This window comes from Microbacterium paludicola, from assembly GCF_039529675.1.
Lineage (GTDB): Bacteria > Actinomycetota > Actinomycetes > Actinomycetales > Microbacteriaceae > Microbacterium > Microbacterium paludicola.
The window spans coordinates 1-56,058 of record NZ_BAAANG010000004.1; the positions used below are offsets into that span (position 1 = coordinate 1).

Annotated in this window: 54 protein-coding genes and 1 tRNA gene (1 of these 55 only partly in view); 26 read left to right on the plus strand and 29 right to left on the minus strand. The window is 71.3% G+C overall.

Annotation, left to right across the window (positions count from 1 at the left end):
* Nucleotides 1–67: 67 nt before the first annotated feature.
* A complete protein-coding gene (locus ABD161_RS04590; protein WP_344000118.1) occupies nt 68–706 on the minus strand; it encodes an MBL fold metallo-hydrolase in 639 nt (212 codons plus the stop codon).
* A gap of 181 nt (nt 707–887) precedes the next feature.
* Here ABD161_RS04590 and ABD161_RS04595 point away from each other — a divergent pair.
* Nucleotides 888–960, plus strand: a tRNA-Glu gene (locus tag ABD161_RS04595).
* 109 nt (nt 961–1,069) lie between these two features.
* On the opposite strand, the gene ABD161_RS04600 is transcribed toward ABD161_RS04595, so the two are convergent.
* The 3 genes from ABD161_RS04600 to ABD161_RS04610 all read right to left on the minus strand — a co-directional run bounded on the left by ABD161_RS04600 (nt 1,070) and on the right by ABD161_RS04610 (nt 4,474).
* Nucleotides 1,070–2,770: a long-chain-fatty-acid--CoA ligase gene (locus tag ABD161_RS04600; RefSeq protein WP_344000120.1), complete on the minus strand. Its 1,701-nt coding sequence runs from the start codon at nt 2,768–2,770 to the stop codon at nt 1,070–1,072.
* Between the two features lie 76 nt (nt 2,771–2,846).
* Entirely contained in the window at nt 2,847–3,929 is a 1,083-nt protein-coding gene (locus tag ABD161_RS04605; RefSeq protein WP_344000122.1) for a DUF4349 domain-containing protein, read from the minus strand.
* Nucleotides 3,926–4,474 (minus strand): RNA polymerase sigma factor, encoded by a 549-nt coding sequence (locus ABD161_RS04610; RefSeq protein ID WP_135111930.1) that lies wholly within the window; start codon nt 4,472–4,474, stop codon nt 3,926–3,928. Before ABD161_RS04610 ends, ABD161_RS04605 begins: the two co-directional genes overlap by 4 nt.
* Before the next feature lie 293 nt (nt 4,475–4,767).
* Here ABD161_RS04610 and ABD161_RS04615 point away from each other — a divergent pair, with 293 nt between their 5' ends.
* The 7 genes from ABD161_RS04615 to ABD161_RS04645 all read left to right on the plus strand — a co-directional run bounded on the left by ABD161_RS04615 (nt 4,768) and on the right by ABD161_RS04645 (nt 12,418).
* On the plus strand, nt 4,768–5,766 hold the full coding sequence (locus tag ABD161_RS04615) for a TerC/Alx family metal homeostasis membrane protein (protein WP_344000125.1): 999 nt from the start codon (nt 4,768–4,770) through the stop codon (nt 5,764–5,766).
* 243 nt (nt 5,767–6,009) lie between these two features.
* Entirely contained in the window at nt 6,010–7,476 is a 1,467-nt protein-coding gene (gene leuC, locus ABD161_RS04620; protein ID WP_344000127.1) for a 3-isopropylmalate dehydratase large subunit, read from the plus strand.
* 1 nt (nt 7,477) lies between these two features.
* On the plus strand, nt 7,478–8,074 hold the full coding sequence (gene leuD, locus ABD161_RS04625) for a 3-isopropylmalate dehydratase small subunit (RefSeq protein ID WP_344000129.1): 597 nt from the start codon (nt 7,478–7,480) through the stop codon (nt 8,072–8,074).
* Nucleotides 8,075–8,162: 88 nt separating this feature from the next.
* Nucleotides 8,163–9,530 (plus strand): UDP-N-acetylglucosamine 1-carboxyvinyltransferase, encoded by a 1,368-nt coding sequence (gene murA / locus ABD161_RS04630; RefSeq protein WP_344000131.1) that lies wholly within the window; start codon nt 8,163–8,165, stop codon nt 9,528–9,530.
* Between the two features lie 14 nt (nt 9,531–9,544).
* Nucleotides 9,545–10,288 (plus strand): lysophospholipid acyltransferase family protein, encoded by a 744-nt coding sequence (locus ABD161_RS04635; protein ID WP_344000133.1) that lies wholly within the window; start codon nt 9,545–9,547, stop codon nt 10,286–10,288.
* Nucleotides 10,243–11,430: an NAD(P)H-dependent glycerol-3-phosphate dehydrogenase gene (locus tag ABD161_RS04640; RefSeq protein ID WP_135111935.1), complete on the plus strand. Its 1,188-nt coding sequence runs from the start codon at nt 10,243–10,245 to the stop codon at nt 11,428–11,430. The genes ABD161_RS04635 and ABD161_RS04640 overlap by 46 nt, the downstream gene beginning before the upstream one ends.
* Nucleotides 11,330–12,418, plus strand: coding sequence for a D-alanine--D-alanine ligase family protein (locus ABD161_RS04645; RefSeq protein WP_344000136.1), 1,089 nt, complete (start codon nt 11,330–11,332; stop codon nt 12,416–12,418). Before ABD161_RS04640 ends, ABD161_RS04645 begins: the two co-directional genes overlap by 101 nt.
* A gap of 113 nt (nt 12,419–12,531) precedes the next feature.
* On the opposite strand, the gene ABD161_RS04650 is transcribed toward ABD161_RS04645, so the two are convergent.
* Entirely contained in the window at nt 12,532–13,011 is a 480-nt protein-coding gene (locus tag ABD161_RS04650) for a DUF3515 family protein (RefSeq protein ID WP_135111937.1), read from the minus strand.
* Nucleotides 13,012–13,068: 57 nt separating this feature from the next.
* Here ABD161_RS04650 and thiL point away from each other — a divergent pair, with 57 nt between their 5' ends.
* The gene (thiL, locus tag ABD161_RS04655; protein WP_344000138.1) at nt 13,069–14,064 is read left to right on the plus strand and encodes a thiamine-phosphate kinase; all 996 of its coding nucleotides are present in this window, start codon (nt 13,069–13,071) and stop codon (nt 14,062–14,064) included.
* Here the strand turns inward: thiL and rsmD are convergent.
* Entirely contained in the window at nt 14,034–14,630 is a 597-nt protein-coding gene (gene rsmD / locus ABD161_RS04660; protein ID WP_344000140.1) for a 16S rRNA (guanine(966)-N(2))-methyltransferase RsmD, read from the minus strand. The two genes, thiL and rsmD, sit on opposite strands and share 31 nt — an antisense overlap.
* Nucleotides 14,631–14,722: 92 nt before the next feature.
* On the opposite strand from rsmD, the gene ABD161_RS04665 reads away from it, so the two are divergent.
* The 7 genes from ABD161_RS04665 to ABD161_RS04695 all read left to right on the plus strand — a co-directional run bounded on the left by ABD161_RS04665 (nt 14,723) and on the right by ABD161_RS04695 (nt 20,624).
* Nucleotides 14,723–16,903 (plus strand): ATP-dependent DNA helicase RecG, encoded by a 2,181-nt coding sequence (locus ABD161_RS04665; protein WP_344000142.1) that lies wholly within the window; start codon nt 14,723–14,725, stop codon nt 16,901–16,903.
* Nucleotides 16,904–16,938: 35 nt separating this feature from the next.
* Nucleotides 16,939–17,439 carry a pantetheine-phosphate adenylyltransferase gene (coaD, locus tag ABD161_RS04670; protein WP_344000144.1) on the plus strand — a complete coding sequence of 167 codons (501 nt, stop codon included), beginning with the start codon at nt 16,939–16,941 and terminating at the stop codon, nt 17,437–17,439.
* Nucleotides 17,440–17,552: 113 nt separating this feature from the next.
* Nucleotides 17,553–18,041, plus strand: a complete 489-nt coding sequence (locus ABD161_RS04675; protein WP_344000344.1) for a YceD family protein — start codon at nt 17,553–17,555, stop codon at nt 18,039–18,041.
* Between the two features lie 3 nt (nt 18,042–18,044).
* On the plus strand, nt 18,045–18,254 hold the full coding sequence (gene rpmF, locus ABD161_RS04680; protein WP_050721097.1) for a 50S ribosomal protein L32: 210 nt from the start codon (nt 18,045–18,047) through the stop codon (nt 18,252–18,254).
* Between the two features lie 10 nt (nt 18,255–18,264).
* On the plus strand, nt 18,265–18,963 hold the full coding sequence (rnc, locus tag ABD161_RS04685; protein ID WP_344000146.1) for a ribonuclease III: 699 nt from the start codon (nt 18,265–18,267) through the stop codon (nt 18,961–18,963).
* A gap of 6 nt (nt 18,964–18,969) precedes the next feature.
* Nucleotides 18,970–19,914, plus strand: coding sequence for a bifunctional DNA-formamidopyrimidine glycosylase/DNA-(apurinic or apyrimidinic site) lyase (gene mutM / locus ABD161_RS04690; protein ID WP_344000147.1), 945 nt, complete (start codon nt 18,970–18,972; stop codon nt 19,912–19,914).
* Between the two features lie 62 nt (nt 19,915–19,976).
* The gene (locus ABD161_RS04695; protein ID WP_344000149.1) at nt 19,977–20,624 is read left to right on the plus strand and encodes a SatD family protein; all 648 of its coding nucleotides are present in this window, start codon (nt 19,977–19,979) and stop codon (nt 20,622–20,624) included.
* A 1-nt stretch (nt 20,625) separates the two neighbouring features.
* Here the strand turns inward: ABD161_RS04695 and cofD are convergent, their stop codons facing one another.
* From cofD to ABD161_RS04715, 4 genes are all read right to left on the minus strand, one after another.
* Complete coding sequence (gene cofD / locus ABD161_RS04700) at nt 20,626–21,594, minus strand: 2-phospho-L-lactate transferase (RefSeq protein ID WP_344000151.1); 969 nt, start codon at nt 21,592–21,594, stop codon at nt 20,626–20,628.
* 35 nt (nt 21,595–21,629) lie between these two features.
* Complete coding sequence (locus ABD161_RS04705) at nt 21,630–22,721, minus strand: GNAT family N-acetyltransferase (RefSeq protein WP_344000153.1); 1,092 nt, start codon at nt 22,719–22,721, stop codon at nt 21,630–21,632.
* Nucleotides 22,721–23,821: a GNAT family N-acetyltransferase gene (locus ABD161_RS04710; RefSeq protein WP_344000155.1), complete on the minus strand. Its 1,101-nt coding sequence runs from the start codon at nt 23,819–23,821 to the stop codon at nt 22,721–22,723. Before ABD161_RS04710 ends, ABD161_RS04705 begins: the two co-directional genes overlap by 1 nt.
* Nucleotides 23,822–23,898: 77 nt before the next feature.
* Complete coding sequence (locus tag ABD161_RS04715) at nt 23,899–24,225, minus strand: hypothetical protein (protein ID WP_135111950.1); 327 nt, start codon at nt 24,223–24,225, stop codon at nt 23,899–23,901.
* A gap of 571 nt (nt 24,226–24,796) precedes the next feature.
* On the opposite strand from ABD161_RS04715, the gene smc reads away from it, so the two are divergent.
* Both smc and ABD161_RS04725 read left to right on the plus strand, forming a co-directional pair.
* Entirely contained in the window at nt 24,797–28,372 is a 3,576-nt protein-coding gene (smc, locus tag ABD161_RS04720; RefSeq protein WP_344000157.1) for a chromosome segregation protein SMC, read from the plus strand.
* Nucleotides 28,369–29,493, plus strand: coding sequence for a class I SAM-dependent methyltransferase (locus tag ABD161_RS04725; RefSeq protein ID WP_344000159.1), 1,125 nt, complete (start codon nt 28,369–28,371; stop codon nt 29,491–29,493). The genes smc and ABD161_RS04725 overlap by 4 nt, the downstream gene beginning before the upstream one ends.
* Nucleotides 29,494–29,624: 131 nt before the next feature.
* On the opposite strand, the gene glgA is transcribed toward ABD161_RS04725, so the two are convergent.
* Entirely contained in the window at nt 29,625–30,812 is a 1,188-nt protein-coding gene (gene glgA, locus ABD161_RS04730) for a glycogen synthase (protein ID WP_344000161.1), read from the minus strand.
* Between the two features lie 93 nt (nt 30,813–30,905).
* Between glgA and glgC the strand changes: the two genes are divergently transcribed.
* Together glgC and ftsY are read left to right on the plus strand one after the other, a co-directional pair.
* On the plus strand, nt 30,906–32,156 hold the full coding sequence (gene glgC / locus ABD161_RS04735) for a glucose-1-phosphate adenylyltransferase (RefSeq protein WP_344000163.1): 1,251 nt from the start codon (nt 30,906–30,908) through the stop codon (nt 32,154–32,156).
* A gap of 60 nt (nt 32,157–32,216) precedes the next feature.
* Nucleotides 32,217–33,098 (plus strand): signal recognition particle-docking protein FtsY, encoded by an 882-nt coding sequence (ftsY, locus tag ABD161_RS04740; RefSeq protein WP_135111960.1) that lies wholly within the window; start codon nt 32,217–32,219, stop codon nt 33,096–33,098.
* A gap of 123 nt (nt 33,099–33,221) precedes the next feature.
* Here ftsY and ABD161_RS04745 read toward each other — a convergent pair whose 3' ends face one another.
* A complete protein-coding gene (locus ABD161_RS04745) occupies nt 33,222–35,162 on the minus strand; it encodes a potassium transporter Kup (RefSeq protein ID WP_344000165.1) in 1,941 nt (646 codons plus the stop codon).
* A gap of 210 nt (nt 35,163–35,372) precedes the next feature.
* Between ABD161_RS04745 and ABD161_RS04750 the strand changes: the two genes are divergently transcribed.
* The gene (locus ABD161_RS04750; protein ID WP_344000167.1) at nt 35,373–35,873 is read left to right on the plus strand and encodes a DUF2004 domain-containing protein; all 501 of its coding nucleotides are present in this window, start codon (nt 35,373–35,375) and stop codon (nt 35,871–35,873) included.
* Nucleotides 35,874–35,877: 4 nt separating this feature from the next.
* On the opposite strand, the gene ABD161_RS04755 is transcribed toward ABD161_RS04750, so the two are convergent.
* From ABD161_RS04755 to paaA, 11 genes are all read right to left on the minus strand, one after another.
* Nucleotides 35,878–37,386 (minus strand): ATP-binding cassette domain-containing protein, encoded by a 1,509-nt coding sequence (locus ABD161_RS04755; RefSeq protein ID WP_344000169.1) that lies wholly within the window; start codon nt 37,384–37,386, stop codon nt 35,878–35,880.
* A complete protein-coding gene (locus ABD161_RS04760) occupies nt 37,383–38,222 on the minus strand; it encodes an ABC transporter permease (protein WP_344000171.1) in 840 nt (279 codons plus the stop codon). Before ABD161_RS04760 ends, ABD161_RS04755 begins: the two co-directional genes overlap by 4 nt.
* The gene (locus tag ABD161_RS04765; RefSeq protein ID WP_344000173.1) at nt 38,219–39,244 is read right to left on the minus strand and encodes an ABC transporter permease; all 1,026 of its coding nucleotides are present in this window, start codon (nt 39,242–39,244) and stop codon (nt 38,219–38,221) included. The genes ABD161_RS04760 and ABD161_RS04765 overlap by 4 nt, the downstream gene beginning before the upstream one ends.
* Nucleotides 39,225–40,862, minus strand: coding sequence for an ABC transporter substrate-binding protein (locus ABD161_RS04770; RefSeq protein ID WP_344000175.1), 1,638 nt, complete (start codon nt 40,860–40,862; stop codon nt 39,225–39,227). The genes ABD161_RS04765 and ABD161_RS04770 overlap by 20 nt, the downstream gene beginning before the upstream one ends.
* Nucleotides 40,863–40,962: 100 nt before the next feature.
* The gene (locus ABD161_RS04775) at nt 40,963–41,328 is read right to left on the minus strand and encodes a PaaI family thioesterase (RefSeq protein ID WP_344000347.1); all 366 of its coding nucleotides are present in this window, start codon (nt 41,326–41,328) and stop codon (nt 40,963–40,965) included.
* Nucleotides 41,329–41,369: 41 nt separating this feature from the next.
* Nucleotides 41,370–42,143: an enoyl-CoA hydratase/isomerase family protein gene (locus ABD161_RS04780; protein WP_344000177.1), complete on the minus strand. Its 774-nt coding sequence runs from the start codon at nt 42,141–42,143 to the stop codon at nt 41,370–41,372.
* A gap of 20 nt (nt 42,144–42,163) precedes the next feature.
* Nucleotides 42,164–43,282 carry a 1,2-phenylacetyl-CoA epoxidase subunit PaaE gene (gene paaE, locus ABD161_RS04785; RefSeq protein ID WP_344000178.1) on the minus strand — a complete coding sequence of 373 codons (1,119 nt, stop codon included), beginning with the start codon at nt 43,280–43,282 and terminating at the stop codon, nt 42,164–42,166.
* A complete protein-coding gene (gene paaD, locus ABD161_RS04790) occupies nt 43,282–43,803 on the minus strand; it encodes a 1,2-phenylacetyl-CoA epoxidase subunit PaaD (protein ID WP_344000180.1) in 522 nt (173 codons plus the stop codon). Before paaD ends, paaE begins: the two co-directional genes overlap by 1 nt.
* Nucleotides 43,797–44,633: a 1,2-phenylacetyl-CoA epoxidase subunit PaaC gene (gene paaC, locus ABD161_RS04795; protein ID WP_344000182.1), complete on the minus strand. Its 837-nt coding sequence runs from the start codon at nt 44,631–44,633 to the stop codon at nt 43,797–43,799. The genes paaD and paaC overlap by 7 nt, the downstream gene beginning before the upstream one ends.
* Complete coding sequence (paaB, locus tag ABD161_RS04800) at nt 44,630–44,935, minus strand: 1,2-phenylacetyl-CoA epoxidase subunit PaaB (RefSeq protein WP_135111982.1); 306 nt, start codon at nt 44,933–44,935, stop codon at nt 44,630–44,632. Before paaB ends, paaC begins: the two co-directional genes overlap by 4 nt.
* 30 nt (nt 44,936–44,965) lie before the next feature.
* Nucleotides 44,966–45,940: a 1,2-phenylacetyl-CoA epoxidase subunit PaaA gene (gene paaA / locus ABD161_RS04805; protein WP_344000184.1), complete on the minus strand. Its 975-nt coding sequence runs from the start codon at nt 45,938–45,940 to the stop codon at nt 44,966–44,968.
* 121 nt (nt 45,941–46,061) lie between these two features.
* Here paaA and paaI point away from each other — a divergent pair, with 121 nt between their 5' ends.
* Genes paaI through ABD161_RS04820 form a run of 3 tightly spaced genes read left to right on the plus strand, consistent with a single transcriptional unit; the run spans nt 46,062 to nt 48,516 of the window.
* Nucleotides 46,062–46,541 carry a hydroxyphenylacetyl-CoA thioesterase PaaI gene (gene paaI, locus ABD161_RS04810; RefSeq protein WP_344000186.1) on the plus strand — a complete coding sequence of 160 codons (480 nt, stop codon included), beginning with the start codon at nt 46,062–46,064 and terminating at the stop codon, nt 46,539–46,541.
* A complete protein-coding gene (gene paaK, locus ABD161_RS04815; protein WP_425560786.1) occupies nt 46,538–47,866 on the plus strand; it encodes a phenylacetate--CoA ligase PaaK in 1,329 nt (442 codons plus the stop codon). Before paaI ends, paaK begins: the two co-directional genes overlap by 4 nt.
* Before the next feature lie 26 nt (nt 47,867–47,892).
* Nucleotides 47,893–48,516 (plus strand): TetR/AcrR family transcriptional regulator, encoded by a 624-nt coding sequence (locus tag ABD161_RS04820; RefSeq protein ID WP_344000188.1) that lies wholly within the window; start codon nt 47,893–47,895, stop codon nt 48,514–48,516.
* A 233-nt stretch (nt 48,517–48,749) separates the two neighbouring features.
* Here the strand turns inward: ABD161_RS04820 and ABD161_RS04825 are convergent, their stop codons facing one another.
* Nucleotides 48,750–49,286 carry an aldo/keto reductase gene (locus ABD161_RS04825; protein ID WP_344000190.1) on the minus strand — a complete coding sequence of 179 codons (537 nt, stop codon included), beginning with the start codon at nt 49,284–49,286 and terminating at the stop codon, nt 48,750–48,752.
* Between ABD161_RS04825 and ABD161_RS04830 the strand changes: the two genes are divergently transcribed.
* The gene (locus tag ABD161_RS04830) at nt 49,276–49,992 is read left to right on the plus strand and encodes an MmyB family transcriptional regulator (protein WP_344000193.1); all 717 of its coding nucleotides are present in this window, start codon (nt 49,276–49,278) and stop codon (nt 49,990–49,992) included. The genes ABD161_RS04825 and ABD161_RS04830 overlap by 11 nt on opposite strands.
* Nucleotides 49,993–50,009: 17 nt before the next feature.
* On the opposite strand, the gene paaZ is transcribed toward ABD161_RS04830, so the two are convergent.
* Genes paaZ through ABD161_RS04845 form a run of 3 tightly spaced genes read right to left on the minus strand, consistent with a single transcriptional unit; the run spans nt 50,010 to nt 53,649 of the window.
* Nucleotides 50,010–52,058 carry a phenylacetic acid degradation bifunctional protein PaaZ gene (gene paaZ, locus ABD161_RS04835; protein WP_344000195.1) on the minus strand — a complete coding sequence of 683 codons (2,049 nt, stop codon included), beginning with the start codon at nt 52,056–52,058 and terminating at the stop codon, nt 50,010–50,012.
* Nucleotides 52,055–52,915 (minus strand): 3-hydroxyacyl-CoA dehydrogenase family protein, encoded by an 861-nt coding sequence (locus ABD161_RS04840; RefSeq protein WP_344000198.1) that lies wholly within the window; start codon nt 52,913–52,915, stop codon nt 52,055–52,057. The genes paaZ and ABD161_RS04840 overlap by 4 nt, the downstream gene beginning before the upstream one ends.
* The gene (locus ABD161_RS04845) at nt 52,912–53,649 is read right to left on the minus strand and encodes an enoyl-CoA hydratase/isomerase family protein (protein WP_344000200.1); all 738 of its coding nucleotides are present in this window, start codon (nt 53,647–53,649) and stop codon (nt 52,912–52,914) included. The genes ABD161_RS04840 and ABD161_RS04845 overlap by 4 nt, the downstream gene beginning before the upstream one ends.
* A 159-nt stretch (nt 53,650–53,808) precedes the next feature.
* Here ABD161_RS04845 and ABD161_RS04850 point away from each other — a divergent pair, with 159 nt between their 5' ends.
* Entirely contained in the window at nt 53,809–54,369 is a 561-nt protein-coding gene (locus ABD161_RS04850) for a TetR/AcrR family transcriptional regulator (RefSeq protein WP_344000203.1), read from the plus strand.
* Nucleotides 54,370–54,472: 103 nt separating this feature from the next.
* Here the strand turns inward: ABD161_RS04850 and lipA are convergent, their stop codons facing one another.
* Together lipA and lipB are read right to left on the minus strand one after the other, a co-directional pair.
* Nucleotides 54,473–55,492 carry a lipoyl synthase gene (lipA, locus tag ABD161_RS04855; RefSeq protein ID WP_344000205.1) on the minus strand — a complete coding sequence of 340 codons (1,020 nt, stop codon included), beginning with the start codon at nt 55,490–55,492 and terminating at the stop codon, nt 54,473–54,475.
* Nucleotides 55,489–56,058, minus strand: the 3' portion of a protein-coding gene (gene lipB / locus ABD161_RS04860) for a lipoyl(octanoyl) transferase LipB (protein ID WP_344000208.1). Its footprint extends 180 nt past the window's final position; 570 of the gene's 750 nt are visible here — the last part of the coding sequence; its start codon lies beyond the right edge, outside the window; its stop codon occupies nt 55,489–55,491. The genes lipA and lipB overlap by 4 nt, the downstream gene beginning before the upstream one ends.

Genomic DNA, 56,058 nt, shown 5'->3' on the forward strand with positions numbered 1-56,058 from the left:
AACCCGTCGACCTCACCCCACCAGACTGCCGCGAACCTCACGATGCATATGGGAGACACGCCCTAGATCAGATATCCAGGCTCTCGCCGGGGCCGAGCACGTGGAACTCGCCGCCGTTCTGCTCGGTCGCCCACTTGAGCCTGCTGAGGTGCATGTTGCGGCCGGTCACCGACAGCGTCATGTCGTGCGTGCCGAACGCGTGCCGGGGCTTCACGGCGAGGGTGAAGTCCATCGCGTCGCCCAGTCGCAGCCACGGCGCGCCGGTCGGGATCGCGAGCACGTCGACCTCCACTCCCTCGGGCACGGCGTACGAGTCGCCCGGGTAGTACAGCAGGTCGTCGACGAGCACCCCGACGTTGTCGACGGCGGGGATGCTCGAGTGGATCTGCTCGTGCGTGCCGCCGAAGAACCGCAGCGAGAAGGGGCCCGCCGCCAGCTCGTCGCCGGGGGCGACGACGGTGACGTCGCGATCCCGGATCGCGGCGGCGACCGCGGCCGTGGTGAAGATCGGCACCGACGGGGCGGCGTCGAAGATGCGGTCGAGCTGCTCGGGGGTCCAGTGGTCGGCGTGCTCGTGCGTGATGACGATCGCCGCGAGCGCGTGCAGGTCGGCGAGCACCGTGAGGAAGCTGCCCGGATCGATGATCAGCGTCGCGCCGTGGGCGTCGACGCGGAGGGCGGCGTGCTCGTGCTTCGTGATGCGCATGGTCCGAGTCAACCATTCCCGCGGCTCTTGAGGGCAGATCCGCCGATCGCGAGCCCTCGGGGAGCGCGACACGCGCGGGAAGCGCATCCACCCCGCCCCGATTTGTTCACCGGCCGGACCTCATGTCATACTCTTCTAGTTGCCGGAAACGGGAACGAGGGTCCGGAAGGATCCGACGCACGGCCCCATCGTATAGCGGCCTAGTACGCTGGCCTCTCACGCCGGTAACGCGGGTTCGAATCCCGCTGGGGTCACACGACACAGAAGCCCGATCCGCGAGGATCGGGCTTCTGTCGTTTCTGCGTGCGGCGCGGCCCGCGCGCCCCGGGGGTGAGCGGCGGCGGTCCGCCGCCGCTCACCCGCTCACTTGCCCGTGATGCGCTGACGCACCTCGCGGCGGAGGACCTTGCCGATCAGCGACCGCGGAAGGTCGTCCATGACGACGATCCGGCGCGGCACCTTGTAGTCGGCGAGGTGAGCGCGGCAGAAGTCGCGCAGCCCGTCGAGGTCGACCTCGGCCCCGTCGCGCAGCACGACGGCGGCCGCCACCGCCTCGCCGCCGTCGCCACGCGGCACGGCGACGACGGCGGCCGCGCTGACGTCCGGGTGCGACTCGAGCGTCTGCTCGACCTCGGTGGGCGAGACGTTGAAGCCGCCCGTGATGATCAGCTCCTTGAGCCTGTCGACGATCGTGACGAAGCCGTCCGGCGACACGGTCGCGATGTCTCCCGTCCGCAGCCATCCGTCCGCGAGCAGCACCTCCTGCGTCTCCTCGGGGCGCTGCCAGTAGCCGCCGAAGACCTGCGGACCCCGCACAAGCAGTTCGCCGGGTTCGCCCGCGGGGAGATCCCTGGCGGAGTCCTCCGGGTCGACGATCCGGATGTCCGTGCTCGGGAACGGCACGCCGACGGTGCCGGGGCGGCGGGTCGGGCCCATCGGGTTGCCGAGGGCGACGGGCGAGGTCTCGGTCATCCCGTAGCCCTCGACGAGCAGGCCGCCCGACGCATCCTCCCAGCGCTTCACGGTGGACACCGGCAGGCTCATGGCGCCCGAGATCGCGAAGCGCACGCTCGACAGGTTGAGCCGCCCCTGCGTCGCGGCGCGCGAGAGCTGGTCGTAGATCGGCGGCACCGCCGGAAGGAACGTCGGCGGGCTCTTGCGCGCCGCATCCGCGACGAGGCCCACGTCGAACGCGGGGAACAGGACGAGCTTCGCGCCGATGCTCATGGCGAACGTGAGGCAGAGCGTCATGCCGTACGCGTGGAACAGGGGCAGGACGGCGTAGAACGTCTCGGCGCCCTTCCGCAGGCCCGGCACCCAGGCCTCGCCCTGCATCGCGTTGGCGCGGAGGTTGCGGTGCGTGAGCATCGCCCCCTTCGGCGTGCCTGTCGTGCCGCTCGTGTACTGCAGCAATGCGACGTCATCGAGCCCCGGCCCCGGAACGGAGCGGCGAAGGCGGCGGCCGCCGGTGAGGGTCTTCCAGGTCAGGACGCGTCGCGCCGACGGGCGCGCCGTCAGCTTGGCGCGCGCCTCGCGCGCCTTCGGCACGGGAAGCCGCAGGGCGAGTCGCTTCGCCAGCGGCATCCCCGCCGTGATGTCGACGCTGACGATGACCCGGGGGCGGACGTCCGCCGGGAAGTCGGACACGGTGTCGTGCACCTTGTCCCACACGATCGCGTGCTGCGCGCCGTGATCCTCGAACTGGTGGCGCAGCTCGCGCGCGGTGTAGATCGGGTTGTGCTCGACGACGATCGCCCCGAGGCGCAGCACGGCGTAGTAGGCGACGACGTGCTGCAGGCAGTTCGGCAGCACGATCGCCACCCGGTCGCCCTTGCCGACGCCGCGCCGCCGCAGTCCCTCGGCCGCGAGCTCGATCTCGTGCCAGAGGTCGCGGTAGGTCACCGACGCCCCGAAGAACTCGAGCGCCGTCCTGCGCCCGTGGGTCTTCACGCTCTGCATGAGCATGCCGGGCAGGGTCTGCGTCACCTCGCCGATCTCGGCGGGCACATCCGGCGGATACGCGGCAAGCCACGGCTTCGATGCGTACGGGTGGGAAGAAGTCACCGGTCCTCCTCAGGGGCGCGCAGGGTCCGACAATGCTACGTGGACCGGCTGCGGTGCTCCCTGGGCCTTGCGCTCGTCAGCCGGTGGTGTGAGACTCCCGGCGCCGGCGGATGAGACGGAGCACGAGCCAGACGACAAGCCAGGCGACGGCGATCACGCCGAGCCAGGGGAGCGCAAAGCCGAGGGCGACGACGAGGCCGTTGATCACGGCGAGCAGGCCGTTCCAGCCGGTCTCCAGCCCATCGCCGAATCCCGCGGGATCCGGTTCGACCGGGGGCGCCTCGGCCAGCAGCGAGACCGACAGTGTCGACATCGCCACCTGGCCCTCGAGCGATTCGAGCTGCGACTCGAGCGACTCGAGCTCGGCCTGTCGCTCGGACAGCGTCGTCTCGACCTCGACGAGGTCGCCGACGCTGCCCGACTGCGCGAGCAGCTCGGTGAGCCGGTCGACCGAGGCCCGCGCGGCATCGATCCTCGCCCGCAGGTCGACCGCCTGCGACGTGACATCCTGCGTCTCCACGCGGGAGCTCGCCACCTCGCCGACCTCGTCGAGGGAGTCCATCAGCGGATCGAGCTCGTCGGAGGGGATGCGGACGGAGATGTAGCCGCCGTCGTCGGGCACCCAGACGGTGGAATCACCCGTCTCGCCCGTGTACGAGCGGTCGGCGCCGATCGACAGCTGCTCGACCCACCCGTCGTGCTCCGAGGTCAGCTGCGTGATCGCCTCGGCCGCTGCGGCGGCGTCGTCGACGACGATGCTCGCCGATCCGGTGCGGATGATCTCGCGGTCGAGTGCCGGCGCCAGGGTGTCGCGTGTGGCCGCCGAGAGCGGCCCCACCGCCTCCGCGCCGCCGCCGCCGTCGGCCGCGCTCTGCTCCTCGGGAGCGGCGGGAGCCACCTCCGCAGAGTCCGCGGAGCTCACGCCGCCGCTTCCGCCCTGGCCGAGCTGCAGCACGACGGGAGTGGCGACGGCGCCGACGACGACGAACGCCGCCGCGATCCCGACGGTCTGCCACACGCGCCGGCGCCGTCGCGAGCGGGAGGTGTGCGTGACCCGCTCCTCGTCGATGGCCTCGAAGACCCGCGCCTCCATCCGCGCGAGCGTCTCGTCGGACACCTCGGGAAGCCCGGCGTGATCCGTGGTGCTCTGCGTGTTCATGACGCCTCCTCTCGCACTGCCGTCCGCAGCCGTGTGCGGATGCGGGATAGACGATTGCGGACGACGCCGTGCGCGACGCCGAGCTCGTCGGCGGCGGCCTGATAGGCGTAGCCCTCGCCGACGCACAGCCGGAAGATGCGCTGGTCGAGCGGGCTCAGCCCCTCGACGGCCTGCAGGATGCGCTCCGCGAGGTCGGCGTCGATCACCTGCTGCTCCACGTCCACCGTGTCGGCGGAGCGCTCGTCCAACTGGTCGGCCTCCGCCCGGCGCAGCGCGCGCAGGCGGTTCGCCGCCTGGAACCGGCAGATGGTCGCCAGCCACGGCAGGAGCGAGTCGCCGGCGAGCTCGAAGCCCGACAGCTTCCGCCATGCCACGACGAACGTCTCCTGCGTGACGTCCTCGGCATCCGCCGCCGAATGCACGAGGCCGTGCGCGATCCAGTACACGGGTCGCGCGTGCCGGCGGTACAGCTGCCGGAACGCGTGCTCGCTCCCGTCGGCTGCGCGCGCGACGAGTTCGGCGTCGCTCGTGCCGGGAATGTCCATGGCGTCCGATCCTCCAGACCCGGGTGGGCCGTCGTCTCTCACCCTGTCAGTGTCCGGCGACGCCGGATCGTCTCGGTTCGCTAACGAGTCGTTCGCCGTCTTCCGTGCTCGCGCGGGAAGGGATCGGGCCTCCCGGCCGTTATCCTGGGGGAGCGAGAGGGAGTATCCCGTCAGCGCGCGCTCGTCATCACGGACTTCGACGGTGGAGTCCCGGGCCGCACCGCCATCCACGCGGGGGAGAGACTCTCGACAATCGTCGCGCCTCGATCGAGGCCGTACCGGAAAGGCCCTGAATGGACCTCGCTCTGCCCATCTGGTTCGAGGTGGGATCGCTCGTCGTGCTGACGGCCGTCCTGCTCGCGGACCTGCTGCTCATCCTGAAGCGTCCGCACATCCCCTCCACCAGGGAGTCGACCCTGTGGGTCGTCTTCTACGTGGTGCTCGCGCTGATCTTCGCGGTGCTGATGTGGATCTTCGCCGGCGCGACGCCGGCCCAGGAGTTCCTGCTCGGCTGGATGACCGAGTACAGCCTGTCGATCGACAACCTGTTCGTCTTCGTGCTGATCATGGCCCAGTTCTCCGTGCCGCGGAAGCTGCAGCAGGAGGTGCTGATGGTCGGCATCATCATCGCGCTCGTGCTGCGCGGTGCATTCATCCTGCTGGGTGCGACGCTGATCGAGAACTTCTCGGCGATCTTCTACCTCTTCGGCGCGTTCCTCATCTACACCGCCATCCGCCAGGCGATGCCGGAGAAGCTCGAGGACGACGAGAAGGAGGAGACCGCGATCGTGCGGTTCCTGCGTCGCTTCATCGACATCAGCGACGAGTACGACGGCAACAAGATCCGCACGGTCGTGAACGGCAAGCGCTTCTTCACCCCGCTGCTGCTGGTGTTCGTCGCGATCGGCGTGACCGACCTGATGTTCGCGATCGACTCGATCCCGGCGATCTACGGCCTCACCCAGAGCCCGTTCATCGTGTTCACCGCGAACATCTTCGCCCTGATGGGTCTGCGCCAGCTCTACTTCCTGCTGGGCGACCTGCTCGAGCGCCTGAAGTACCTCCACTACGGTGTGGCGTTCATCCTGTTCTTCATCGGCGTGAAGCTGTTCTTCCACGCGATGCACGAGAACGAGCTGCCGTTCATCAACGGCGGCCAGCACATCGAGTGGGCGCCCGAGATCAACAACTGGGTCTCGCTCGGCGTCATCGTCGTGTCGATGACGGTCGCCACCATCGCGAGCCTCATCTCCTCGTCGCGCGAGAAGAAGCGCGAGACGATCGAGAGCTGATCGCCCGATCTGCGCAATCTGACAGGCGGCGCGGAGTTCTGCTGAGAGGCAGGATCTCCGCGCCGCCTCTGTCTGTGCACTCTGTACGGGGAACGCCCGCTTCGCGTGCAGGATGCTACGCTTGCCCCATGCGGTTCGCCGGAGTCCTTCTCCTTCTGCGCCGCGACGGGATCCCGCTCTAGGCCTCTCCCCGTCGCGGAGTCCGTCGCGCAGGCCGACATCGCGAACCCCCGGAGAAGAACAATGAGCGACATCACGATCCCCGACCGCCCCCGCACCCTGGCCGAGAAGGTCTGGGAAGACCACCTCGTGGTCAAGGGCGAAGACGGCCAGCCCGACCTGATCTACATCGACCTGCACCTCGTGCACGAGGTCACCAGCCCTCAGGCGTTCGACGGCTTGCGCGCCGAGGGGCGCCCCGTGCGCCGCCTCGACCTGACGATCGCGACCGAGGACCACAACACCCCGACGATCGACATCGACAAGCCGATCGCCGACCTGACCAGCCGCACCCAGATCGAGACGCTGCGCCGCAACGCCGCCGAGTTCGGCGTTCGCCTCCACTCGCTGGGCGACAAGGAGCAGGGGATCGTCCACGTCGTCGGGCCGCAGCTCGGCCTCACCATGCCGGGTATCACGGTCGTCTGCGGCGACAGCCACACCTCGACGCACGGCGCGTTCGGCGCCATGGCGTTCGGCATCGGCACGAGCGAGGTCGAGCACGTCATGGCCACGCAGACGCTGCCCCTGAAGCCCTTCAAGACCATGGCGATCACGGTCGAGGGCGAGCTGAAGCCCGGCGTCACGGCGAAGGACATCATCCTCGCCGTCATCGCCAAGATCGGCACCGGCGGCGGACAGGGCTACGTCCTCGAGTACCGCGGCAGCGCCATCCGCTCGCTCTCCATGGAGGGCAGGATGACGATCTGCAACATGTCGATCGAGGCCGGCGCCCGCGCCGGCATGGTCGCGCCCGACGAGACGACGTTCGCGTACCTCGAGGGTCGCCCGCACGCACCGAAGGGCGCGGACTGGGACGAGGCCGTCGCGTACTGGCGGACGCTGCCCACCGACGAGGGCGCGGTGTTCGACGCCGAGGTGTTCATCGACGCGAACGAGCTCGAGCCGTTCGTCACGTGGGGCACCAACCCGGGTCAGGGCGTGTCGCTGAGCGACGCGGTGCCGACCCCGGCCGAGATCACCGACCCCAACGAGCGCGCCGCGGCCGAGCGGGCGCTGGAGTACATGGATCTCACCCCCGGGACTCCGATGAAGGAGATCCCCGTCGACGCCGTGTTCATGGGGTCGTGCACGAACAGCCGCATCGAGGATCTGCGTGCGTTCGCATCCATCATCAAGGGCCGCAAGAAGGCCGAGGGCGTGCGCGTCATGGTCGTGCCGGGATCCGCGCGCGTGCGGCTCGAGGCCGAGGCCGAGGGCATCGACAGGATCGTGAAGGACTTCGGCGCCGAGTGGCGCTTCGCGGGGTGCTCGATGTGCCTGGGCATGAACCCCGACCAGCTCGCCCCCGGGGAGCGCTGCGCGTCCACCAGCAACCGCAACTTCGAGGGCCGTCAGGGCAAGGGCGGTCGCACCCACCTGGTGTCGCCGCTCGTCGCGGCGGCTACGGCCATCCGCGGCACGCTCGCGAGCCCCGCGGATCTGGATGCGGCGGACGCCTCGTTCGCGACGACCGGAGCGGAGGCCTGACATGGAGAAGTTCACGACGCACACCGGTGTGGCAGCGCCTCTCAAGCGCTCCAACGTCGACACCGACCAGATCATCCCCGCCGTGTTCCTGAAGCGCGTCACCAAGACCGGCTTCGAGGACGCGCTGTTCCACGGCTGGCGCCAGGACCCCGCCTTCGTGCTGAATCAGGAGCCGTTCCGCGGCGCCTCCGTCCTCGTGGCGGGGCCCGACTTCGGCACCGGATCGAGCAGGGAGCACGCAGTGTGGGCCCTGCGCGACTACGGCTTCAAGGTGGTGCTGAGCCCCCGCTTCGCGGACATCTTCCGCGGCAACTCGGGCAAGCAGGGCCTCGTCGCCGGCGTGATCTCGGAGGACGACGTCGAGCGCTTCTGGGCCGCGATCGACGCGCAGCCCGGCGTGGAGATGACGGTCGATCTGATCGCTCGAACAGCCACTCTTGGCGACTTCACGGCCGCGTTCGACATCGACGATTACACTAGGTGGCGGCTCCTCGAAGGGCTCGATGACATCGGGCTCACGCTGCGCAACGAAGACAAGATCGCGCAGTTCGAGGCCCGCCGCGAGGCGTGGCGGCCACGGACCACACCGGTTCCGTGAGCCCTTCCGGGGCCTCTTGAGGCCCCGGACTCGCCTCACATCACCGAGCGGCCCACCAGCTGCGAGATCCCTAGCGAGGCACCACCACATGACTCTGATCGGCGACGCCAAGACCCCCGGCACCCCGGCCTACGCATCCGGTGAAGTCCTCGAGATCCGCGGGGGTCGCTCGCTGAAGGGTCAGGTCGACGTCCGCGGCGCGAAGAACCTCGCGACCAAGGCGATGGTCGCCTCCCTCCTCGGCGAGACCCCGAGCATCCTGCGCGATGTCCCGGACATCCGCGACGTCGAGGTGGTGCGCTCGCTGCTCGAGGTGCACGGCGTGCACGTGACCGAGGGCGAGGAGCCCGGTGCGCTCGTGCTCGACCCCGCCGACGCGAAATCGGCGAACTTCGAGGAGATCGACGCCCACGCCGGGTCGTCGCGCATCCCGATCCTGTTCTGCGGTCCGCTGCTTCACCTGCTCGGCCAGGCGTTCATCCCGGACCTCGGCGGCTGCCGCATCGGCGACCGCCCGATCGACTTCCACCTCGACGCGCTGCGCAAGTTCGGCGCGATCGTCGACAAGCAGCCGAGCGGCATCCGACTCTCCGCGCCCGAGGGGCTTCACGGCGCGCACATCGAGCTTCCGTACCCGAGCGTCGGCGCGACGGAGCAGGTGCTGCTCACCGCGGTGCGGGCGAAGGGCGTCACCGAGCTGCGCAACGCGGCGATCGAGCCCGAGATCATGGACCTCATCGGCGTGCTGCAGAAGATGGGCGCCATCATCTCGTACGAGCCGAACCGCGTGATCTTCATCGAGGGCGTGGACGAGCTGCGCGGCTACGACCACCGCTCGCTCTTCGACCGCAACGAGGCGGCCTCGTGGGCCTGCGCCGCCCTGGCCACCGACGGCGACATCTTCGTCAAGGGCGCCCGCCAGTACGAGATGCTGACGTTCCTCAACGTGTACCGCAAGGTCGGCGGCGACTTCGACATCACCGACGAGGGAATCCGCTTCCGCCGCGGCAAGGCGCCGCTGAAGGCGATCACTGTCGAGACCGACGTGCACCCCGGCTTCATGACCGACTGGCAGCAGCCGCTGATCGTCGCGCTGACCCAGGCGAACGGCCAGTCGGTCGTGCACGAGACCGTCTACGAGAACCGCCTCGGCTTCACCCGCGCGCTCGTCCAGATGGGCGCCGACATCGTCGTGCACGAGGACGGCCTCGAGGGCGAGTACCGCCGTGTTCCGCGTCGCGCCCTCGAGCAGGCGGCGGTCATCAACGGCCCCACCCCGCTGCACGGCGCCGACATCGTGGTGCCCGACCTTCGCGGTGGCTTCAGCTACGTCGTCGCGGCCCTCGCGGCCGAGGGCACGTCGCGCGTCTCCGGTGTCGGGATCATCCGCCGCGGATACGAGAAGTTCTTCGAGAAGCTGACGGCCCTCGGGGCCGACTTCGACGTCGTCGGCTGAGCGAGCGAGTCGACGTGAGCTCTTCCGAGAAGAGTCGGCCCAGCGCGTTCTGGCCGCTCGCCGCGATCGTGGTCCCGCTCGCGGGTCTGATGGCGAAGGTGCGAATCACCGACGGGCACAAGCTTCCCCGCGAGGGCGCGTACATCCTGTCGCCGAACCACGTCAGCGAGCTCGACCCGGTGCTCGTCGCCGTCGCCGTGTGGCGACTCGGCCGCGCGCCGCGCTTCATGGCGAAGGACAGCCTGTTCCGCGTGCCGGTGCTCGGCGCCGCGCTGCGCGCGACCGGCATGATCCCCGTGGCGCGGACGTTGTCGCGCGACTCCGCGGCGCAGACCATGCGGCAGGCCTCGGAGCTCGTCGCCGACGGGCGCGGGGTCATCGTCTACCCCGAGGGGACGCTCACCCGCGACCCGGATCTGTGGCCGATGCGGGGCAAGTCGGGCGCCGCCCGCCTCGCCCTCGCCGGCGACCTGCCGCTCATCCCCGTCGCCCACTGGGGCGTGCAGAACATCATGGGCCGCTACCAGCGCGGCCTGAGCCTGTGGCCGCCGCGCAAGCTCGTCCGCGTGGCGATCGGCGATCCCGTCGATCTGTCGGATCTGAAGGACCGCCCGACCGACCCCGCGGCGATCTCCGAGGCCACGGAGCGCCTCATGCAGGCGATCACCGCGCTGCTCGAGGGGATCCGCGACGAGAAGGCGCCGCCGAAGCGATGGGATCCGTCGTCGCACGGCCAGGCAGAGACGGGACGCCTGTGAGCCGCCCGGCCGCCGGTCGCCGGCACGACGGACCCAAGGTCGTCGTCATCGGGTCGGGCAGCTGGGGCACCACGTTCGGCAAGGTGCTCGCCGACGGGGGAGCGCAGGTCACGATGTGGGCCCGCCGCCCCGAGCAGGCCCACGAGATCGACGAGGCGAAGCGCAACTCGAAGTACCTTCCCGGCATCAACCTGCCGCGCTCGATGCACGCGACGCACGATCTCGCGCGGGCGATCGACGGCGCCGAGCAGGTGTACCTCTCGGTGCCGAGCCAGTCGGCGCGCGAGACCCTGCGCGCGATGCGGCCGTACCTCGCGAATGAGGCGGTGCCCGTCGTCAGCCTGATGAAGGGCGTCGAGAAGAAGACGAACCTGCGGATGAGCCAGGTCATCGAGCAGGAGCTCCGCTGCGACCCGGCCCGGATCGCGGTGGCGAGCGGACCCAACCTCGCGCTAGAGATCGCCAAGGAGCAGCCGACGGCCGCCGTCATCGCATCGAGCAGCCAGGACACCGCCGACGCGGTCGCCCGGCGCTCGCGCAACGAGTACTTCCGCAGCTTCGTGAACACCGACGTCACGGGCACCGAGTTCGGCGGCGTGCTCAAGAACCTCATCGCCGTCGCGATCGGCATCGTCGACGGCGTCGGCTACGGCGAGAACACGAAGGCCTCGATCATCACGCGCGGCCTCGTCGAGATGACCGACTTCGCCGTCGCCTACGGCGCGCAGCCGGGAACGCTCCAGGGGCTCGCGGGCCTCGGCGACCTGATCGCGACGTGCCAGTCGCCGCTCAGCCGCAACAACACGGCGGGGCGCCTGCTCGGGCAGGGGTACAAGTACCAAGAGGTCATCGCGCAGATGAACCAGACGGCCGAGGGGCTCGCATCCGTCGGCCCCATCCTGGCCCTCGCGAAGGACGCCGGCGTCGAGATGCCGATCGTCCAGCAGGTGAAGATGGTGCTGGACGGCCGGATGCGCCCGCGCGAGATCGCGCCCCACCTCACGACAGACGACGACACGCCGCAGGGCGAAGGGACGCAGAATGGCCAGGACGACCGTGGCGGTGCTCTTCGGAGGACGCTCGAGCGAGCACTCGATCTCCTCCGCGACGGCGGGCGGGGTTCTCGGAGCGATCGACCGTGACCGCTTCCGCGTGATCCCCGTCGGGATCACGCGCGACGGCGTGTTCGTGCTCGAGCAGGACGACCCGCAGCGCTTCGCGCTCGACGCGGCGAAGCTGCCCGAGGTCGTCGACAACGGCACCCGCATCGTGTGGCCCACCGGGGGACGCGCGCTGCGCGCCCAGCACGAGGACGGATCCGTCGAGGACCTCGGCGAGGTCGACGTGGTGCTGCCCATCCTGCACGGTCTTCACGGCGAGGACGGCACCATCCAGGGCTTCCTCGACATCCTCGAGCTGCCGTACGCCGGCGGCGGGGTGCTCGACTCTGCCGTCTGCATGGACAAGCACTTCATGAAGATCGCGCTGCAGGCAGAGGGCCTGCCCGTCGCCCCGTGGGTGACCGTGCGCGCCGCGCGCTGGGCCTCGGAGCCCGACGCCGTGCGCGACGAGGTCGCGGCCCTCGGCTACCCGGTCTTCGTGAAGCCGGCGCGCGCCGGGTCGAGCGTCGGCGTCTCCAAGGCGCACGACGCCACCGAGCTCAACGAGGCGATGCGCGTGGCGCTGGCCGAGGACGACAAGGTGCTCGTCGAGGTCGGCATCGTCGGCCGCGAGATCGAGGTCGCGATCCTCGAGGGACGGGACGGCGGACGCCCGCGCGCCTCGCTCCCTGGCGAGATCGTGCTCACCACCCGCGAGTTCTACGACTTCGAGGGGAAGTACCTCGGCGGCGACGGCGCCGAGGTCGTGTGCCCCGCGACGCTCACCGAAGACGAGACGGAGCGCATCCGCGAGGTCGGTCGCCGCGCGTTCGAGGCCGTCGACGGTCGGGGTCTTGCCCGCGTCGACGTGTTCCTCACGGCCGACGGCGAGGTCGTGATCAACGAGCTCAACACGATGCCCGGCTTCACGCCGATCTCGATGTACCCCAAGTGCTGGATCGCGTCGGGAATGACCTACGCCGAGCTGATCACCGAGCTCATCGAGCTGGGGCTGGCCCGCGCCGCCTGAGCCGCGCCGGCCGCCGGCCCTTCAGCGTGCCCGTACACAGGCTCGCTGTGACGCGAGTGAAGGCATGGGACGGGTGAGTCTGCGGTCGCGCGGCTCAGCCTGTGTGGGGTCGGTCAGCCGGCGTCGGGAACGGGCGTTGCGTCCTCGAGCCCGACACAGGATGCGTCGACGGGGATGGACGAGACGATCCGACTGATCGGGGTGAGCACATCGGAAGGGCTGATCACCTCGGTGTTCACGTACACCTGCGTCGCCGGCGTGCGGCCGTAGGTCGTGATGCGCTGCATCGGCAGCTCCGACGCGTCGACGATCCAGTCGACGCCCTCGAACGTCACGCACTGCAGCGTGGTCGGGCCGGGCGGTGTGACGCCGCAGCTCACGATGACCGCGGTCGGGTCGCCCCAGGCGCCCGTCGCCTGCGCATCCGTCCACCGACGGTCGAGATCGCCGATCGCGTCGGGAAGGCGGACGCTCACCTCGGCGCACAGCGGGTCGTTCGCATCCTCCGCCGCGGGGACCGAGACGGTCGAGGCGCACCCGGCGAGGGCGAGGGGGAGGATCACCGCGGTCGCGGCGGCGAGACGACGGATCACACGTCCAGCCTAGGTCGCCGATCCTGTGCGCCGGCTCCCCGCCCGTAGGCTGAGGGGATGCATCAGGCGCCCGCGGACCCGACCATCGGCGAGCTGAGCGAGGGCGAGATCCTCGCCCGCATCGCGGCCCGCACCGGACGGGCCGCGTCCGCGATCGTCGGACCCGGGGACGACGCGGCGGTCGTAGCCACGCCCAGCGGATCCGTGGTCGCCACCACCGACACCCTGGTGCACGGCCCGGACTTCCGCCTCGCCTGGTCGAGTGGGTACGACCTCGGCTGGAAGGCCGCCGCGGTGAACCTCGCCGACGTCGCCGCCATGGGAGCGCGCCCCACGGCGCTGCTCGTGGCCCTCGCCATGCCGAACGACACCCGCGTGTCGTTCGTCGAAGCCCTTGCGGACGGGCTCCGCGACGCGTGCGACGCCCTCGCGCCCGGGTGCGCGGTGGTCGGCGGCGACCTGACGGTGTCGGCCACGCTGACCGTGGCGGTGACGGCGCTCGGCGACCTCGAGGGGCGCCAGGCGGTGCTGCGCTCCGGCGCGCGCGAGGGCGACGTCGTGGCGGTCGCGGGGGAGCTCGGCGTCGCCGCGCGCGGCCTGTCGGTGCTCTTCGACCGGTTCCGCGACGTGGCGGGGTCGCCGGTCCCCGTGGATCCCGCACGCGTGGGGGCCGGCGAGGCGGGCATCCTGATGGGACAGCTGCGCCCCTCGCCGCCGATCGGGCTCGGACCGATGGCGTCCACAGCCGGCGCCCACGCGATGATGGACGTCTCCGACGGCCTCGGCCTCGACGCGCGGCGGATGGCCGACGCCTCGGACGTGACGATCGACCTGATCGCGGCGACCCTGGGGCCGGACGTCGTCTCGGCGATCGAGGGTGGGGAGGACCACGCGCTGCTCGCGACGTTCGCGGATGACGTGCTGCCGCCCGGCTTCCGGGTGATCGGCCGCGTCGTCGCGCGGGGCGAGGCGCCGCTGCTCGTCGACGGGCGACCGTACGCCGGGTCCGGCGGCTGGGATCCCTATCGCGACTGGGACTCGGTCTCCGGCTGAGCCGGGGGAACGCCCCACCACAGCGCGGTGTCGCCGTACGCCCGATCGCGAAGCGGCTCGAGGCCTGCGGCGTTCCAGTTCGGAGGTCCGGAGCGCGACGAGCGCTCGACGATCACCAGGGCGTCGGGCGCGAGCGCGGATGCGAGCGCGGCGAGGTTCTCGGTGAGCTCGTCGTCGCCGAGGTCGTAGGGCGGATCCAGGAACACGAGGTCGAACGGCCCTGCGGCGCCGCGCAGCCACGTGCCGACCGCGCTCGCGTGGACGCGCACCGCAGCGGCGCCGGCGCCGATCGATCGGCGGACGGCGTCGGCGTTGCGCCGGGCGATCGCGGCCGCCTGCTTCGCGCGCTCGACGAGGTCGACCGAGGATGCGCCCCGGCTCGCGGCCTCGAGGCCCAGGGCTCCCGATCCGGCATAGAGATCGACGACGCGCGCGCCGTCCAGGGCCCCGCTCGACTCCAGCGCACCGAACAGCGACTCGCGCACGCGGTCGCTCGTGGGACGCGTCCCGGAGGAGGGTACGTCCAGGCGCACGCCGCCGGCGGCCCCCGCGATGATCCTTGTCACCTCTTCACGTTATCGGCCCTTCTCGTGCCCTTCGGCGCCGCAGGGGCTGGCTCGGCGACGGGCGTGTCGGCGCCCCGACCTAGACTCGACGCATGTCGCTCACCCTCGACACGCCGCTGCTCGTCGCGCTCGGCGACAAGGCCGCGAAGGCGCTGTCGCGCGCGTTCGGGATGGCGACGGTCGGCGATCTGCTCGCGCACTATCCGCGGCGGTATGCGGTGCGCGGCGAGCTCACGCCGATCCGGGGTCTGCCGATCGGCGAGCTCGCCACGGTGATCGCCGAGGTCAAGTCGGTGTCCGCCCGCCCGATGCGCAACCGCGGCGGCAGGATGCTCGAGGTCGTCATCGGCGACGGCGACGGGCAGCTCACGCTGACGTTCTTCGGCCAGGCGTGGCGCGAGAAGGAGCTGCGGCCAGGCCGGCGCGGGGTCTTCTCGGGGAAGGTCAGCGCCTTCCGCGACAAGCTGCAGTTCTCGCACCCCGACTACCAGCTGTTCGACGACGAGCGCACGAGCGGCATCGCCGTGGCCGATGAGATGGTGCGCACCCCGATCCCGATCTATCCGGCGACGTCGACCGTGGCGACCTGGGCCATCCAGAAGTGGATCTCGGAGGTTCTCGACCGCCTGGGGGAGGTCCCGGATCCCGTGCCGGACGAGCTCCGCTTCCGCGAGTCGCTGCTCACCGCGCGCGAGGCGCTGGAGTGGGTGCACCGGCCGCAGACGCGGCCGCAGATCGACGCCGCCCGTGGAACGCTGCGGATGCACGAGGCACTCGTGCTGCAGACGGCCCTGGCGCAGCAGCGGCAGTTCGTTCGGATGATGTCGGCGACGAAGCGCCCGGCCCGCGACGGCGGTCTGCTCGCCCGATTCGATGCGGCGCTGCCGTTCGAGCGCACGACCGACCAGGAGACCGTCGGGCGGCAGATCGCCGCGGATCTGACCGCCGAGTGGCCGATGAACCGCCTGGTGCAGGGTGAGGTCGGGTCGGGCAAGACGCTCGTCGCGCTGCGGGCGATGCTGCAGGTCGCCGAGTCGGGCGGGCAGTCGGCGCTGATCGCGCCGACGGAGGTGCTGGCGGGGCAGCACCTGCGTTCGATCGCCCGGATGCTCGGACCCGACCTCGCGCCCGATTTGATGCCGACGCTCCTCACCGGTCAGATGCCGGCCGCCGAGCGGCGGAAGGCCGCCCTCCGCGTGGCGTCCGGCCAGGCGCTGATCGTCGTCGGCACCCACGCGCTGCTGAGCGAGAGCACGACGTTCGCCGACCTCGGCCTCGTCGTCGTCGACGAGCAGCACCGCTTCGGCGTCGAGCAGCGCGAGACCCTGCGCGCGAAGGGGTCGAGCCCCCACGCGCTCGTTCTGACCGCGACGCCCATCCCGCGCACGGTGGCGATGACGGTGTTCGGCGATCTCGACGTCTCGACCATCCGCACGATGCCCGCGGGGCGCGCGGGCATCCAGAGCTTCGTCGCGCCGATCGCCGAGAAGCCGGGCTGGTTCGGCCGGGTCTGGGATCGCGTCGCCGAGGAGGTCGAGAAGGGCCACCAGGTGTTCGTCGTCTGCTCGGCGATCGACGCCGAGAAGGCGACGGCCGCCCCCGGCGCCGACGATGGCACGGGCGGCATCGCCGCGCTCGTCGAGGGCGAGGCGGCGCGTCCGCACTGGGGAGTCGTCCAGGTCGCCGAGATGCTCCAGCGCCACCCTCGGGTCGGATCCCTCCGGATCGCGACGCTCCACGGCAAGCTGCCGTCGGACGAGAAGGACCGCATCATGCAGGACTTCGCCCGTGGGCAGATCGACGTGCTCGTCGCCACCACCGTGATCGAGGTCGGCGTCGACGTGCCGAACGCGTCGACGATGGTGATCCTCGACGCGGATCGCTTCGGCGTCTCGCAGCTGCACCAGCTGCGTGGCCGGGTGGGACGCGGTGGCGTCCCCGGTCTCTGCCTGCTGGTGACCGAGGCGCAGCCCGGCACGATGGCGCGCGAGCGGGTGGAGGCCGTCGCCTCGACGCTCGACGGCTTCGAGCTGGCGGAGATCGACCTCGAGCTGCGCGGTGAAGGAGATGTCCTGGGCGACGCCCAGTCGGGCGTGCGCTCGTCGCTGCGCCTGCTGCGCGTGGTCAAGGACGCCGACCTCATCGCCCGCGCGCGCGGCGAGGCGGAGCGCATCCTGGAGCAGGATCCGACGCTCGATGCCCATCCGGATCTCGCGGAGGCGCTTGCCCGCCGTGTCACACAGGAGGAGCGGGCGGCCCTGTCCAAGTCGTAGCCGGTGCCTACGCCGTGGCGGATAGGCTTCTGAGCATGAGCAGCCGGATCGCCGTCGTCCCTGGATCCTTCGACCCGCCGACCCTCGGCCACCTCGACGTCATCCGGCGCGCGGCCCGGCTCTACGACGAGCTGCACGTGGTCGTGGTGCACAACCCCGACAAGGCCGGCATGCTGCCGGCGGCCCAGCGCGTTGCGCTGCTCGAGCAGTCGATCCGCGAGGAGGGCATGCCGGGCAACGTGATCGTCGGGTCGTGGAGCGTGGGGCTGCTCGTCGACTACGCGCAGGAGGTCGGAGCCGGCGTGCTGGTCAAGGGCATCCGTTCGCAGGTGGATGTCGCCTACGAGACGCCGATGGCGGTCGTGAACCGGCACCTCGCGGACATCGAGACGGTGTTCCTGCTGCCGGAGCCCTCGCACGCTCTGGTGTCCAGCTCGCTCGTGCGACAGGTCGCGGGTCTGGGCGGCGATGTGTCTCCTTACGTCCCGCCGGCCGTCGCTCGCTTCCTCGCCAGGGCCGGGGCGAACGACTTCTGACCTGGCCGCCCGGCGCCGTCACAGGGCGACGCGAGTAGCATCGAAGGGTGAGATCGCGACTTTCCGGACCCTTCGTGCTGCCCGCGCGCGACATCGTGCGCAAGCCGGGCGAGATGCGCGAGCACTCCCTGACCATCCCCGCTCCCGAGCGCTGGGGCGAGGGGATCGTCTCGGTGATGCAGGGCGAGCCACTCGAATTGGACGTCCGTCTCGAGTCGGTCCACGAGGGCATCCTCGTCTCCGGCACGGTCGATACGCGGTACGAGGGCGTGTGCGGACGCTGCCTGCGCGACATCGCCGAGCCGCTCGAAGTCGAGTTTCAGGAGCTTTTCGAGTATCCTGGGGAGGAAACAGCTGACTTCGAGGTTCAAGACGACCACGTGGATCTTGAAACTCTGGTCAGGGATGCGACCGTTCTGGCGCTTCCGTTTCAGCCGGTCTGTCAGCCGGATTGCCCCGGCCTTGACCCGGCCACGGGTGAGCGTCTGACCGAACCGGCAAGCGCCCAGCAGTCGCCCGTCGACCCGCGATGGGCCGCGCTCCAGAACCTCACCGACCACGGAGCGGCGCACGACGCCGCCCGCGACACAGAAGAGAGCTAACTCATGGCTGGTAACCCCCCGAAGCGGAAGGTCTCCCGCTCCAACACCCGTTCGCGCCGCGCGCAGTGGAAGGCCGAGGCCCCCGCGCTCGTCAAGACGGTCGAGAACGGCAAGGTCGTCTACAGCCGTCCCCACCAGGCCAAGGTCGTCACCGACTCGCAGGGCACCGAGCTGTTCCTGGAGTACAAGGGCCGCAAGGTCGCCGACGTCTGATCGGCTCCCCGTGACCGACAGCAGTCGCGGGCCCCAGCACCTCACCGAGAAGCTCGGCGTCGACATCGACGCCGAGCTTCTCGGCTTGGCGCTGACGCACCGCTCCTTCGCCTACGAGAACGGCGGGCTCCCGCACAACGAGCGCCTGGAGTTCCTGGGCGACTCCGTGCTCGGGCTCGCCGTGACCACGATGCTCTACACCCGTCATCCCGACCTCGAGGAGGGTGCCCTCGCCAAGCGGCGCGCCAGCGTAGTGTCGACCGTGGCCCTCGCCGAGGTCGCCCGCGGCATCGGGCTCGGCGGGCACATCCGTCTGGGACGGGGTGAGGAGCTCACCGGCGGACGCGACAAGGACTCGATCCTCGCGGACGCGATGGAGGCCGTGATCGGCGCGACGTATCTGTCCGCCGGCAGCGAGGCCGCGACGGCGATGGTGCTGCGGCTCATCGAGCCCCTGCTCGAGGATCCGGAACGCTACGGCGCCGCCATGGATCCGAAGACGGCGCTGCAGGAGATCGCCGCGCGGCAGGGCCTGACGCCGCCTGTCTATGTCGTCACGGCGAGCGGTCCGGACCACGAGCGGCGCTTCGTCGCGACCGTGTCGGTGGGGGAGCACTCCGCGAGCGGCGAGGGGACGAGCAAGAAGACGGCCGAGATGGCCGCGGCGCTCGACCTGTGGCGCGGCCTCAGTGAGCGCGCCCGGGCCTGACCGTCGATGCCCGAGCTTCCCGAGGTCGAGGTGGTGCGGGCGGGGCTTGCTCCCGCCGTGGTCGGCGCGCGCGTCGTCGGCGTCGAGGCGCACGATGCGCGGGCGCTGACGCGGCATGCCGGCTCTCCCGCCGAGTTCGAGGCGCGGCTGACCGGTCGCACCTTCGGGGGGACGGCGCGGCGCGGGAAGTTCCTCTGGCTTCCGCTCGACGAGGTGTCGCCGGCGGGCGCGCCGGAGGCGGTGATGGTGCACCTCGGTATGAGCGGCCAGATGCTGCTGCGCGCTGCGGGGGCGCCGCCCGAGCGGCACGAGCGCATCCGGGTCGCCATCGAGCATCCGGATCACGGCGAACTCGCCGTTGTGTTCGCGGATCAGCGGACCTTCGGCTCGCTCGCGATCGACGCGCTCATCCCGACGCTGGACTCACGCGCGGGAGGCTTCGGCCACGACGCCCCTCTCGTGCCGCAGCAGGCGGCGCACATCGCACGCGACCCGCTGGATCCGGCGTTCGACGGCGCGCTGTTCCGGCGGCGTCTGGCGATGAAGTCGTCGGCGATCAAGCGCGTGCTGCTGGATCAGACCGTGGTGAGCGGAATCGGCAACATCTACGCGGACGAGGCGCTCTGGGCGGCGCGCATCCATCCGGAGACGCTCGCCCGGGACCTGACGACCCGCACGGTGAACCGGCTGCTCGCGGAGGTGCGGGCGGTGCTCGCGAAGGCGCTGGCGGAAGGCGGCACGAGCTTCGACGCCCAGTACGTGAACGTCAACGGCGAGGCGGGCTACTTCGCCCACAGCCTGAACGCGTACGGCCGGCACGGGAAGCCGTGTCCACGATGCGGCCGGATGATCGTGCGCACCTCGTTCACGAACCGCAGCAGCCACTTCTGCCCGTTCTGCCAGCGCCTCCGCTCGGCTCGGGGCGACGAGGCCGCTTCAGCGGATCACTGATATCCGCGCCAATTAAGCTCTATGGCTTATTCGGAGTCAGATATTAGTGATATGGTGATGACATGACCATCGCCGTCATCGCCGACATCGTCGCCTCGCGTTCCGCACCCGACCGGGACGCGGTTCAGCGGGCGATCGAAGCCGCCACCGCCACCGTGGAGGAGGTGCGACCCCGCGCGACGCAGCGCTGGTGGCCGACCGTCGCCGACGAGTTCCAGGCGGTGTACGAGACGCTCGAAGACGCACTCGTCGCGACCCTGTACCTCCAGCTCGCGCTGCCCGAGGGCGTCGCCTGCCGCTTCGGACTCGGGGTGGGCGAGATCGGTCCGGTCGAGTCGAGCCTCACGGACGCGATCCAGGACGGGCCGGGATGGTGGGCGGCCCGCAACGCGATCGAGCATGCGGAGGAGCTGGAACAGGGGAAGCTCCCCGGAACCCGCTCGTGGCTCGTGGTGCATGACACCGAGCCCCCGGAGCGCCGGGCGCAGGCCGCGGTCGTCAACGCGTACCTGCTGCTGCGCGATCAGGTCGTCGCCGACATGAGCCCCCGCGCACGGCGGGCGGTGTACGACACCTGGCGGGGACGGCAGCAGAAGGAGATCGCCGCCGACGAGGGCATCACCCAGGCGGCGGTGTCGCAGGCGATCAACAAGCCCCTCGTGCGGGCGCTGCGCGTCGGGGCGAAGGACCTCGAGCGCGCCTTCCGCTGAGTCAGCCGAGCGAGCGGGCCAGCGCAATCGCGTCGGACGCGAGCTGCGCCGACGTATCGGCGTCGCGCATCCACAGCGGCACGGCCCGCGCGGTGATGCCCGCGGCCTGCAGCGGATCGAGCGCGGAGGCATCCGACTCGTCGACGAGCCAGCCGTCGAGCAGCCCGGCGTCCCGGCGCGCGCCGTAGTGACGGGCGACCGCCTCGGCGGAGGTGTCCACGCCGATGGCCGCGAGACATGCGTCGGCCATTCCCCGCACGACGGCACCCGAGATGATCCCTGACGCCCCGACGATCGGCGCCGAGGCAGCCCGCAGCGCCTCGCGCATCCCAGGGACGGCGAGCACCGGGCCCACCGAGACGACGGGGTTGGACGGGGCGATCAGGATGACGTCCGCCCGCGTGATCGCATCGAGGGCGCCCTCCGACGGGGCTGCGTGCTCGATGCCGCGCTGCACGAAGCCGGTTGCGGGCAGCTGGGCGCGGTGCCGCACCCACCACTCCTGGAAGTGGATCGGATCGCGGTCGGCGAGCAGCACGTGCGTGTCGATCTCGGCGTCGGTCGCGGGGTGCAGCGTGACGCCGAGGTCCCAGCGCGCGCCGAGTCGGCGGTACACCTCGGAAACGCTCAGCCCGTCGCGCAGCCACGCGGTGCGCGCGATGTGCGTGCCGAGATCCAGGTCGCCCAGTGTGAACCAGTCGGGAGCGGTGCCCCACGCGGCGAGCTCGGCGGAGACGCGCTCGGTCTCGCCCGCCCGGCCCCAGCCGCGCTCGGTGTCGTTCACGCCGGCCAGCGCGTAGAGCAGGCTGTCGTGGTCCGGTGCGATGCGCAGACCCGAGACCCACCAGTCGTCCGCGGTGTTGACGACCACGTCGATCCGGTCGCCCTGACCCGTCCGCCGCACGTGCTCGCGCAGCCCCTTCACGAAGCGCGCACAGCCGACACCGCCGCCGATCACCACATATCTCACGGTTCAACCGTATGGGTGATCGGCGGCGGCGAGGATCACGCGAGCTTCTTCTCCCACGCCCCCGCGTACGACGCCGGCACGAAGCCGACAACCTCGTTGACGTCGAGCATGTAGCGGTTCTCCTCGGCGTTGAACGTCGACACCCGCGGCGACTCGGGCACGCGCTCGTGCCACCGCTTCAGGCCGATGCACTTCACGATGGCCCCGAGGCGGTGACCGCGGTGCTCGGGCATGACGAGCGTTCCCCACTGCGCGGTCGGCCGGCTGCGGTCGGCGCCGATGGTGAGCTCGTTGAACGCCGCCACGGCGCCCGTCGGCTCGTGGATCACCAGCGTCACGCCGATGAGCGTCCCCGACTCGGCGAAGCGCTCGTCCCGCTCGAACACGCGACCGGCGTCCCAGCTCGCCTCCTCGTTCACCATGTCGCCGACCGGCACATCGGTGTACATCCGGGCGATCGCCGCCGCATAGCCGTCGGCGTACTCGGGCGGGGTCGGACCCGCCCACCACACCGGGCGGTAGTCGGCGCCGGCGGCGGCGACCGCCTGCTCGAGCAGCCGGTCCACGGCCTCGTACGAGCCGTTCAGCTCGAACACGCTGTTGCGCTCGACCTGCCCGAGCCGGAACCCGGCGCCCCGCATGAGGCGCGTGGTCGGGTCGTCCTCAGGGATCCATCCCGCGCCGGTCGGCGGCACGAGCCGGCGCTCGACCGGATCGGGCCGGTGGATCGTCCACGCCTGGAGGACGGTGCGGCCGTTCTCGTGGGCGAGCGCCTCGACCGCGGCCATCAGGGCCTCCGCGACGGGGCCCTCCTCGTGCTCCTCGACGAGGACCACGTCGATCTCCGCCGATTCGCGGGTCGTCTTGTCGATCTCGACCCGGCCGGCGCCTACGATGCGGCCGTCGAGACGCGCGACGACGACGTGGGTCACGCGGTAGGGCGTCTCCCGCCAGCGGACGAGCATCTCGGCCGGGTCGTCGTCGTGCAGGTCGGTGCCGGATGCCCGGCGCCAGGCCTCGTTGCCGATCCGGACCACGTCCAGGAAGTCGGCGGCATCCGGTCCCTCGAGCGATCCCGGTAGGACGAGCGGCTCGATGGCCACGTCCGTCAGAGTGTCCTTCTCCATCACAGCTCCTTCTTCCACTCGCCGGACGTAACCGCGGGGCGGAATCCGACCGCCTCGTTGACGTCAAGCATGTAACGGTTCTCCTCGGCGTTGAAGGTCATCACGCTCGGGGAGGTCGGCACGAGCTCGTGCCATCGGATGAGGCCAAGGCACTTCACGATCGTGCCGAGGCGGTGCCCGCGGTGCTCGGGGAGCACGAGCGTGCCGTAGTTCTCCGACCGGCGATGGCGGTCGCGGCCGATCACCAGTTCGTTGAAGGCGGCGATGGCTCCCGTGGGCTCGTGGGCGACGGCGGTGACCGCCATGATCTGGCCGGCCGTGGCCTTGAGCTGCTCGCGATAGCGGATGCGCTCGGCGTCCCAGACCTCCTCCTCCCACTCGAGCTCGCCGCTCGGCACATCCGTCGCCATGCGGGACACGGCGTACGCGTAGCCGTCGACGTGCTCGTCGGGCGCGGGGGACTTCCACCACACCGCGCGGTAGTCGGGGCCCGCCTTCGCGAGGGCCTCGTCGAGCATGCGGCGGGCGTGGTCGAGCGAGTCGGCGAAGTCGAAGACGCTCACGCGCTCCACCTGGCCGAGCGTGAAGCCGCGGCGCAGCAGGAGCTGTGTGGTGTCGGCCGCGAGCGGAACAGCGCCGAGCCCCGCCGGCGAGGCGAGTCGCTCGCCGGGAAGGTCGGCGCGCACGAGGTTCCACGTGTGCAGCACCGTGCGCCCGTGCTCTCGCGCGAGCCGCTCGCATTCAGCGAGCAGGGCGTCTTCGATGCCGCGGCCGCGGAGATCCGGATGCACGAACACGCTGCCGCTGGCGTTCTTCTCGCCGTCGCGCTGGCACTCGAGGATCAGGACGCCGACGATCCTGTCGTCGCCGTCGCGTGCCACCTGGACGACCCGCTCGGCGTACTTCGTCGACTGGAGCCCGACGAGCCATTCGGCGGGCTCGACGTCGAACAGGTCGGTGCCGCTGTCGTGCCGACCGGCGGCGGTGATGATGTCTGCCGCGGCGAGGAGATCAGCGGCGTCTGCCGCATCCGTCGTCGCGGGGAGGGGCAGCGCGGCGATGCGCACGCCCGGATGGGGGATGTCGATCGTGTCGAACATTGGGTGGTGCTTCCTTCAGGGGTGGAGAGTGGGGGCCGGGCGGGTCGTCGACCCGCCCGGCCCGGGTGGGGTTGTGCTCAGCGTCCGAACTGCGTGCCGTGCAGTCCGGCCCATGCGCGGATGCGGTCGAGCTCCATCTGGTGCTCGAGGAGCGCGCGCTCGAGGTGACGCTGGTGCAGATCGCTGGTGTTCGGTCGGCCTGTCGCCGGGCGGGTGCCCCACAGCAGCAGCCAGAGACCGATCTTCATCGCCACCCGGTCGGGAAGCGAGGTGCGTGCATGACGGTTCTGCAGCTCCTTCGCTATCCACGGGGGTTGCGGCGGATGCGAGGTGCGCACCGCCTGCGCCTCCGAGCCCTGTACGAGAGCGTCGCGGCGGTTGGTGCTGATCGTCGAGTTCGACATGTCTTCTCCTGGGTGTGGTCCCCGGGCGGGGACGCGGATGGGTCGTCTCCCCGAGCGAGGAGGGGATCCTGTCGCGAAACGGACAGGGGGATGGTGTCGATCGACGCGGCCGGAGATGGCCGCGGATCGAGAGAGCCGATCAGCGCGAGAGTGCGAGCGGCGTACCGAGCGAGGGGCCGTGAGGCAACGCCTCAGACGGAGCCCTCAGCGGGCAGACGGGGAGTGCGCAGGCGTCAGATGGCCGCGCGGAGTCCGCGAGAGTACGCCCGATCAGCGGTGCCGAGCCCCGTGAACGGGGCGGCCGCAGAGAGTCGGGTGGCGCGGAATGCCGGAGTGAATTCGGTGATCATCGCGCCCCTCCTCTCGATCGTGCGTGGGTAGCGGAAACTGACACTAGCGACGCCTTTCAGCGTTCGTCAAGCCTTCTCCCAGGCGTGTCTGCGGCCGCGGCGCGTGGCGCACGGGCCTGGGCGGGGCGTCGGGTAGCGTGAAATCCGCACGATTCCGCGGAATGCGGCGTCATCCGACGGCGCCCGAAGGCGCGCGGATTCTGGTCGAGGAAGGAGCGCGGATGCACCTGAAGAGCGTGACGCTCAAGGGCTTCAAGTCGTTCGCGCAGCCGACGACCTTCGCGCTCGAGCCGGGGGTGACCGCGATCGTCGGCCCGAACGGATCCGGCAAGTCGAACGTCGTCGACGCCCTCGCCTGGGTGATGGGCGAGCAGGGTGCCAAGACGCTGCGCGGCGGCAAGATGGAGGACGTCATCTTCGCGGGCACCGCCACGCGTGGCCCGCTGGGCCGCGCCGAGGTGCAGCTGACGATCGACAACTCGGACGGCGCGCTGCCGATCGAGTACAGCGAGGTCACGATCAGCCGCACGCTGTTCCGCAACGGCGCGAGCGAGTATGCGATCAACGGCGAGTCGTGCCGGCTGCTGGATGTCCAGGAGCTGCTGAGCGACTCGGGACTCGGCCGTGAGATGCACGTGATCGTGGGGCAGGGCCGGCTCGACGCTGTCCTCCAGGCGACCCCCGAGGACCGGCGCGGCTTCATCGAGGAAGCCGCCGGGATCCTGAAGCACCGGCGCCGCAAGGAGAAGACCCTCCGCAAGCTCGACGCGATGGAGCAGAACCTCACGCGGCTGAGCGACCTCGCGGGCGAGATCCGGCGGCAGCTCAAGCCGCTCGGCAAGCAGGCCGAGATCGCCCGCGAGGCGCAGACGATCGCCGCGATCGTGCGCGACGCGAAGGCGCGCCTGCTCGCGGACGAGGTCGTCCAGCTGCGCTCCGCGCTGGCCGATCACGCCCGCAGCGAGCAGGAGCGGCACACCGAGCGGCTCGTCCTGCAGGACGAGGTCGACGGCGTGCGCGCCCGGATCGCGCAGCTCGAGCGGGAGCAGAACGCCGAGGCCGTCGACGAGGCGCGCCGCGTCGCGTTCGCGCTGGAACAGGTGCAGGAGCGGTTGCGCGGCCTGTTCACGCTCGCGAACCAGCGCCTGGCGCTGCTGGGGGCCGACGAGGATCCGGACGCGGTCGCGATCACCGTGACGCAGGCGGCGATCGACGAAGCCCGCGAGGAGATCACCGAGATCTCGGATGGGCTCGGCGCCGCGCAGGACGCCGTGCAGGAGGCGTCCCGCGCGGTCGTGCGCGCCCGCGGCGAGCTCGACGCGCTCGACGCCGACATCGCCGAGCAGAGCGCCCTGGTGTCGGAGCACGACATGACGCTCACGGCCCTCCGCGGCTCGGCCGAGGCCGCCCAGTCGGCCCTCGCGGCGGTGCGCGGCGGGGTGCTCCGGCAGCAGAACGCCCTCGACGCGGCCGATCAGCGGCGCATCGAGGCCGCGGAGGAGCTCGAGCGGATCGATCCAGATCACGGTGCTGAGGGCGTCGTGTCGGAGGGATCGGCGGCGGAGCATCAGGCCGCGTACGAGGCCGCGCAGCGGGAGACCAGCGAGGCTGAAACGGAGCTGGAGCGCATCCGCGAGGCGCACCGGTCGGCGGAGCGCGAGGCCGACGCCCTGACGGCGAAGGTGGCCGCGCTCTCGAGCGCCCTGGACGTGCAGAACGGCGCCGCGGCGCTGATCGCCCGTGGGGGCGACGGCGTGCGTGGACTGGTCGGCGACGAGGTGCACGTGGACGCCGGCTACGAAGCGGCGATCGCCGCGGTGCTCGGTCCGCTCGCCGAGGGCGTGCTCGTCGACTCCCGTTCGGCCGCGTTCTCGGTCGCCCGGGGCGCCGGTGAGTTCGGCGTCGTCGACATCGTGATCGCGGAGGCGGGCGGTGCAGACGCAGAGCTCCCCGAGTTGCCCGGGGTCGTGCCCGCGCGGCGGATCGTGCGCGCTCCCGAGGGAGTGCTGCGGATCCTCTCGCACGTGGCCGTCGCCGACGACCTCGAGGCGGCCCGCGCCGCGTTCGACGCCGCGCCGGAAGCTGCATCCCGCGTGACGATCGTGACGCGGGCGGGCGAGGTCTGCACCGCGCAGACGGTGCGCGCGGGCACGGGGGAGCGCTCGCGGCTCGAGCTGCAGGCCGAGCGGGATGCCGCCGCCGCCCGCCTCGCCGAGGTGCGTGTGCAGGTCGAGGAGCACACAGTGCTGCGCGCGGAGGCGAACGAGCGGCTGCAGACCGCGCGGCGCGTCGCCAAGGAGTCGCTGCAGGAGCTGCGCGAGCACGACGCGCAGCTCGCGCAGCACGCGGAGCGGCTGAACAAGGCGACGGTGCGGCATGAGGCCGCGGTCGCCGAGTGCGAGCGTCTGCGCACGGGGCTCGCCCAGGCGCAGGGCGCCGTCGCCGAGGCCGAGGCGAAGGCGAAGGCGGCAACCGACGAGCTGAACGCGGCGCTCGAGAAGCCTCGCCCCATCCTGGACGCCTCGGCGCGCGACGACTACCTCGCCGCGCTCGAGGCGGCACGCGAGCAGGAGATGCGCGCCCGGCTCGAGGTCGAGACGCTGCGCGAGCGCGTCCGCGCGGCCGAGGCGAGGGCCGTGAGCCTGGAGCGGCAGCGCGAACGGGAGCGCGAGGCGGCCGCCGCCGCGGCCCGGCGGGCGGTCGTCCGCCGGCAGCAGCGCGAGATCGCCGAGGGCGTCGCGGCCGAGCTGCCGCACCTGCTCGACTCGGTCGACCGCTCGGTCACCGAGGCGCGTCTCGCCCTCGCCGAGGCCGAGAGCGCCCGCGCGATGGTGACCAGCGAGCTGCGTGACCTCCGCGGCAAGGAGGCGGGGCTCCGCGAGCGGCTCTCCGGGCTCACCGAGAGCGTCCACGGGCTCGAGCTGCAGATCCACGAGAAGAAGCTGCACGTCACGAGCCTGTTGGAGCGCGTCTCGAGTGAGCTCGGCATGGGCGAGGACATCCTGGTTTCGGAATATGGGCCGGATCAGCCAGTTCCGCGGGGTCCAGCTGACATCCGGGTGGCCGACGATCTCGTCGAGCACGCCGAGAACAGCGTTCATGCCGATTCCGACATGCCCGCGACGATCCCGTACGACCGGCGCATGCAGGAGCGGCGCCTGCGCGACGCGGAGCGCAAGCTCGCCCAGCTCGGCCGGGTGAACCCGCTCGCGCTCGAGGAGTTCGCCGCTCTCGAGCAGCGCCACAAGTTCCTCACGGAGCAGCTGGACGACCTCGTCCAGACCCGCAAGGACCTGATGACGATCATCGCCGACCTCGACGAGCGCATGCAGGTCATCTTCGAGGCGGCGTTCGAGGACACGAAGGCGGCGTTCACCGAGGTGTTCCCGATCCTCTTCCCGGGCGGTACCGGATCCATCGCGCTCACCAATCCGGATGATCTGCTGACGACCGGCATCGAGGTGTCGGTGCGCCCGGTCGGCAAGAAGATCGAGCGGCTGTCCCTGCTGTCGGGCGGCGAGCGGTCGCTCGCGGCGGTGGCGTTCCTGACCGCGATCTTCAAGGCGCGTCCCAGCCCCTTCTACATCCTCGACGAGGTCGAGGCGGCCCTCGACGACGCGAACCTCGGTCGCCTGCTCGGTGTGTTCGAGCAGCTGCGGGAGTCGAGCCAGCTCATCGTCATCACGCACCAGAAGCGCACGATGGAGATCGCCGACGCGCTCTACGGCGTGTCGATGCGCCAGGACGGCGTCTCGGCCGTGGTGGGCCAGCGGATCTCCGAGCGCGCCGCGTCGTGACGGCCGTCGAGCGGTTCGACGAGCTGGCGCCGCGGCTGCGGCGGTGGCCGGATGTCGAGGCGCACGATCTCGTCGCCGCCGACGCGAGCGACCGCCTGATCCTGTCGGAGGCCGGCGCGGTCGGGCGCGAGGTTGTCGTGATCGGCGACCGCTACGGCGCGCTCACGCTGTCATTGCTGGCGGCAGACCCCGACGTCCGGATCCGCGTGCATCAGGACGCGATCACGGGGGAGCGGGCGTTGGCGGCCAACGCCGCGGAGCTGGGGATGTCGCTCGACCGGGTCACGTCGCACGCGCTCGACACGGGCCTCCTCGCCGGCGCCGAGACCGTGCTGCTGCAGCTGCCGCGCTCGCTCGATGCGCTCGACGAGATCGCGGGCGTCATCGCGTCGGGCGCCGCCGACGTAGTGCGCGTGGTGGCGGGCGGCCGGGTCAAGCACATGACGCTCGGCATGAATGACGTGCTCGCGCGGCACTTCGGCGAGGTGCGCGCGAGCCGCGGGGTGAGCAAGTCGCGCGTGCTGCGCGCCGCGGGGCCGATCTGCACGGCCGGCGGCGGCTGGCCGCGGGCGCAGGAACATCCGGATCTGGGCCTGACCGTGTGCGCGCACGGCGCCGCGTTCGCCGGGACGTCGATCGACATCGGCACGAGGTTCCTGCTCGGGTTCCTCCCCGTCATGCGCCAGGCCGACACGGCGATCGATCTCGCGTGCGGCACGGGCGTGCTCGCGACGATGCTCGCGAAGGCGCGCCCCGGGATCCTGGTCATCGCCACCGACCAGTCGGCGGCCGCCGTCGCGTCGGCCCGTGCGACCGCCGCGGCGAACGGCGTCGCGGACCGGATCGACGTCGTGCGCGACGACGGCCTCGCCTCGCAGCCGGACGCATCCGCCGACCTCATCCTGCTCAATCCGCCGTTCCACTCCGGCGCCGCCGTCACCGACGAGATCGCGCCGAAGCTGTTCGCGGATGCGGCGCGCGTGCTCCGGCCCGGCGGCGAGCTGTGGTGCGTGTTCAACTCGCACCTCGGCTATCGCCCGATCCTCGAGCGCACGGTGGGCCCGACGCGTCAGGCCGGCCGCAACCCGAAGTTCACGGTGACGGTCTCGGTCAGGCGCTGAGGCGGAGTAGCGGCGCGGCTTCGACTCGCTTCGCTCGCTCAGCCCGTTTCGACTCGCTTCGCTCGCTCAACGACCGGTGGGGGTCGATCCTTCGGTCGGCGTGTCTCGACGCCGCCCCGCCGCCCCGCCGCTCAGCCGGCGAGGACGTCGGCGTAGAGGGCGCGGGTGCGGTCGGCGATCGACAGCCACGAGAACTCGCGCTCGGCGCGCAGGCGGCCCGCCTCGCCCAGCGCGCGTGCGCGATCCGGATCCGCGACCATCTCCGTGAGGGCGGCCGCGAGATCCGAGACGAAGCGCTCGGGATCGATCGGCGTGCCGGTGCCGTCGTCGAGCTGCTCGAGCGGCACGATCGCGCCGGTCTCGCCGTGCACGACGACCTCGGGGATGCCTCCCGTGCCGGTGCCGACGACCGGGGCGCCGCAGGCCATCGCCTCGAGGTTCACGATGCCGAGCGGCTCGTACACCGACGGGCAGACGAACGTCGTCGCGGCGCTCAGGAGCGCGCACAGCTCGTGGCGGGGGAGGTGGCGGTCGATCCACACCACGCCCTCGCGGGTCTCGCGCAGCTCGGCCACCAGCGCCTGGACCTCGGCCATGATCTCGGGGGTGTCCGGAGCGCCGGCGCACAGCACGAGCTGCACCTCGGGCGGCAGCAGGCGCGCGGCGCGCAGCAGGTAGGGAAGGCCCTTCTGCCGCGTGATGCGCCCGACGAACACGATCGACGGGCGATCCGGATCCATCCCGAGCGAGCGCGCGGTGTCCGGATCGTCCACCCGCTGCCACGAGGTCAGGTCGATGCCGTTGTAGATCACCTTCACTCGTTTCGGATCGAGACCCGGGTACACGCGCAGCAGGTCGCGGCGCATCCCCTCGCTGACGGCGACGACCGCATCGGCGGAGGTGAGCGCGTCGCGCTCGATCCAGCTGGAGAGCCTGTAGCCGCCCCCCAGCTGTTCGGCCTTCCACGGCCGCAGCGGCTCGAGGCTGTGCGCCGTCGCGACGTGCGGGATGCCGTGGAGCATCTTCGCCACGTGCCCGGCGAAGTTGGCGTACCACGTGTGCGAGTGGACGAGGTCGGCGCCCGCCGCGTCCCGCGCCATCGCGAGATCGACGCCCATCGTCTGGAGCGCGCCGTTCGCGGCCTTGAGCTCGGCCGGCACGTCGTAGGCGTGCACGCCGTGCTCGTCGCGTGCGGCGCCGAAGCAGCGCACCACGACCTCGATGTCACGCCGCAGCGCCGTGACGAGCTCGGCGACGTGGACGCCGGCCCCGCCGTAGATCTCGGGCGGGTACTCGCGGGTGAGGAGGTCGACGCGCATGCTGCAAACCTAGCGCCGCCGGCGCGGGCAGAAGTGACCGTTTCTGTCGAAACCCGTGTCGGGGACAGGGCGTCTCACACTAGTGTCAGCCGTATGGCGGCGACGACGAAGAAGGTGTTGGGGATCGTCCTCGCGGGGGGAGAGGGCAAGCGGCTCATGCCGCTCACGCTGGATCGCGCGAAGCCGGCGGTGCCGTTCGGCGGGCACTACCGGCTCATCGACTTCGCGCTGTCGAATCTGATGAACTCGGGCCTGCGGCAGGTCGTCGTGCTGACCCAGTACAAGTCGCACAGCCTCGACCGGCACATCTCGACCCTGTGGCGCATGAGCGGGCTGTTCAACTCCTATGTCACCTCGGTGCCGGCGCAGCAGCGGCTCGGCAAGCGCTGGTACCTCGGCTCGGCGGACGCCATCCTGCAGAGTCTCAACCTCATCTACGACGAGAAGCCCGACTACGTCGTCGTGGTGGGTGCCGACCACGTCTACCGGATGGACTTCGAGCAGATGATCGACGCGCACATCGCGTCGGGCGCCGACTGCACGGTCGCCGCGATCCGCCAGCCGATCGGCCTCGCCAACCAGTTCGGCGTGATCGACGTCGACCCGGAGGACCCCGCGACAATCCGCGAGTTCCTGGAGAAGCCGGCGGCGCCCCAGGGGCTTCCCGACTCGCCCGGCGAGGTGCTCGCGTCGATGGGAAACTACGTCTTCACGACCGAGGCCCTGATCGAGGCCGTGCGCGCCGACGGCGAGAACACCGAGTCGAACCACGACATGGGCGGTGACATCGTGCCGTACTTCGTGGGACGCGGCAGCGCGGGTGTGTACGACATGAAGAACAACGACGTGCCGGGAAGCACCTCGCGCGACCGCTACTACTGGCGCGACGTGGGGACGATCGAGTCGTACTTCGACGCGCACCAGGACCTGATCTCGGTGCTGCCGGTGTTCAACCTGTACAACGACGAGTGGCCGATCTTCAGCCGCCAGGACAACATGCCGCCGGCGAAGTTCACGCGCGATGCGCGCGGCACGCTGAGCACGGTGATCGATTCGATCGTGTCGCTCGGCTCGGTGATCTCGGGCGCGCACATCGAGCGGAGCGTGCTGGGCCCCCGCTCGAGCGTCGAGTCGGGTGCCATGCTGACGGATTCGATCGTCTTCGAGCAGTCCCGCATCGCGGCGGGCGCGACGGTGCGCCGTGCGATCGTCGACAAGAGCGCGATCGTCGAGCCGGGCGCGACCATCGGCGTCGATGCGGAGCTGGATCGCTCGCGCGGCTTCACCGTCACCGAGACCGGGATCACCGTGGTCGGCAAGGGCGTGCGCGTCACGCGCGACTGACGCGCCGGGCGGCCGCGCTGGGGCGATCGAGGCGCACGAACGCCCACGTAGGCTTGAGCCATGGCTGAGAAGTGGTCGCTGGGTCGCGCGTTGCGCGGTGTGTTCGTCAGGCCGACGATCGACGAGGACACGTGGGAGACGCTGGAGACCGCGCTCATCCAGGCCGACTTCGGGCCGGACATCACCGAGCGCATCGTCGACGAGCTGCGGGCGAACGTCGAGCGCTACCGCACGACGGACCCGCGGGACCTGAACCGCATGCTGCAGGAGACGCTCGAGGAGCGTTTCGCGAAGTACGACACCACGCTGAAGCTCACGGAGCGACCCGCGGTGGTCCTCGTCGTCGGCGTCAACGGCGTCGGCAAGACCACCACGATCGGCAAGTTCGCGCACTTCCTGCGCCGCTACGACCGCACGGTGGTCGTCGGCGCGGCGGACACGTTCCGCGCCGCGGCGGTCGACCAGCTCGCGACGTGGGCGGAGCGTGGGGGCGCGACGATCGTGCGTCCGGATCGGGAGGGTCAGGATCCGGCATCCGTCGCCTTCCAGACGATCGATTTCGCCAAGCGCACGGGCACCGAGATCGTGCTCGTCGACACCGCCGGCCGTCTTCACACGAAGGGCGGCCTCATGGACGAGCTCACCAAGATCCGGCGCGTGATCGAGAAGCAGGCGCCCATCAGCGAGGTGCTGCTGGTGCTCGATGCCACCACGGGTCAGAACGGCGTGATGCAGGCCGAGGCGTTCCTGCAGCACGCGGGCGTCACGGGCCTCGTCATCTCGAAGCTCGACGGCTCCGCCAAGGGCGGGTTCGTGCTCGCCGTGCAGGAGCGGACCGGGATCCCCGTCAAGCTCCTCGGTCAGGGCGAGGGGATCGGCGACCTCACGGGCTTCACCCCGCACGTGTTCGTGCAGGCCCTTGTCGAGGGCGCCGTCGACTGATCCGGCGGGCGATCCGCGCATCCCGAACACCGGACGCGCGTGACGCGTGTGGGCGTGTCGCGCCTCACCGGCCACATCGGCCCCATCGGTCCGGAGTTCGGAACCGGATGAGGGACTACCGGGTCAGATCTCGACGACCTCGCCCAGCACCACGGTGCGGTTCAGCGGCAGGTTGAAGTGCTCGGCCGCGTCGACGGTGATCCGCGACGTGGCGAGGAACAGCTTCTTGCGCCACGTCATCATGCGCGGCTTCCGGCCCGCGCGCAGCTCGATCTTCGAGAGGTAGTAGATCGCCTGGTCGAGGTCGAGCCGGCCGCAGGCGGCCTTCGGCGACACGAGCGCCAGCGCGCGGGGCACATCCGTCACCTCGGCGTAGCCGAAGTTCACGGTGACGTGCGTGATGCCGTCGCGCGGATCGCCGAGGTCGTCGACGACCACGCGTTGGGTGGACGGCACGCGCGGCACCGTCGCGATATCGACGGACACGATCACGATGTTCTCGTGGCGCACGTGGTTGTGCCGGACGTTGTCGCGGAGCGCGAGCGGGACGGTCGTCTTGCCGCGGTTCAGGAAGATCGCCGTTCCCGGCACCGTGGCGATCCGATCCGGACGCGCGGTGATCTCGGCCATGAAGTCCGACAGCGAGCCCTCCATCTTGGTCCGCTTGCCCGTGATGATCTGGCGGCCCTTCTGCCAGGTCGCCATGACCGTGAACGACGCCAGCGCGATCGCCAGCGGCAGCCACGCGCCGTGCAGGATCTTCGTCAGGTTCGCGGCGACGAACAGCAGCTCGAACGACAGGATGAGCGCGAGCCCCGTCCACAGCAGCCAGCGCGGCGCCCTCCACGCGCGGAACGCGACGAAGAAGAACAGGATCGTCGTGATCGTGTTCGTGCCGATGGCCGTCATCCCGTACGCGTAGGCGAGCGCGGTCGAGCTCTGGAACGTGAAGACGAGCACGAGCACGGCGGCGAGGATGATCCAGTTCACCCACGGCACGTAGATCTGGCCGTACGTGTCGGTCGACGTGTGCAGGATGCGCAGCCGTGGCAGGTAGCCGAGTTCGGCGGCCTGCGACGCCACCGAGAACGCGCCGCTGATCACCGCCTGCGAGGCGATCACGGTGGCGGCCGTCGCGAGGATGATCATCGGCACGCGCAGGGCATCCGGGATCAGCAGGAAGAACGGCGACGCGAGCGCATCCTTGTCGTGCAGGATGAGGGCGCCCTGGCCCATGTAGTTGAGCGTGACGGCGGGAAGCACCACGAAGAGCCAGCCGACCGTGATCGGCTTGCGCCCGAAGTGGCCCATGTCGGCGTACAGCGCCTCGGCGCCGGTGAAGCACAGCACGATGGCCGCCAGCGCGAAGAACGCGTAGTGGAAGTGGCCGATGAGGAAGCCGAACGCGTAGGTCGGCGACAGCGCGACGAGGATCCCGGGCTCCATCAGGATGCCGCCGATGCCGAACAGCGCGATGGCGGCGAACCACACGGTCGTGACGGGCCCGAACAGGCGGCCGACCGCGGCGGTGCCGAACTTCTGCGCCGCGAACAGCACGACGATGATCACGACCACGATCGGGATGACGAAGGCCTCGAGATCGGGGTTGACGACCTTCAGGCCCTCGACGGCGGACATGACCGAGATGGCGGGAGTGATCATCCCGTCGCCGAGGAACAGGGAGGCGCCGAAGATGCCGAGCACCGCGAGGCTCGCCATGACGCGGACCCTGCTCTTCATCGCCCACGACCGGATCAGCGTGATGAGCGCCATGATGCCGCCCTCGCCGTGGTTGTCGATGCGCATCGCGAGCGACACGTACGTGAGCGTGACGATGATCATCATCGACCAGAAGATGAGGGACACGACGCCGTAGACGTTCTCGGGGTCGACGGGAACCGGGTGCGGATCCTCGGGGTTGAAGATCGTCTGCAGCGTGTAGATCGGGCTCGTGCCGATGTCGCCGAACACGACGCCGAGCGCCCCGAGGACCAGCGCGAAGCGGACGCGCTCGCGCACGGTCTGCGGGGTCGTCGTGGGGGTGCGCTCGAGCAGTTGTGTCACGGATGAGGAACCTACGCCGCGCTCACACCGTGGCGGGCCTATCGCACGGAATCCACACGGCGCGGCCGCGCATCCTCACGAAATCCTCACGCCCGCGGTGCCGCATCGGCGCCCCGCGCACGCCGCGATCGCGACCGCGGGCGACACGCCCGGCCACCGCGTGAACGGCGCGGCCTACCGGTGGAGTCGCCCTGCTGGTTTCATAGGGATATGGCGATCGAACACGACTTCTTCGGCCTTCTGGAGTCCGGCCCGGACGGCTCCATCTTCTGGTCGGAGAACGTCGAGCTCGGCGACCAGAGCGTGACCGTCGATCTGACCGCCCCCGACCAGAACGACGTGTCCCCGGCCGCCCTGGACGCGGCCGCCTCCATGGTGTCGGCCCTCGAGGAGCTCGACCGGCGCGCGCGGGAGGCGATGCTCGCCGAGGTGGACAACCGCGCCAGCGAGGTGACCGAGTACATCCTGATGCAGCAGACCACGCTGGGCGACGAACTCGAGGATTTCCTCGTCGACATCAGCGGCGATCCGGCGGTCGACATCATCCGCTCGCTGCAGCTGATGAGCATGACGATCCTCGCCGACGAGCACGGCGGGCAGGATCCGTTCGCGGTGCTCGAGTACGCCCTCGACCCCGACGCGGCCGACGACGTGCTGCTTGTCAACCTCAGCTCGGACGGCACGGTGCTGTCGGTCACCAGCGCCGACTGACGCGCTAGGAGGTCGCCGCGGCGATCAGCTCGCGCGTGAACGCGCGAGCCGGGGCGGCGAACACGGCCTCGGTCTCGCCCCGCTCGATGATCCGGCCCTGGCGCATCACGACGATGCGGTCGCTGACGCGGCGGACGACGGCGAGGTCGTGCGAGATGAAGACGATCGTCAGGCCCTCCCGGCGCTGCAGGTCCAGCAGCAGGTCGAGGATGCCCGCCTGGGTCGTCACATCGAGGGCCGACACCGGTTCGTCGCACACGAGGACATCGGGCCGGGCGGCGAGGGCGCGCGCGATCGCCACGCGCTGGCGCTGGCCTCCGGAGAGTGACGCGGGGCGGCGCCGCAGGAGCGACGCGTCGAGGCCGACGCGGGCGAGCAGCTCGGCGGGTGCCGGGGCGTCGTCGCGGCGCGCGTGACGCAGGATGCGCTCGACCGTGTGGCGCGGATCGAACGCACCCAGTGGATCCTGCGGCACGAGCCGCACGCGCACGTCCTCGGCGCGCTCGACCGCTCCCGCATCCGGTCGTTCGATCCCGATGAGCAGCCTCGCGAGGGTGGACTTGCCCGATCCGGATTCGCCGACAACGCCGAGCACCTCGCCGGCGCGCACCGTGACGTCGACCTCGTCGACCGCCGACACCGTGCCGCCGGGCCCGGCGTAGCGGCGCACGAGGCCGTGACCCTCGAGCACCGCGGAGCCGGGCTGGGCGTCGTGCTTGTGCTTGGGCCCCCGCGGTGCGGCGGCGAGCAGCGCCCGCGTCACCTCGTGCTCGGGCCGGTTGAGGATCCTCGCCGCCGGCCCCTGCTCGACGACGCGGCCGGCATCCAGGACAGCGATCCGATCGGCGACGCGCGCGACCGCCGTGAGGTCGTGACTGATCAGGATGAGGCCGGTGCCCTCGTCGCGGAGGCGGCCGAGGAGGTCGAGCACGCGCACCGCGGTGGTCGCGTCGAGCGCCGTGGTGGGCTCGTCGGCGATGACGAGGGGAGCGCCGCCGACGATCGCCGAGGCGATCAGCGCACGCTGCCGCATCCCCCCGGAGAGGTCGCCCGGCCTCTGACGCAGGCGGGCCGCGGCCTCCGGGCGCCCGGGGCCACCGAGGGGGAGCCCGGCGGCGTCGAGGGCATCCAGCACCCTGCCTCGCCGCTCGGCGCGTCGCATGCCGCGCACCGCGAGCGTCTCGCCGACCTCGGCGCCGATCGTGCGGAGCGGGTCGAGCGATTGCAGGGCATCCTGCAGGACGAGCGACACCTGGCCGCCGCGCAGGGTGCGCCAGGAAGCCTCGGACGCGCGCAGCATGTCGCGGTCGCCGATCTCGAACGCGTCGGCCGTGACGCGGGCGCGTTCCCTGCGCACGAGGCCGAGGATCGTACGGGCGAGGACCGATTTCCCCGCCCCCGATTCGCCGACGATGGCGAGCACCTCGCCGGGCGCCACGTCGATGTCGATTCCGCGCAGCACCTCGGCGCCGCCGAGGGCGACGCGGAGATCCCGGATCCGCAGGAGGCTCACGTCGCCTCCGATCCGGCGCCCGACGCGCGGCGCCCGAGCACGGTCAGCACGGTCGCGGTCGCGACGATGGCGAGACCCGGCAGCACGGTCATCCACCACGCCGTCGAGATGTACACGCGCCCGGCGTTCAGCATCGCGCCCCACTCGGGCGAGGGCGGCAGCGCACCGAGGCCCAGGAAGCTGAGCGCCGACACCCAGACGATCGCCTGCCCGACGCCGAGCGTCGCGGTGGCGACGAGGGGCCAGAGGGTGTTCGGAGCGATGTGGCGGACGAAGACCGTCACGGGTCCCGCGCCCTCGTGGCGCGCGTAGCCGACGTAGTCGCTGCGGGCCACGCCCCGCACGCGCGAGCGCAGGATGCGCGCGTAGCCGGGTGCCGTCGCCACGCCGATCGCGAGGATCGAGGCCTGCGTGCCGGGGCCGATCACCGCGACCAGCAGCAGGGCGAGGACGAGCGTGGGGAGGGCGAACAGCACCTCGACGACGCGCGCGATCGCCGCGTCGAGCCACCGCGGGCCGAGCGCGCCGGCGAAGCCGAGGACGAGGCCGGCGGCGATGCCGATGCCCGTCGCGGCGAGGCCGATGCCGGCCGAGGCCGTCGCGCCGTGAACGACCCGGGTGAAGAGGTCCCTCCCGGATTCGTCCGTGCCGAACGGATGCGCGAGCGAAGGCGGCGAGAAAGCCTCGGATGGCGCGATCGCCAGCGGATCGCGGGGCGCGATCACGCCGGGACTGACCACGGCGATCAGGATCAGGATCAGTCCGACGCCGGCGATCACGCCGCCGGGGCCGAGGGCGCGGAGCGCCCGGCGGACATGCTCGCGCGCGGCGGTCACGATCCCACCGCCAGCTCGGGCGTGCGCTCGGCGGCGTGAGCCGCGCGGGGACGCCGCAGCCGCGGATCCACGATCAGCTCCACCGCGTCGACGGCCGTCACGACCACCACGTACATCACCGCCACGACGACCACGGCGCCGATCACGACGGGCACGTCGCGGCTCAGGGCGGCGTCGAGCAGCAGGCGCCCGAGGCCCGGGCGGGCGAACAGCGACTCGACGACGACCGCGCCGCTCAGCAGATGCCCGAACGCCCACCCCGACAGCGACAGCGCCGGCAGGCTCGCGTGGCGGAGGGTGTGGTGGAGCAGCACCCGCGATTCGCTCGCGCCGCGCGAGCGGGCCGTCGTGGCGAAGGGCGCGCGGTCGGCCTCGAGCAGCGCATCGCGCGAGAGCTGCGCGAGGAACCCGGCGATCGGGATCGCCAGCGTCACCACCGGCAGGATGAGCCCCGCCGGGTCGTCGCCGCCGCTCGTGGCGGGAAGGATGCGCAGCGACGCCGCGAAGACGAGGATCAGCACGGCCCCGAGCCAGAACTGGGGCATGACCGTCGCCACGAGCTCGACGCCGCGCAGAACGCCCACGGCGGCGCGTCCGAGCCTGCCGCGCGCGGTCGCCGCGATCGTCGAGCCCGCGAGCGCGAGCGCCCACGCGAGAAGGAGCGCGAGGGCGGCGAGCAGCAGGGTGCCGGGCAGCTGGTCGGCGATGAGGTCGGCGACCGGCTGGCGGCGCGCGTACGAGTCGCCGAGCTGGAACGTCGCCACCCGCCACAGCTGGGTCAGGTACTGGAGGATGAGCGGCTGGTCGAGCCCGTAGGTCTCCCGCGCCCGCGCCACCGCCTCGGGGCCCGCCTGCGAGCCGGGCCCGCCGAGGATCGCCTCGAGCGGGTCGCCCGAGGCGCGCAGGGCGAAGAAGACGACCGTCGCGACGATCCAGACCACCAGCAGCGCGGATCCGATCCGGCCCGCCAGCCAGCGCGCGACGGCGACGAGCCGGCGCCTCCTAGCCGGCGATCCGGGCATCGACGAACGTGGGCGTGGCCACGGTGCCGAGCGTCGTGACGCCGGTCACACCGCGGGTCAGGAAGTGGTTCTGCTGGTCGTACAGCGGCAGGACCGTGAAGCTCTCGAGCACGCGCTGCTGCGCCTGCGCGTACAGGTCGGCGCGCGCGGCCTCCTCCTGCGTGGCGGATGCCTGATCCAGCAGCGCGTCGAGCTCGGGATCGGACAGCTGCGCGTGGTTGGCGAAGTAGCCGGACGGCGCGGGGGTGATCGCGTCCGAGTGGTACAGCACGCGCAGCACCTCGGCGCCGACACGCGTGTACGGAGCGCTCACGGCCTCGTACTCGTTCGCGCCGAGCGCCTCGTACCAGGCAGACAGGTCGACGGGCGAGAGCTGCACGTCGAAGCCGACCTCGGCCACGTTCGCCTGGATCTGCTCGAACAGCGACTGCTCGGCGGCCACCGACTGGTTGGTGCTCACCGGGAAGCGGACGGTCAGGCGCTTGCCGTCCTTCATCCGGATGCCGTCCTGGTCCTTCTCGGTCCAGCCGGCCTCATCCAGCAGCGCGTTGGCCTCCTCCGGATCCGTCGTGAAGAGCGACTCGTCCGAGATGCCCATGGGCTCGGTGCTGCCGAGCGGCGAGTAGGACCGGGTGACGGTGCCGAGGTAGAGCGACTCGATCCCCGGGTTCGGGTCGGCGGCCCGGATGAACGCCTCGCGCACGCGCTCGTCGTCGAACGGCGCCTGGCCCGCGTTGAGCTCGATGCGGTTCACCGAGCCGGGGCGCGGGGCATCGATGTGCGTGATCTCGTCGCCCTGCTCGGCCGCGACGATCGCGTCGGGCTGCGGGTTGTCGATCACGTGGACCTCGCCCGAGGCCAGCGCCGCCTGACGCGTCGCGGCGTCGGGGATGAAGCGCCACACGAGCTCGTCGATGTGCGCGGGGCCGTCGTTCTCGGTCTGCGGCCCGGGGGTGGCGTAGTCGTCGTTGCGCACGAGCGTGATCTGCTGCTGCGGCACCCATTCCTCGACGATGAACGGCCCGGTGCCGATGGGGGCGGCGCAGTTCTCCTCCATGCCGCGCGCGATGCCGGCCGGCGACTGGATCGCGGTCCACTGCATGCTGAGCGACTCGAGCAGGGCCGAGTCGGGCTCGGAGAGGTGGAAGCGCGCGTGGGTGTCGTCCACGACCTCGACCTCGGCGACCTTCGACACCGCGAGGTAGCCGGTCGACGAGGCGGTCTCCGGTTCCTGCAGGTGCTCGATGTTCACCTTCACGGCGGTCGCATCGAGGGGCGTGCCGTCGGTGAACTCGACGTCGCTCTTGAGCGTGAAGTCCCAGGTGAGGCCGTCGGGCGACACCTTCCAGTCCTCGGCGAGCCACGGCGTGATGGATCCGTCGACGTCGCGGCCGACGAGCGGCTCGAGGTACTGCGTGCTGATGAGCGCCTGGGGGTAGTTGCCGCCGACGTGCGGGTCGAGGCACGTGGGCTCGGCGTCGCCCGTGGCGTAGACGAGCGTGCCGCCGTCCTGCGGCTCTGCGCTGGGCCCCGCCTGTTCGGCGGTGGGGGCGCAGGCGGTCGCGATGAGCGCGAGCGAGGAGGCGAGGACGAGGGCGGGAAGGGCGCGGCGAAGCATAGGAGCCTTTGTGAGGGGAGTCTGCTGTGGCGCCGGCGTTAACCGGACTGCGTCCAAGAATACGCCCGCCGAGGGGCTGCGGCTCCGGGCCCGGGGCCGATCAGGATGTCGCCGCGTGCGCGGGCATGTCCTTGATGTGGTTGGTGATGCGGACGGTCGAGCACCGCCGTCCCTCGTCGTCGGTGATGACGATCTCGTGCACCGCGACGGAGGCGCCGAGGTGCAGGGGAGTGCAGACGCCCGTGACATGACCGGTGGTGGCGGAACGCGTGTGGGTCGCATTGACGTCCACGCCGACGGCGAGGCGGCCCGGGCCGGCGTGGAGGTTCGCGGCGACCGAGCCCAGCGATTCGCCCAGCACCACGTAGGCGCCGCCGTGCACGAAGCCGACCGACTGGCGGTTCCCGAGGACCGGCATGCGCGCGACGGCGCGATCGACGGTCAGCTCGAGGAACTCGATCCCCATCTTCTCGGCGAGCTCGCCGGGGCCCTGCTGGGCGACGTGGTTCACGATCGGCCCGTGAAGCTCGGCGTGCGCTTCTGCTGGAACGCGGCGAACCCCTCGCGGTAGTCGGCCGTGTCGCAGAGAGCCGCCTGCGCGCGGTTCTCGTCGGACATCGACCGCCAGAAGCCGATCCGGTCGTCGCGCAGCGAGGCGATGAGCCGCTTCGAGGCGACGAACGCCTCGGTCGGGCCGGATGCGGCCTGCCGCGCCGCTGCGCGGGCGGCCTGGAGCACGTCGCCGTCGGGCAGCACGCGCGAGAAGAGCCCGAGCGACACGGCCTCACCTCCGGTCATGAGCCGCCCCGAGTAGATCAGATCGAGCGTGCGGTGGGCGCCGAGCCGCTCGAAGAACAGCGCGTGCCCGCCCGAGTCGAGCGTCGCGCCGAGGTTCTTGAATGGACTGCCGATCTTCGCCGACTCGGCGACGTACACGACGTCGGTGGCGATCAGCAGCCCGAGTCCCACCCCGAGGCAGGCGCCGTGCGCGACGGCGAAGGTGGGCGCCGGGAAGTCCGCGATCCTGCGCATCACCGGCTCGACGCGCCCATGCAGGTACCGCAGCACGTCGTCGTCGCGCGGGTCCACGCCGGAGATGTCCCGTCCCGCGCAGAACGCACGGCCCTCGCCGCGCAGCACGAGGGCGCGCACCCCCGCGCGCTCCGCCTCCGCGTACGCGCCGCCCAGCTGCTCCAGGTCATCCGGCCCGAGCGCGTTCAGGCGCTCGGGAGCGGTGAGCACGACGTCGGCGACGTCTTCCGTGATCGTGAGCTCGATCATCCTGCGCTCCGTTCGTTGGGTCAGACGTCGTAGTCGACGACGACGCGGTCGGATGTGGGGTGGGACTGGCACGTGAGCACGTACCCGCGCTCGAGCTCCTCGGGCTCGAGCGCGTAGTTCTCGCGCATCGACACGCTGCCGTCGAGCACGCGTGCCCGGCACGTGCCGCAGACGCCGCCCGCGCACGCGAACGGCACATCCGGCCGCACGCGCAGCGCGGCGTTGAGGATCGACTCGTTCGCGCTGACCGGGCTGTCGACCGACGCCGATGTGCCGTCGAGCGTGAAGTCGATCCGGTACGTCTTCTCGCCGGCCTCGATCCGGACGGGCCGCCCGCGGGGCGGCGCGGCCTCACCCGGCTCGCCGGTCGTGAACAGCTCGAAGCGGATGTGCGCGGGGTCGACGCCGAGCTCCTCGAGCAGGTCGCGGCACAGCTGCACGAGCTCGAACGGTCCGCACAGAGCCCACTCGTCGACGGTGTGCGGCGGGATGAGCGCCGCGAGGATCGTGCGCAGCTTCGCCTCGTCGAGGCGGCCCGACAGCAGGGGCGCCGTGCGCTGCTCGCGCGAGAGCACGTGGTGAAGCGCGAGGCGGTCGGGGAAGCGGTCCTTCAGATCCGCCAGCTCCTCGACGAACATCACGTCGAGCGACGAGCGGTTCGTGTACAGCAGGGTGAAGCGCCCGGTGGCGCTTCCCTTGAGGACGCGGTGGGCCATCGTGATGACCGGCGTGATGCCCGATCCCGCCGCGATGCCGACCACGTGCCGGCCCTCCAGCTCGTCGAGGTGGGAAGTGAAGGTTCCCTGCGGGCTCATCACGTCGAGCTCGTCGCCGGGCTTCAGTGTGGTGTGCACCCAGGGGGAGAACAGACCGTGCTCGTCGCGCTTGACCGCGACGGAGATGCGCCCCGGGGTCGGCAGCCGGCAGATCGAGTACGACCGCCGCACCTCCTCGCCCTCGATGTGCGCGCGCAGCGCCAGGTACTGGCCGGGCAGGTAGCGGTACTCGTCGGCGAGCTCGGGGGGCACCTCGAACGTCACCTCGACGCTGGTGGGGGTGAGGGGGCGGATGTCCTGCACCCGGAGCGGATGAAACGTCGCGCGCTTCTTCGCGGCCGCGCCCAGATTCACGGCCGCCATCAGTGCACCTTGAAGAAGTCGAACGGCTCCTGGCAGGCGAGGCACTCGTACAGCGCCTTGCACGAGGTCGAGCCGTACCGCGACACCTCGCGCGTCCGCAGCGACCGGCAGCGCGGGCACGCGACGCCGAGGGCGACCGGGATGGGACCGCGGCGGACGGGTGCCTCGCCGTTCGGCGGCGCGATGCCGTAGCGCGAGAGCTTCGCCTTTCCCTCGTCGCTCATCCAGTCGGTCGTCCAGGCGGGGGAGAGCGTGAACGACACGTCGACCTGCTCGTACCCCGCGGCCGTGAGCTGCAGGATGACGTCGTCGCGCATCTGCTCGATCGCGGGGCATCCCGAGTAGGTCGGAGTGAGGATCACCTCGGCCCGCCGCCCGTCGGAGCGCACGGCGCGAAGGACGCCGAGATCCTCGATCGTGAGCACCGGCACCTCGGGGTCGGCAACGCGCGCGGCGATGTCCCACGCGGCGGCCGACGCGGGGTCGGCCGGGCGCAGCTGAGCGGCGGTCGCGGTCACCATGTCGCCCCCGGGTGCCGGCGGGCGAGCCACTGCATCTCGGCGAGGATGTAGCCGAGGTGGGAGGTGTGCCGCCCGAGCCTGCCCTGCGCCATGGCGGGCTTCACCTGCGGCCGCTCGAGTTCCGCCTCGGCGAGGACCGCGTCGATCGTGGCATCGAACCCCTCCCGCAGCGCGGAGGGCCGCGGCGCCGCGTCGCCGAGCCGGTCGGACAGGTCGTCGTCGACGAACAGCTCCTCGACGTACGGCCAGAGATCCGTGAGCGCGCGGGTGATGCGCCGGCGCGACTCCTCCGTGCCGCCCGCGAGACGCCGGGTCCACTGCACGGCGTGGTCACGGTGATAGCTCACCTCCCGCACCGCCTTCTCGGCGATCGCGCGGAGGCCCGCGTCCGTGCTGTCCGTCAGCGCGTCGTAGAGCTCGACCTGGTACGCCGAGACGATCAGCTGCCGCGCGATCGTGTCGCCGAAGTCGCCGTTCGGCTGCTGCACGACCCAGCAGCAGCGGAGATCCGGCTCGTCCCGCCAGTACGCGAGGTCGTCCTCCGAGCGCCCGGATGCCGTTCCCGCGTATCGGAGAAGCGCGCGGGCGTGACCCAGCAGATCGAGCGCGATGTTGCCGAGCGCCAGATCCTCCTCGAGCTCCGGCGCGCGGGCGATCCACCAGCCCAGCTGCTGCGACAGGATGAGCGCGTCGTCGCCGAGCCGCATCGCGTACTCGGCGACGTCCGGGGTCGCGACGCCGCCGGACCCGGGAAGCTCGTCCGCGAGGTCGAGCGCGTCGACCTCGACGTCCCCGTGGTGATCCGCGGCGTGGGCGGTGTCGGCACTCACAGGTGCTTCACCCCCTCGGCGCGCGTGTAGTACACGGCGTGGCGGTAGTTCTTGCCCGCAGGCGACTCGAAGAACGCGCCCTTCGCATCCGGGTCGCTCGTGGTGATCGCCGCAGCCGGCACGACCCAGATCGACACGCCCTCACCGCGGCGCGTGTAGAGGTCGCGCGCGTTGCGCAACGCCATCTGCTCGTCGGGGGCGTGAAGCGAACCGACGTGCACGTGGCTCAGCCCGCGGTTCGCGCGGACGAACACCTCCCACAGCGGCCAGGTCTCGGCGGGGGATTCTCCGGGGGTCGACATCTTCGTCTCCAGCGGTTCGGATCGGTCGGGTCAGGCGGCGAAGCGCGCCTTCTCCTGCTGCTTGCGGGCGTACTCTGCCGCTGCCTCGCGCACCCAGGCGCCGCTCTCGTGGGCCTCGCGGCGGTGACGAAGGCGCTGGCTGTTCATGGGGCCGCGGCCGTCGAGCACCGCCTGGAACTCGTCCCAGTCGATCGGGCCCGTGATCCAGCGCCCGCTCTCCTCGTCGAACCGCAGGTCCTTGTCGGGGCACTCGAGGCCCAGCGCCTCGAACTGCGGCACGAGCATTCCCACGAAGCGCGAGCGGAGCTCGTCGTTCGAGAAGCGCTTGATCTTCCACGCCATCGACTGCGCCGAGTTGGGGGAGTCGTCGTCGGGTGGGCCGAACATCATGATCGACGGCCAGTACCAGCGGTTCACCGCGTCCTGCGCCATCTGCTTCTGCGCGGGCCTTCCCTGCGACAGCTCGAGCAGGATCTCGAAGCCCTGTCGCTGATGGAACGACTCCTCCTTGCAGATGCGCACCATGGCGCGGCCGTACGGCCCGTACGACGCGCGGCACAGCGGCACCTGGTTGCAGATCGCGGCGCCGTCGACCAGCCAGCCGATCGCGCCCATGTCGGCCCACGTCGGGGTGGGGTAGTTGAAGATCGACGAGTACCGCGCGCGGCCCGCGATGAGCTGCTTGGTCATCTCGTCGCGCGTGATGCCGAGGGTCTGGGCGGCGGAGTACAGGTACAGCCCGTGGCCGGCCTCATCCTGCACCTTCGCCATCAGGATCGCCTTGCGCTTCAGGCTCGGGGCGCGCGTGATCCAGTTGGCCTCGGGCTGCATGCCGATGATCTCGGAGTGCGCGTGCTGCGAGATCTGGCGGATCAGGGTGCGCCGGTAGGCGTCCGGCATCCAGTCGCGAGGCTCGATCCGCTGATCCGCGTCGATGAGCGCGTCGAACTGCTGCTGCGCGTCGAGCTCGTCTGCGGCCGTCGCGTCCGTGGTCGTCGTCGACATCGGTGGCCTCCTCGCCTGATCCGGATTCCCTCGAGGGAATTACTGACCGAACATTCAGTGAGTATACTCGGCTGACATCGGCCCGCAATGGGAGCCCGATCCGCGACGCAAGGGAGCGCGCATGACGCCGGATCAGCAGGTGCAGACCTACGAGGACGGAATCGTCCCCGACCCCGCGTGGCGCGCGACCACGATGGCGCCCACCGACTTCACGAAGCAGCACTTCGGCATCGAGATCCTCGACCTCGCGCCGGGACGCGCCGTCCTGGCGATGACCGTGCTCGACTGGATGGCGAACGGCTTCGGCATCACTCACGGCGGAATGGTGTTCACGCTCGCCGACACGGCCTTCGCCTACGCCTGCAACGAGGGCGAGGACATGGTCGTGGCGCAGGCCGCGGACATCACGTTCCTCCGCGCCACGCACGCGGGGGATCGGCTCACCGCCACCGCCGAGCGCCGCTGGGCAGGCGGCCGCAACGGCATCTACGACATCGCCGTGACGGATGGCGCCGGGGAGGTCGTGGCGGAGTTCCGCGGCCGGTCCCGTGCGCTCGCGGCGCCGCACCGCACCACCTCGATGACGAAGGAGTCTCGATGACCGACACCATGCCGCTCCGCTCGGAGCACTCCGTCCCGCCGACGACCGGGGCCGATCCCGAGGCGATGGATCGGGCCGCGCTCGAGGCCCTCCAGCTGGAGCGGCTGCAGTGGACCGTCCGCCACGCGTACGACAACGTGCCGCTCTATCGCACCAAGTTCGAGGCGGCGGGCATCGTCCCCGACGACATCCGCTCGCTCGCCGACGTCGAGAAGCTGCCGTTCACGACCAAGGAGGATCTGCGATCCGCGTACCCCTTCGGGATGTTCGCGGTGCCGATGGACCAGGTGCGTCGCATCCACGCCTCCTCGGGGACGACCGGACGGCCCACCGTCGTCGGCTACACCGCGGGCGACCTCGACCGCTGGGCCGACATCATCGCCCGATCGCTGCGTGCCGCCGGTGTGCAGCCCGGGTGGAAGGTGCACAACGCCTACGGGTACGGCCTGTTCACGGGCGGCCTCGGCGTGCACGGCGGCATCGAGCGCCTCGGCTGCGTCGTGATCCCCGTCTCGGGCGGGCAGACCGCGCGTCAGGTGCAGCTCATCCGCGACTTCGAGCCCGACGTCATCATGTGCACGCCGAGCTACCTTCTGACGATCGCCGATGCGTTCGAGGAGCAGGGGCTCGACCCGCGTCAGACGACGCTCAAGGTCGCGATCTGCGGTGCCGAGCCGTGGACCAACGAGATGCGCCGCGAACTCGAGCACCGCATGGGGCTGAAGGCCGTCGACATCTACGGGCTGTCCGAGGTGATGGGCCCGGGCGTCGGGATGGAGAGCGTCGAGACTCAGGACGGCCCGCACATCTGGGAGGACCACTTCCTGCCCGAGATCATCGGCGAGGACCTGCAGCGGCTGCCCGACGGCGACCACGGGGAGCTGGTTTTCACGACCCTCACCAAGGAGGCCTTCCCCGTCATCCGCTACCGCACGCGCGACCTGACGCGGCTGCTGCCGGGGTCGGCGCATCCCGCGATGCGCCGGATCGAGAAGATCACCGGACGCAACGACGACATGATCATCCTGCGCGGGGTGAACCTGTTCCCGACGCAGATCGAGGAGATCGCGCTCGAGATCGAGCACCTCACGCCGCACTTCATCCTGGAGCTCACGAAGCGGGGTCGGATGGACGAGCTGACGGTCAAGATCGAGTGCACGCCGGGTGTCGAGCGGCACACGAGCGAGTCGGCCGCGCTCATCCTGCAGCTGCGCATCAAGGAGCGGATCGGCACCACGGTGGACGTCGAGATCGTTCCCACCGGGTCGCTGCCGCGCTCGGAGGGAAAGTACAAGCGCGTCTACGACCTGCGCGAGCAGGGCTGACACGGGCGCTGAGGCAGGATGGAGCGATGAGCACTACGGAGGCCGCGCCCGCACGCCGCGGGCGCCCCGGCTACGACCGCGACGGCATGCTCGCCGTGATCGTCGAGGCCTTCAACGACCACGGCTACGACGCCACCTCGCTCGGCATCATCGCGCAGCGCCTCGGGTTGTCGAAGTCGGCCGTCTACCACCACTTCTCCTCGAAGGAGGAGATGCTCGAGCTGGCGCTCGAAAAGGCGCTCGGCTCGCTGCAGGAGGTGTTCGACGCGCCCGAGGCGGCCTCCGGGCCGATCGACATGCGGATCCGGCACGTCCTGCGGGGTGCCGTGACCGTCGCGTGCGAGCAGCTTCCGTACCTCACCCTGCTGCTGCGCCTGCGCGGCAACACCGACGTCGAACGTCGCGCGATGCAGCGGCGGCGTGAACTCGACCAGCGCCTGCGCCGCCTGTTCGAACTCGCGCGCGACGACGACTCGGTGCGCGACGACATCGATCCGGGCCTCGCCGAGCGACTCACCTTCGGCATGGTCAACTCGATCGTCGAGTGGTACCGCCCCGACGGCCCCCTGAGCCCCGAGCAGCTCGCGGATGCCGTCGTCGCGTTCGTGCGCAGCGGCCTGCGGGTCAGCGAGACCCGCGACTTCCGCTGACGGCGACCTGCCTCGAACGGTCGCTTCGGCTCGCTTCGCTCGCTCAGCAACCGGTTGTCGACCCGGCCGTCGTCGCCGAGGCGCGCGAGCACCAGCGCATGTGGGCCGATCGCCGGCCGGCACTCGGCCCACGCCGTCGCGCGGCCTTCTGACGCCGGTCCGCGGGTCGGCGAGAACCGCGAACGGCCCGAACCCCCTCGGGAGGTCGGGCCATCCGCGAGCTGACGCGCGGGTCAGCGCTCGCTGTCGAGATCGGCCATGAACTGCTCCGGGTAGCGCTCGCCTCGCGCGGCGCCCACGGGAAGCAGCTCGTCGATCCGCGCGAGATCCGACGCATCCAGCTCGACCGCGACGCTTCCCAGCATCGAGTCGACCTGGTCGTCCCGGCGTGCGCCGACGATCGGCACGATGTGCGGGTGCTGCGCCGCGGCCCAGGCGATCGCGAGCTGCGCGCGCGTGACGCCCTTTGCATCGGCGATCTCCTGCAGGCGCTCGACGAGCGCGGTGTTGTGGGCGAGGTTCTCGCCCTGGAAGCGCGGGTAGCGGCTGCGCGGGCCGTCGGTCGGGCTGCTGCCGCCGATCAGGCCGCGCGACAGCACGCCGTACGCCGTGATGCCGATCCCGAGCTCGCGGCACGCGTCGAGGATGCCGTTGCGCTCGATGTCGCGGCTGAGCAGGGAGTACTCGATCTGGACGTCGCTGATGGGCGCGACCGCGGCGGCGCGACGGATGGTGTCGGCGCCGACCTCGCTGAGGCCGATGTGGCGCACGAAGCCCTTCTCGACCACGCGCCTCGAGCAGGCCCGCGGGTCGGCCCCGTCGGAGTCGGTCGTGAACGCGATCGCCCGGGCGCTGCAGTGCGACCGCGACCAGCGCGACCACCTCTTCCACCTCGCCGGCCTCGCCCCGCCGCGGCGCCGGGGCGGCGACCATCACGTGCGTCCGGGGCTGATCAGCCTCGCGAGCCGGCTCGTCGACATCCCCGTGATCCTGTTCAGCGACCTCGGCGAGATCGTCTGGCGCAACGCCCTCGCCTCGGCGCTGATGGCGGGCGAGCCGTACGGCCCCGGCCGCGCGAACAACGTCATCTGGCGCTGGTTCGCGGATCCCGAGGCGCGCCGCGCGCCGCGGGACGACTGGGAGCGCCTGAGCGCCGCGCACGTGAGCGACCTGCGGGCGACCCACGCCCGCCGAGCCGGGGATCAGGACGTCACGCGCCTTGTCGACGACCTGCTCGCGGACAGCGCGGAGTTCCGCGAGATCTGGGAGCGGCACGACGTCGCCGTGCGCCGCGCCGACCGCAAGACCTTCCTGCACCCGCAGGTGGGAAGGGTGGACGTGCGGTGCGAGGTGCTGCTCGCCGAGGACTCCGACATCAAGCTGCTCGCCTACTTCCCCGCGGAGGGGACGGACGCCGCCGACAAGCTCGAGCTGCTGCGCGTGATCGGCACGCAGGACCTGCGCGCGACCACCTGATCCACGGGTGCCGCGGGTCAGGCGACCGCCGGCACCGCCGCCGGAGCCTTCGACACCAGGGTCAGGACGTCGTAGGTCGCGATGGTCTCGTCGCGCTGGTTCGTCAGCACCGCGTCCCAGTGCACCTCGCCGTACTCGTCGGTCTCGCGCGGGATGATCTGCTTCGCGGTGAGCGTCACGCGGATCCGGTCGCCGGGGGAGACGGGGGTGAGGAACCGCAGGTTCTCGAGGCCATAGTTGGCGAGCACCGGACCGGGCTCGGGCGAGACGAACAGCCCCGCCGCGAACGAAACGAGCAGGTAGCCGTGCGCCACACGCCCCGGGAAGAACGGGTTGGCGGCCGCGGCCTCCTCGTCCATGTGCGCGTAGAACGTGTCGCCCGTGAACTCGGCGAAGTGCTCGATGTCGGCGAGCGTGATCTCGCGCTCCGCGGACACCACCTGGTCGCCGATCCGCAGCTCCTCGAGCGACTTCCGGAACGGGTGGACGCCGTCCGACACGACGCGCGCCCCCGTGTGCCACACGCCCGTGACCGCCGTGAGCATCTCGGGGGAGCCCTGGATGGCGGTCCGCTGCATGTAGTGGAACACGCTCCGGATGCCGCCGAGCTCCTCGCCGCCGCCGGCCCGGCCCGGCCCGCCGTGCACCAGCATGGGCAGGGGGGACCCGTGTCCGGTAGATGAGCGCGCATCATCCCGGTCGAGCAGCAGGATGCGCCCGTTGGCCGAGGCGACGCGACGTGTGATGGCCGACACGAAGGCAGGATCGGCGGATGCGACGCTCGTGACGAGCGACCCGCCGCCCCGGACGACGAGGTCGGCGGCCTGCGCCGGGGTCTCGTAGGTCAGCAGCGACGACACGGGGCCGAACGCCTCGGTGTCGTGCGCGCGCGGGGCCGTCGGGTCGTCGAAGCGGAGCAGGATCGGCGACAGGAACGCGCCGTCGCCCGCGGGTGCCTCGGCGGAGCCCACCACGATGTCCCCGCCGCCGTCCACCAGGGTGCGCACCTGGCGAAGCACCTCGTCGCGCTGCTCGAGCGAGGCGAGGGCCCCCATGGTGACGCCCTCGGAGCGCGGGTCGCCGACGACGACCTTCTCGGCGATCCGGGCGTCGACGGCCGCGACGACCTCGTCGGCGAGCGCGGCCGGCACGATCGCCCTGCGGATGGCGGTGCACTTCTGTCCCGCCTTTGCCGTCATCTCGGTGACCAGCTGGCGCACGTAGGCGTCGAACTCGGGCGTTCCGGGCGTCGCATCCGGCCCCAGCACCGAGGCGTTGATCGAGTCGGTCTCGGCGTTGAAGATCACCCCGCCGCGCTGCACCGCGTCGTGCCGGCGGAGGCTGTCGGCGGTGGAGGCCGACCCGGTGAACGACACGACGTCGCCGAGACGGGCGTGCGCGAACAGCTCGCGCACCGACCCGCTGATCAACTGCACGGATCCGTCCGGCAGCAGTCCGGACTCGACGAGGATGCGCACGAGGTGCTCGGTGACGTAGGCCGTCGGCGTCGCGGGCTTGATGACGCTCGGCATGCCCGCGAGGAACGCGGGCGCGAGCTTCTCGAGCGGGCCCCAGACCGGGAAGTTGAACGCGTTGATCTGCACGGCGACTCCCGGCAGCGTCGTGCGGATGTGGCGGCCGAGGAACGACCCGTCCTTCGCAAGCACCTCGAGGGGGCCGTCGAGCTGGATCGTGGCGTTGGGAAGCTCGCGCCGACCCTTCCCGGAGTACGTGAACAGCACCCCGATGCCGCCCTCGATGTCGACCCAGGAGTCGTTCTTCGTCGCGCCGGTGCGCGCGGACAGCGCATACAGCTCGTCCTTGCGCTCCTGCAGGGTGAGCGCCATCTTCTTCAGCAGCACCGCGCGCTGATGGAAGGTGAGCGCAGCGAGGCTCCGCTGGCCCACCGTGCGGCCGTGCTCGAGCGCCGCGCCGAGGTCGAGGCCCTCGCTCGACACGACCGCCACCGCCTCGCCCGTGGAGGCATCGCGCACCTCCGTGCCGTCGACGCCCTCCGCGGGGCTCCACCAGGCGTCCTGCACATAGCTCTGCAGCATGCGGGTCATGATCCGTCCTTCCAGTCGTAGAAGCCGCGTCCCGCCTTCCGGCCGATCCAACCGTCGGCGACCATGTCGCGCAGCAGCTGCGGCGGGGCGAAGCGCGGGCCCAGCTCGCGCTCGAGCTGCTCGGCGATGCCGAGGCGCACATCGAGCCCGACGAGGTCGGTGGTCTTGAGCGGCCCGGTCGGGTGCCGGTAGCCGAGCTCCATCGCGAGGTCGATGTCCTCCGCGCTCGCGACGCCGTCCTGCACCATCCGGATGGCCTCGAGCGCGATCGCGACGCCGAGTCGGCTGGAGGCGAAGCCGGGGGAGTCGCTCACCGTGATGGGCGTCTTGCCGAGGGCGCGAACCCAGCCGCGGGCGGTCTCCGCGAGGCCGGGGCCAGTGTCCGCGCCGACGACGATCTCGACCAGGGCGGATGTGGGCACCGGGTTGAAGAAGTGGAGGCCGAGCAGCCGCTCCGGCCGCTCAAGCGCCTCGGTCAGGCGCGCGAGCGGGATCGACGAGGTGTTCGAGGCGATCACGGCGTCCGCGGCGAGCTGCGCCTCGACGCGCGGCAGCGCCTCGAGCTTCAGGTCGAGGTCCTCGGGGACCGCCTCCACGACGAGGCCGTGGAGGCCGAAGGCGGCGGCGTCCGTCGCCACGGTCAGGCGCCGGCGCAGCTCGGCCGGGCTCCCATCGAAGCCCCGCGCGATCGAGGCGTCGATGCTCTGCTCGATCCGGGCGCGCGCCGCGTCCGCCGCATCCTGGTCCCGCTCCACGACGGTGACGTCCGATCCCGCGAGCAGGAAGGCGTGCGCGATCCCGGCGCCCATCCGTCCGCCGCCCAGAACGCCGACGCGCGCGGGGGTCCGGTCGGTCACGTCCGCTTCCTCTCGAGGAAGGCCGTCATCCGTCGCTCCTTCTCCGGGCTCTCGAACAGCACCGCCTGCTCCTGCAGATCGATGGCCGGGTGCGCATCCCGCGGGGCGAGCAGGGCGCGCTTGGTCGCCTGCGTCGCGGCGTGATCCAGGGCCGCGATCCGCGCCGCGATCCGCTCGGCCTCGGCCCGCGCCTCGTCGGGCTCGAGCACGTGGGTGACGAGGCCCGCGGCGAGCGCCTCCGCCGCATCGAGCATGCGCCCGGTCAGCAGGATCTCCGCGGCCAGCGGCTCGCCGACGATCTCGCGCAGCCGCCAGGTCGCCCCGGCGGCGGCGATGATGCCGAGGCCGGTCTCGGGGTTGCCGACCCGCAGCGTCGGTGTGCCGATCCGGATGTCGGCCGCGTAGGCGAGCTCGGCGCCGCCGCCGAGCGCGTACCCGTCGACGACCGCGATCACGGGCATGGGGAGGGCCCGGATGCGCGCGAAGCAGTGGGTGTTGATTCCCTCGAGCGCGTCGGCCGCGCGGCGCTCGCGAAGCTGGGCGATGTCCGCGCCCGCCGCGAAGATGCCGCCCGCGCCGGTGAGGATCAGCGTGCGGGGTTCGCGTTCAAGCTCGGCGCACAGCGAGTGGAGCGCGTCGACCAGGTCGCGGTCGATCGCGTTGCGCTTCTCGGGGCGGTCGAGCGTGGCGCGCACGTGCGTCTCGTGCACCTCGACGCGCAGTGTCCTGCTCACCCGGATGACCTCCTCGTCGAACCGGAACGGAGCTGAATGCTAATTCCTGACCGAACGGTCAGTGATGAATTCAGGATAGGCGGATGCCGCGCGGCGGCGCAAACGCCGCGCCCGTACGCTTGAGCCATGGGCCGGATGGAGCGAGCGGAGCGAGGCGACGTGACCACCTCCCGCGCGGGCCGGCCGAAGGCGTCCTCGCGCGAGATGCTCGCCGAGGCCGCGAGTGAGCTGTTCCTCGAGCAGGGCTACGAGGCGACCTCGATCGCCGAGATCGCGGCGCGTGCGGGAGTGAGCCGCTCGAGCTTCTTCAACTACGCCGCGTCGAAGGGGGCCCTGCTCTGGGGCGGGCTCGACGAACGCCTCGACGCTCTCGACACGGACCTCGAGCGGGGGACGCCGCGGGAGGCGGTGCGGGAGATCGCCCGCGGACTCGCTCCCGACGCCCTCGCCCTCGCCCTCGCCAACGCCGAGGCGATGGGACTCGCCGCCGAGCTCGAGCGCGAGGCGGCCCTTCGTCGCGCCCGCATCGGCCGGTCGGTCGCCCGCGCGCTCCGGCGTCGCGGACTGGATCCGCTCGCTGCCGACGTCGCCGGCGCGGCCTATGGCGGGGCGGTGATCGCGGCGCTCAAGCGCTGGGCGCTGGCGGGGCCCGGCCGGGTCGAGCTCGCCACCACCCTCGATGCGGCCCTCGAGGCGATCGCCACGATCCCGGTCGACTGACCGCGCCCCGCCCGCGTCGCACGCCGGAGGCGTGATGCGGGCCGTACGCATGTGGCCTCCACCAGCCTCGCCTGTCACACGCGTCCGGTTCTCGGTCCCGCCGTCAGACCGCCTGCAGGAAGCCGGCGTCCGCGCCCTCGGCGATGTGCGCGAGGTGCGGAGGGATCTCGCGCCCCTTCGACAGCATCGACTGCGCCCACAGGCGCCCGGCGCGGTAGGACGATCGCACAAGCGGTCCCGCGAGCACGCCGAGGAACCCGATGCGCTCGGCCTCGGCCTTGAACTCGACGAACTCCTGCGGCTTGACCCAGCGCGCGACCGGCAGATGGCGCGGCGTCGGGCGCAGGTACTGCGTGATCGTGATGATGTCGCAGCCGGCCTCGTGAAGGTCGTGCAGGGCGGCGATGACCTCTTCCGGTGCCTCGCCCATCCCGAGGATCAGGTTCGACTTGGTGATGAGGCCCGCGTCCCGCGCCTGCGTGATCACGTCGAGCGAGCGCTCGTAGCGGAACGCCGGACGGATGCGCTTGAAGATCCGCGGCACCGTCTCGACGTTGTGGGCGAAGACCTCGGGCCGCGCGTCGAAGATCTGGCCGAGGAACGCCGGATCGGCGTTGTGCTCGTTCGCGAGCAGCTCGACGCCGGTGTTCGGGTTGAGCTCGTGGATCTTCCGCACCGTCTCCGCGTTCAGCCAGGCGCCGGTGTCGGGCAGATCGTCTCGCGCGACCGACGTGACGGTCGCGTACCTCAGGCCCATCCGCTGCACGCTCTCCGCCACGCGGCGCGGCTCGTCCGTGTCGTAGTCGGCAGGCTTTCCCGTGTCGATCTGGCAGAAGTCGCACCGCCGCGTGCACTGCGAGCCGCCGATGAGGAACGTCGCCTCGCGGTCCTCCCAGCACTCGTAGATGTTGGGGCAGCCGGCCTCCTGGCAGACCGTGTGGAGGTCCTCGCTCTTCACGAGCGACTTGAGCGCCGTGTACTCGGGCCCGGTCTTCGCGCGGGTCCTGATCCACTCGGGCTTGCGCTCGATCGGCGTCTCGGCGTTGCGCACCTCTAGGCGCAGCATCCTGCGTCCGTCGGGGGACGTGGCGGGCGCGGGGCCCGGTGCACCGCAGGCGCTCATGCGGCGACCTCCTTCGCGAACTCGGCGGTCATGGCGGCAGAGACGGCGTCGACGACGTCGGCGGGGGAGACGCGCTGGCCGCCCACGTCGGTGATCGTGGTCACGCCGGCGTCCCGGATCCCGCACGGCACGATCGCGCCGAACCCGTCGAGCGCGTTGTCGCAGTTGATCGCGAAGCCGTGCATGGTGACGCCTCCCGCGACGCGGACGCCGATCGCCGCGATCTTGGCGGGAGAGGCGCCAGACCGCTCGACCCAGACGCCGCTGCGGCCCTCGATCTGCGATCCGTCGACGCCGAGCTCGGCGAGGGCGGCGATCAGCGCGCGCTCGAGGCGACGCACGTGGCCGACGACGTCGTTCGGATCCGGCAGCCTCACGATGGGGTACCCGACGAGCTGACCGGGGCCGTGCCAGGTGATCCGCCCGCCGCGGTCGACCTCGATGACGGGGGTGCCGTCGGTCGGCAGGTCCTCGGGCTGCGTGCGCACTCCCGCCGTGTAGACCGCCTCATGCTCGAGCAGCAGCAGTGTGTCGGGCCTGTCGCCGGCGCGCACATCGGCGTGCAC

Coding starts and splice junctions, on each gene's coding strand:
- ABD161_RS04590 (WP_344000118.1), bottom strand. CDS start 706: ATGCGCATCACGAAGCACGAGCACGCCGCCCTCCGCGTCGACGCCCAC.
- ABD161_RS04605 (WP_344000122.1), bottom strand. CDS start 3,929: ATGAACACGCAGAGCACCACGGATCACGCCGGGCTTCCCGAGGTGTCC.
- ABD161_RS04610 (WP_135111930.1), bottom strand. CDS start 4,474: ATGGACATTCCCGGCACGAGCGACGCCGAACTCGTCGCGCGCGCAGCC.
- ABD161_RS04615 (WP_344000125.1), top strand. CDS start 4,768: ATGGACCTCGCTCTGCCCATCTGGTTCGAGGTGGGATCGCTCGTCGTG.
- leuC (WP_344000127.1), top strand. CDS start 6,010: ATGAGCGACATCACGATCCCCGACCGCCCCCGCACCCTGGCCGAGAAG.
- leuD (WP_344000129.1), top strand. CDS start 7,478: ATGGAGAAGTTCACGACGCACACCGGTGTGGCAGCGCCTCTCAAGCGC.
- murA (WP_344000131.1), top strand. CDS start 8,163: ATGACTCTGATCGGCGACGCCAAGACCCCCGGCACCCCGGCCTACGCA.
- ABD161_RS04640 (WP_135111935.1), top strand. CDS start 10,243: ATGGGATCCGTCGTCGCACGGCCAGGCAGAGACGGGACGCCTGTGAGC.
- ABD161_RS04645 (WP_344000136.1), top strand. CDS start 11,330: ATGGCCAGGACGACCGTGGCGGTGCTCTTCGGAGGACGCTCGAGCGAG.
- thiL (WP_344000138.1), top strand. CDS start 13,069: ATGCATCAGGCGCCCGCGGACCCGACCATCGGCGAGCTGAGCGAGGGC.
- ABD161_RS04665 (WP_344000142.1), top strand. CDS start 14,723: ATGTCGCTCACCCTCGACACGCCGCTGCTCGTCGCGCTCGGCGACAAG.
- coaD (WP_344000144.1), top strand. CDS start 16,939: ATGAGCAGCCGGATCGCCGTCGTCCCTGGATCCTTCGACCCGCCGACC.
- ABD161_RS04675 (WP_344000344.1), top strand. CDS start 17,553: ATGCGCGAGCACTCCCTGACCATCCCCGCTCCCGAGCGCTGGGGCGAG.
- rpmF (WP_050721097.1), top strand. CDS start 18,045: ATGGCTGGTAACCCCCCGAAGCGGAAGGTCTCCCGCTCCAACACCCGT.
- mutM (WP_344000147.1), top strand. CDS start 18,970: ATGCCCGAGCTTCCCGAGGTCGAGGTGGTGCGGGCGGGGCTTGCTCCC.
- ABD161_RS04695 (WP_344000149.1), top strand. CDS start 19,977: ATGACCATCGCCGTCATCGCCGACATCGTCGCCTCGCGTTCCGCACCC.
- ABD161_RS04705 (WP_344000153.1), bottom strand. CDS start 22,721: ATGGAGAAGGACACTCTGACGGACGTGGCCATCGAGCCGCTCGTCCTA.
- ABD161_RS04710 (WP_344000155.1), bottom strand. CDS start 23,821: ATGTTCGACACGATCGACATCCCCCATCCGGGCGTGCGCATCGCCGCG.
- ABD161_RS04715 (WP_135111950.1), bottom strand. CDS start 24,225: ATGTCGAACTCGACGATCAGCACCAACCGCCGCGACGCTCTCGTACAG.
- smc (WP_344000157.1), top strand. CDS start 24,797: ATGCACCTGAAGAGCGTGACGCTCAAGGGCTTCAAGTCGTTCGCGCAG.
- glgA (WP_344000161.1), bottom strand. CDS start 30,812: ATGCGCGTCGACCTCCTCACCCGCGAGTACCCGCCCGAGATCTACGGC.
- glgC (WP_344000163.1), top strand. CDS start 30,906: ATGGCGGCGACGACGAAGAAGGTGTTGGGGATCGTCCTCGCGGGGGGA.
- ftsY (WP_135111960.1), top strand. CDS start 32,217: ATGGCTGAGAAGTGGTCGCTGGGTCGCGCGTTGCGCGGTGTGTTCGTC.
- ABD161_RS04750 (WP_344000167.1), top strand. CDS start 35,373: ATGGCGATCGAACACGACTTCTTCGGCCTTCTGGAGTCCGGCCCGGAC.
- ABD161_RS04765 (WP_344000173.1), bottom strand. CDS start 39,244: ATGCCCGGATCGCCGGCTAGGAGGCGCCGGCTCGTCGCCGTCGCGCGC.
- ABD161_RS04770 (WP_344000175.1), bottom strand. CDS start 40,862: ATGCTTCGCCGCGCCCTTCCCGCCCTCGTCCTCGCCTCCTCGCTCGCG.
- ABD161_RS04775 (WP_344000347.1), bottom strand. CDS start 41,328: ATGGGGATCGAGTTCCTCGAGCTGACCGTCGATCGCGCCGTCGCGCGC.
- ABD161_RS04780 (WP_344000177.1), bottom strand. CDS start 42,143: ATGATCGAGCTCACGATCACGGAAGACGTCGCCGACGTCGTGCTCACC.
- paaE (WP_344000178.1), bottom strand. CDS start 43,282: ATGGCGGCCGTGAATCTGGGCGCGGCCGCGAAGAAGCGCGCGACGTTT.
- paaD (WP_344000180.1), bottom strand. CDS start 43,803: ATGGTGACCGCGACCGCCGCTCAGCTGCGCCCGGCCGACCCCGCGTCG.
- paaB (WP_135111982.1), bottom strand. CDS start 44,935: ATGTCGACCCCCGGAGAATCCCCCGCCGAGACCTGGCCGCTGTGGGAG.
- paaA (WP_344000184.1), bottom strand. CDS start 45,940: ATGTCGACGACGACCACGGACGCGACGGCCGCAGACGAGCTCGACGCG.
- paaI (WP_344000186.1), top strand. CDS start 46,062: ATGACGCCGGATCAGCAGGTGCAGACCTACGAGGACGGAATCGTCCCC.
- paaK (WP_425560786.1), top strand. CDS start 46,538: ATGACCGACACCATGCCGCTCCGCTCGGAGCACTCCGTCCCGCCGACG.
- ABD161_RS04820 (WP_344000188.1), top strand. CDS start 47,893: ATGAGCACTACGGAGGCCGCGCCCGCACGCCGCGGGCGCCCCGGCTAC.
- ABD161_RS04830 (WP_344000193.1), top strand. CDS start 49,276: ATGTGGCGCACGAAGCCCTTCTCGACCACGCGCCTCGAGCAGGCCCGC.
- paaZ (WP_344000195.1), bottom strand. CDS start 52,058: ATGACCCGCATGCTGCAGAGCTATGTGCAGGACGCCTGGTGGAGCCCC.
- lipA (WP_344000205.1), bottom strand. CDS start 55,492: ATGAGCGCCTGCGGTGCACCGGGCCCCGCGCCCGCCACGTCCCCCGAC.